At 71.7% G+C, this 56654-nt stretch carries 52 protein-coding genes, 1 pseudogene and 1 riboswitch (2 of these 54 cut by a window edge); of the genes and pseudogenes, 22 read left to right on the top strand and 31 right to left on the bottom strand.

Annotated features, from left to right (window positions below):
• The 3 genes from ACN26Z_RS04580 to ACN26Z_RS04570 form a co-directional block, all read left to right on the top strand.
• A protein-coding gene (locus ACN26Z_RS04580) for a metal-sensitive transcriptional regulator (RefSeq protein WP_093408543.1) crosses the window boundary here: on the top strand, window positions 1-221 show its 3' portion. It extends 76 nt beyond the left edge of the window; only the last 221 of its 297 coding nucleotides appear in the window; the start codon falls outside the window, past its left edge; the stop codon is at window positions 219-221.
• 275 nt (window positions 222-496) lie between these two features.
• Window positions 497-1843 carry a YibE/F family protein gene (locus ACN26Z_RS04575; RefSeq protein WP_421459979.1) on the top strand — a complete coding sequence of 449 codons (1347 nt, stop codon included), beginning with the start codon at window positions 497-499 and terminating at the stop codon, window positions 1841-1843.
• Window positions 1844-2009: 166 nt separating this feature from the next.
• Window positions 2010-2141, top strand: a riboswitch (cyclic di-AMP (ydaO/yuaA leader).
• 3 nt (window positions 2142-2144) lie between these two features.
• Entirely contained in the window at window positions 2145-3161 is a 1017-nt protein-coding gene (locus ACN26Z_RS04570) for a coiled-coil domain-containing protein (protein WP_282240192.1), read from the top strand.
• Between the two features lie 132 nt (window positions 3162-3293).
• Here the strand turns inward: ACN26Z_RS04570 and ACN26Z_RS04565 are convergent, their stop codons facing one another.
• A complete protein-coding gene (locus ACN26Z_RS04565; RefSeq protein WP_421459977.1) occupies window positions 3294-3992 on the bottom strand; it encodes a carbonic anhydrase in 699 nt (232 codons plus the stop codon).
• Between the two features lie 199 nt (window positions 3993-4191).
• On the opposite strand from ACN26Z_RS04565, the gene ACN26Z_RS04560 reads away from it, so the two are divergent.
• From ACN26Z_RS04560 to ACN26Z_RS04545, 4 genes are all read left to right on the top strand, one after another.
• Entirely contained in the window at window positions 4192-4527 is a 336-nt protein-coding gene (locus tag ACN26Z_RS04560; protein ID WP_093408553.1) for a helix-turn-helix transcriptional regulator, read from the top strand.
• A 97-nt stretch (window positions 4528-4624) separates the two neighbouring features.
• Entirely contained in the window at window positions 4625-5023 is a 399-nt protein-coding gene (locus ACN26Z_RS04555) for a hypothetical protein (RefSeq protein WP_282240195.1), read from the top strand.
• Window positions 5024-5192: 169 nt separating this feature from the next.
• Window positions 5193-5981, top strand: coding sequence for a hypothetical protein (locus ACN26Z_RS04550; protein WP_421459975.1), 789 nt, complete (start codon window positions 5193-5195; stop codon window positions 5979-5981).
• 92 nt (window positions 5982-6073) lie between these two features.
• Window positions 6074-7315 carry an AI-2E family transporter gene (locus tag ACN26Z_RS04545; protein ID WP_282240197.1) on the top strand — a complete coding sequence of 414 codons (1242 nt, stop codon included), beginning with the start codon at window positions 6074-6076 and terminating at the stop codon, window positions 7313-7315.
• A 672-nt stretch (window positions 7316-7987) separates the two neighbouring features.
• Here ACN26Z_RS04545 and ACN26Z_RS04540 read toward each other — a convergent pair.
• From ACN26Z_RS04540 to ACN26Z_RS04490, 11 genes and pseudogenes are all read right to left on the bottom strand, one after another.
• Window positions 7988-8656 carry a dienelactone hydrolase family protein gene (locus tag ACN26Z_RS04540; RefSeq protein WP_282240198.1) on the bottom strand — a complete coding sequence of 223 codons (669 nt, stop codon included), beginning with the start codon at window positions 8654-8656 and terminating at the stop codon, window positions 7988-7990.
• Window positions 8657-9018: 362 nt separating this feature from the next.
• Window positions 9019-11394 (bottom strand): glycoside hydrolase family 65 protein, encoded by a 2376-nt coding sequence (locus tag ACN26Z_RS04535; protein ID WP_421459972.1) that lies wholly within the window; start codon window positions 11392-11394, stop codon window positions 9019-9021.
• Window positions 11391-12143, bottom strand: a complete 753-nt coding sequence (locus ACN26Z_RS04530) for an HAD family hydrolase (RefSeq protein WP_093404155.1) — start codon at window positions 12141-12143, stop codon at window positions 11391-11393. The genes ACN26Z_RS04535 and ACN26Z_RS04530 overlap by 4 nt, the downstream gene beginning before the upstream one ends.
• Window positions 12144-12251: 108 nt before the next feature.
• Window positions 12252-12836: a hypothetical protein gene (locus ACN26Z_RS04525; protein ID WP_093404153.1), complete on the bottom strand. Its 585-nt coding sequence runs from the start codon at window positions 12834-12836 to the stop codon at window positions 12252-12254.
• A gap of 754 nt (window positions 12837-13590) precedes the next feature.
• Window positions 13591-14055 (bottom strand): DUF4442 domain-containing protein, encoded by a 465-nt coding sequence (locus tag ACN26Z_RS04520; RefSeq protein WP_282240200.1) that lies wholly within the window; start codon window positions 14053-14055, stop codon window positions 13591-13593.
• A gap of 48 nt (window positions 14056-14103) precedes the next feature.
• Window positions 14104-15405 (bottom strand): ABC transporter ATP-binding protein, encoded by a 1302-nt coding sequence (locus tag ACN26Z_RS04515; protein ID WP_282240201.1) that lies wholly within the window; start codon window positions 15403-15405, stop codon window positions 14104-14106.
• 145 nt (window positions 15406-15550) lie between these two features.
• On the bottom strand, window positions 15551-17740 hold the full coding sequence (locus ACN26Z_RS04510) for a bifunctional glycosyltransferase/CDP-glycerol:glycerophosphate glycerophosphotransferase (protein WP_421459970.1): 2190 nt from the start codon (window positions 17738-17740) through the stop codon (window positions 15551-15553).
• 15 nt (window positions 17741-17755) lie between these two features.
• Entirely contained in the window at window positions 17756-19834 is a 2079-nt protein-coding gene (locus tag ACN26Z_RS04505; protein WP_421459968.1) for a DUF5941 domain-containing protein, read from the bottom strand.
• A pseudogene (locus ACN26Z_RS04500) lies at window positions 19831-20436 on the bottom strand (ABC transporter ATP-binding protein); the annotation flags it as partial. The pseudogene ACN26Z_RS04500 and the gene ACN26Z_RS04505, both read right to left, overlap by 4 nt.
• A 140-nt stretch (window positions 20437-20576) precedes the next feature.
• Window positions 20577-21404, bottom strand: a complete 828-nt coding sequence (locus ACN26Z_RS04495; RefSeq protein WP_282240203.1) for an ABC transporter permease — start codon at window positions 21402-21404, stop codon at window positions 20577-20579.
• A gap of 118 nt (window positions 21405-21522) precedes the next feature.
• Window positions 21523-22932, bottom strand: coding sequence for an L-serine ammonia-lyase (locus ACN26Z_RS04490; protein ID WP_421459967.1), 1410 nt, complete (start codon window positions 22930-22932; stop codon window positions 21523-21525).
• Window positions 22933-23344: 412 nt separating this feature from the next.
• Between ACN26Z_RS04490 and ACN26Z_RS04485 the strand changes: the two genes are divergently transcribed.
• A complete protein-coding gene (locus ACN26Z_RS04485) occupies window positions 23345-23551 on the top strand; it encodes a PspC domain-containing protein (protein ID WP_421459966.1) in 207 nt (68 codons plus the stop codon).
• Window positions 23552-23811: 260 nt separating this feature from the next.
• Here ACN26Z_RS04485 and ACN26Z_RS04480 read toward each other — a convergent pair whose 3' ends face one another.
• The 7 genes from ACN26Z_RS04480 to pdxH form a co-directional block, all read right to left on the bottom strand.
• The gene (locus ACN26Z_RS04480; RefSeq protein WP_282240205.1) at window positions 23812-24564 is read right to left on the bottom strand and encodes a DUF4230 domain-containing protein; all 753 of its coding nucleotides are present in this window, start codon (window positions 24562-24564) and stop codon (window positions 23812-23814) included.
• A gap of 98 nt (window positions 24565-24662) precedes the next feature.
• Entirely contained in the window at window positions 24663-25823 is a 1161-nt protein-coding gene (locus ACN26Z_RS04475) for an acyl-CoA dehydrogenase family protein (RefSeq protein ID WP_282240206.1), read from the bottom strand.
• Window positions 25820-26125 carry a type II toxin-antitoxin system VapB family antitoxin gene (locus ACN26Z_RS04470; RefSeq protein ID WP_093404142.1) on the bottom strand — a complete coding sequence of 102 codons (306 nt, stop codon included), beginning with the start codon at window positions 26123-26125 and terminating at the stop codon, window positions 25820-25822. The genes ACN26Z_RS04475 and ACN26Z_RS04470 overlap by 4 nt, the downstream gene beginning before the upstream one ends.
• 189 nt (window positions 26126-26314) lie before the next feature.
• Window positions 26315-26917, bottom strand: coding sequence for a nitroreductase family protein (locus tag ACN26Z_RS04465; RefSeq protein WP_282240207.1), 603 nt, complete (start codon window positions 26915-26917; stop codon window positions 26315-26317).
• Window positions 26918-26958: 41 nt separating this feature from the next.
• Window positions 26959-27888, bottom strand: coding sequence for an aldose 1-epimerase family protein (locus tag ACN26Z_RS04460; RefSeq protein ID WP_093404139.1), 930 nt, complete (start codon window positions 27886-27888; stop codon window positions 26959-26961).
• Window positions 27889-27898: 10 nt separating this feature from the next.
• Window positions 27899-29239 carry an MFS transporter gene (locus tag ACN26Z_RS04455; protein WP_421459962.1) on the bottom strand — a complete coding sequence of 447 codons (1341 nt, stop codon included), beginning with the start codon at window positions 29237-29239 and terminating at the stop codon, window positions 27899-27901.
• Entirely contained in the window at window positions 29236-29889 is a 654-nt protein-coding gene (gene pdxH, locus ACN26Z_RS04450) for a pyridoxamine 5'-phosphate oxidase (RefSeq protein WP_421459961.1), read from the bottom strand. Before pdxH ends, ACN26Z_RS04455 begins: the two co-directional genes overlap by 4 nt.
• Before the next feature lie 254 nt (window positions 29890-30143).
• Between pdxH and ACN26Z_RS04445 the strand changes: the two genes are divergently transcribed.
• The 3 genes from ACN26Z_RS04445 to sepH all read left to right on the top strand — a co-directional run bounded on the left by ACN26Z_RS04445 (window position 30144) and on the right by sepH (window position 34121).
• A complete protein-coding gene (locus ACN26Z_RS04445; protein WP_093404137.1) occupies window positions 30144-31250 on the top strand; it encodes a citrate synthase 2 in 1107 nt (368 codons plus the stop codon).
• Between the two features lie 363 nt (window positions 31251-31613).
• On the top strand, window positions 31614-32741 hold the full coding sequence (serC, locus tag ACN26Z_RS04440; protein WP_421459960.1) for a phosphoserine transaminase: 1128 nt from the start codon (window positions 31614-31616) through the stop codon (window positions 32739-32741).
• A 297-nt stretch (window positions 32742-33038) separates the two neighbouring features.
• A complete protein-coding gene (gene sepH, locus ACN26Z_RS04435; protein WP_282240211.1) occupies window positions 33039-34121 on the top strand; it encodes a septation protein SepH in 1083 nt (360 codons plus the stop codon).
• Window positions 34122-34164: 43 nt separating this feature from the next.
• On the opposite strand, the gene thpR is transcribed toward sepH, so the two are convergent.
• The 5 genes from thpR to ACN26Z_RS04410 form a co-directional block, all read right to left on the bottom strand.
• Entirely contained in the window at window positions 34165-34767 is a 603-nt protein-coding gene (gene thpR, locus ACN26Z_RS04430) for an RNA 2',3'-cyclic phosphodiesterase (protein WP_421459959.1), read from the bottom strand.
• 17 nt (window positions 34768-34784) lie between these two features.
• Entirely contained in the window at window positions 34785-35291 is a 507-nt protein-coding gene (locus ACN26Z_RS04425) for a hypothetical protein (protein ID WP_421459957.1), read from the bottom strand.
• Window positions 35292-35407: 116 nt separating this feature from the next.
• Window positions 35408-36685, bottom strand: a complete 1278-nt coding sequence (locus ACN26Z_RS04420) for an MFS transporter (RefSeq protein ID WP_282240214.1) — start codon at window positions 36683-36685, stop codon at window positions 35408-35410.
• 81 nt (window positions 36686-36766) lie between these two features.
• On the bottom strand, window positions 36767-37216 hold the full coding sequence (locus tag ACN26Z_RS04415; RefSeq protein ID WP_170863417.1) for a MarR family winged helix-turn-helix transcriptional regulator: 450 nt from the start codon (window positions 37214-37216) through the stop codon (window positions 36767-36769).
• Window positions 37217-37348: 132 nt separating this feature from the next.
• Complete coding sequence (locus tag ACN26Z_RS04410) at window positions 37349-38827, bottom strand: NCS2 family permease (protein WP_093404218.1); 1479 nt, start codon at window positions 38825-38827, stop codon at window positions 37349-37351.
• Window positions 38828-38916: 89 nt separating this feature from the next.
• Between ACN26Z_RS04410 and ACN26Z_RS04405 the strand changes: the two genes are divergently transcribed.
• On the top strand, window positions 38917-39159 hold the full coding sequence (locus tag ACN26Z_RS04405; RefSeq protein WP_421459954.1) for a DUF2530 domain-containing protein: 243 nt from the start codon (window positions 38917-38919) through the stop codon (window positions 39157-39159).
• Between the two features lie 21 nt (window positions 39160-39180).
• On the opposite strand, the gene ACN26Z_RS04400 is transcribed toward ACN26Z_RS04405, so the two are convergent.
• Window positions 39181-40017 carry a DUF3027 domain-containing protein gene (locus ACN26Z_RS04400; protein WP_421459952.1) on the bottom strand — a complete coding sequence of 279 codons (837 nt, stop codon included), beginning with the start codon at window positions 40015-40017 and terminating at the stop codon, window positions 39181-39183.
• A gap of 87 nt (window positions 40018-40104) precedes the next feature.
• Here ACN26Z_RS04400 and ACN26Z_RS04395 point away from each other — a divergent pair, with 87 nt between their 5' ends.
• From ACN26Z_RS04395 to ACN26Z_RS04385, 3 genes are all read left to right on the top strand, one after another.
• Window positions 40105-41718 carry an MFS transporter gene (locus tag ACN26Z_RS04395; protein WP_421459951.1) on the top strand — a complete coding sequence of 538 codons (1614 nt, stop codon included), beginning with the start codon at window positions 40105-40107 and terminating at the stop codon, window positions 41716-41718.
• Complete coding sequence (locus ACN26Z_RS04390; protein WP_282240216.1) at window positions 41715-42365, top strand: futalosine hydrolase; 651 nt, start codon at window positions 41715-41717, stop codon at window positions 42363-42365. Before ACN26Z_RS04395 ends, ACN26Z_RS04390 begins: the two co-directional genes overlap by 4 nt.
• 152 nt (window positions 42366-42517) lie before the next feature.
• Window positions 42518-43366, top strand: a complete 849-nt coding sequence (locus ACN26Z_RS04385) for a 1,4-dihydroxy-6-naphthoate synthase (protein ID WP_421459949.1) — start codon at window positions 42518-42520, stop codon at window positions 43364-43366.
• Here the strand turns inward: ACN26Z_RS04385 and ACN26Z_RS04380 are convergent.
• Together ACN26Z_RS04380 and ACN26Z_RS04375 are read right to left on the bottom strand one after the other, a co-directional pair.
• Window positions 43327-43713: a cold-shock protein gene (locus ACN26Z_RS04380; protein ID WP_093404122.1), complete on the bottom strand. Its 387-nt coding sequence runs from the start codon at window positions 43711-43713 to the stop codon at window positions 43327-43329. The two genes, ACN26Z_RS04385 and ACN26Z_RS04380, sit on opposite strands and share 40 nt — an antisense overlap.
• A gap of 28 nt (window positions 43714-43741) precedes the next feature.
• On the bottom strand, window positions 43742-44365 hold the full coding sequence (locus tag ACN26Z_RS04375) for an HAD family hydrolase (RefSeq protein WP_093404120.1): 624 nt from the start codon (window positions 44363-44365) through the stop codon (window positions 43742-43744).
• 83 nt (window positions 44366-44448) lie between these two features.
• Here ACN26Z_RS04375 and ACN26Z_RS04370 point away from each other — a divergent pair, with 83 nt between their 5' ends.
• Window positions 44449-46917: a helicase-associated domain-containing protein gene (locus ACN26Z_RS04370; RefSeq protein ID WP_282240218.1), complete on the top strand. Its 2469-nt coding sequence runs from the start codon at window positions 44449-44451 to the stop codon at window positions 46915-46917.
• 3 nt (window positions 46918-46920) lie between these two features.
• Here the strand turns inward: ACN26Z_RS04370 and ACN26Z_RS04365 are convergent, their stop codons facing one another.
• Window positions 46921-47160, bottom strand: a complete 240-nt coding sequence (locus ACN26Z_RS04365; protein ID WP_421459946.1) for a hypothetical protein — start codon at window positions 47158-47160, stop codon at window positions 46921-46923.
• 480 nt (window positions 47161-47640) lie between these two features.
• Here ACN26Z_RS04365 and ACN26Z_RS04360 point away from each other — a divergent pair, with 480 nt between their 5' ends.
• On the top strand, window positions 47641-49320 hold the full coding sequence (locus ACN26Z_RS04360; protein ID WP_210937468.1) for a DNA repair helicase XPB: 1680 nt from the start codon (window positions 47641-47643) through the stop codon (window positions 49318-49320).
• 99 nt (window positions 49321-49419) lie between these two features.
• Here ACN26Z_RS04360 and ACN26Z_RS04355 read toward each other — a convergent pair whose 3' ends face one another.
• Window positions 49420-50172, bottom strand: a complete 753-nt coding sequence (locus ACN26Z_RS04355; RefSeq protein WP_421459943.1) for a TIGR03089 family protein — start codon at window positions 50170-50172, stop codon at window positions 49420-49422.
• A 118-nt stretch (window positions 50173-50290) separates the two neighbouring features.
• On the opposite strand from ACN26Z_RS04355, the gene ACN26Z_RS04350 reads away from it, so the two are divergent.
• Window positions 50291-51337, top strand: coding sequence for a hypothetical protein (locus ACN26Z_RS04350; RefSeq protein ID WP_421459942.1), 1047 nt, complete (start codon window positions 50291-50293; stop codon window positions 51335-51337).
• A 16-nt stretch (window positions 51338-51353) separates the two neighbouring features.
• On the opposite strand, the gene ligD (ACN26Z_RS04345) is transcribed toward ACN26Z_RS04350, so the two are convergent.
• Both ligD (ACN26Z_RS04345) and ligD (ACN26Z_RS04340) read right to left on the bottom strand, forming a co-directional pair.
• Entirely contained in the window at window positions 51354-52265 is a 912-nt protein-coding gene (gene ligD / locus ACN26Z_RS04345; RefSeq protein ID WP_421459939.1) for a non-homologous end-joining DNA ligase, read from the bottom strand.
• A complete protein-coding gene (ligD, locus tag ACN26Z_RS04340) occupies window positions 52255-53196 on the bottom strand; it encodes a non-homologous end-joining DNA ligase (protein WP_421459938.1) in 942 nt (313 codons plus the stop codon). The genes ligD (ACN26Z_RS04345) and ligD (ACN26Z_RS04340) overlap by 11 nt, the downstream gene beginning before the upstream one ends.
• An 85-nt stretch (window positions 53197-53281) precedes the next feature.
• On the opposite strand from ligD (ACN26Z_RS04340), the gene ACN26Z_RS04335 reads away from it, so the two are divergent.
• From ACN26Z_RS04335 to ACN26Z_RS04320, 4 genes are all read left to right on the top strand, one after another.
• Window positions 53282-54289: a Ku protein gene (locus ACN26Z_RS04335; RefSeq protein WP_282240223.1), complete on the top strand. Its 1008-nt coding sequence runs from the start codon at window positions 53282-53284 to the stop codon at window positions 54287-54289.
• A 190-nt stretch (window positions 54290-54479) separates the two neighbouring features.
• Complete coding sequence (locus tag ACN26Z_RS04330) at window positions 54480-55115, top strand: FKBP-type peptidyl-prolyl cis-trans isomerase (protein WP_232511223.1); 636 nt, start codon at window positions 54480-54482, stop codon at window positions 55113-55115.
• Between the two features lie 178 nt (window positions 55116-55293).
• Window positions 55294-56118: an SCO6745 family protein gene (locus tag ACN26Z_RS04325; RefSeq protein WP_421464523.1), complete on the top strand. Its 825-nt coding sequence runs from the start codon at window positions 55294-55296 to the stop codon at window positions 56116-56118.
• Window positions 56119-56242: 124 nt separating this feature from the next.
• Window positions 56243-56654, top strand: the 5' portion of a protein-coding gene (locus ACN26Z_RS04320) for an HAD family hydrolase (RefSeq protein ID WP_093404104.1). 242 nt of this gene lie beyond the right edge of the window; 412 of the gene's 654 nt are visible here — the first part of the coding sequence; its start codon is at window positions 56243-56245; its stop codon lies off the right edge, out of view.

The raw sequence follows: 56654 nt of genomic DNA, 5'->3' as shown, positions 1-56654 counted from the left end.
GTCAGGTGCGCGGCATCGAGAAGATGGTCGACGAGGACCGCTACTGCATCGACGTGCTCACCCAGATCTCCGCCATCCAGGCCGCCCTGGACAAGGTCGCCCTCGGCCTGCTCGACGGGCACGCCCGGCACTGCATGCACGAAGGCGCCGCCGAGGGGCGCGCCGACGAGATGGCGACCGAGATGATGGCCGCCGTGGGCCGGCTCATGAAGCGCGGCTGACCCGACCCGCCGACGCACCCTCGCGACAGGCGTCGACAGGTCCGGCTGGTTACCATTCGCACACGATGGCCAGCCGAAATCCGTGCCTCGCGGCCCGAGGTCGCCGTCAGGCGTACGCCCGCACGGCCGTCGCGAGCGGGTCCACAGCTCACGGTACGCAGCCACCCCGCCACGCTCAGGCCATTCGGGCTGCCCTTCCACACCGCCGTCCGGCGGCACTGAACCGTCTCGCCCATCGACACGTACTCAGCCCTGAAATCGTTGGGAGACACTGAATGGGCGCCGACCACACCCGTTCCGCTCCGCCCACCCCGCCGGGGGTGCGGCGGATCCTCGTCGTGACGGTGGTCCCCCTTTTCATCGCCACCCTGGTCGCCGCCATCGTGCTCTGGCCCCGGGACGCCCCGCGCCCCGAGGCCGCCGACGACACCCCCCGCTACCACGGCACGATCACCCGGGTGGTCAGCGAGCCATGCCCGTCCAACCCGGTGGTACCCGAGGGGACTCCGACGGCTGCGGACGGCCCCTGCGGCACGGTCACCGTCCGGGTGCAGACCGGACCGGACGCCGGGCAGGAGGTGCAGACACCCATCCCGACCGGGCCGGGCGCCCCTCGCGTCGAGGTCGACGACGACATCATCCTGGTCTCGCTGATCGACCCGGAGGATCCGACGGTCAGCACCTACAACATCGCCGAGCACCAACGCGGCAAGCCGCTGGTGTGGCTGGCCGTACTCTTCGCCGCCGCCATCGTCGCCTTCGGGCGGCTGCGCGGACTGGCCGCGCTGGGTGGCCTGGCCGCCAGCTTCGCCATCCTGCTGACCTTCGTACTGCCCGGCATCAGCGCCGGCCAGCCACCGCTCGCGGTCGCCATCGTCGGCGCCTCGCTGATCATGTTCGTGGTGCTGTACCTGACCCACGGCATATCCGCCCAGACCTCGGTGGCCGTGCTCGGCACGCTCGCCAGTCTGGTGCTCACCGGGCTGCTCGGGCTGGCCGCGACCGGGGCCACCCACCTGACCGGTTTCGGCAGCGAGGACGCCACCACCCTGTCCATGTTCCGGGCCGACGTCGACCTGCACGGTCTGCTGCTCGCCGGCATCATCATCGGCTCGTTGGGCGTACTCGACGACGTCACGGTCACCCAGGCCGCCGCGGTCAACGAGTTGCGCCACGCCAACCCGGACCTCTCCCGCCGGGAGTTGTACCGCTCGGCCACCCGGGTCGGGCGGGCACACATCGCCTCGGTGGTCAACACGATCGTGCTGGCGTACGCCGGCGCCTCGCTGCCCCTCCTGCTTCTGCTGACCGCGGATTCCCGCGCACTGGGGCAGATCCTGACCAGCGAGTTCCTCACCACGGAGATCGTTCGTAGCGTGGTCGCCACGCTCGGGCTGATCGCCGCGGTACCGCTTACCACCGCGCTGGCTGCGGTGGTCAGCACCGCCGGGCGCGGCGACGCCGACGTCCACAGCGGTGAGCCCACCCCCGTGATTCCCCGGCCGGCAACGGACCGGGCCGAGGCGCTCCACGCCCTCAGCACCCCACCCACCCGAAACACGTCCCCCGCCACCCCTCCAAGGTGGCCCGACCCGGACAGGAGCACGGACACCACATGGTGACACTCCTCAACGTGACCGCCCCTGTATACGCGGCTCGTAATCGTGTCGCTGGTCACTCAAAGCGATTACGAAATGACGCATCTAGTCGGGTTCGGGGCGTAGAAGCACAGATGGACTGTCAGGTAACCTCACTGCCGGTCACCGCCGAAGGCGCGCAGCGGCGCCTGCGGTGCCGCCGCCCAATCGCCGCCAGGCGAGCCGGGGACCCAGGTACGTGGGGTGAATCCGCGAAAGCGGTAGGGGCCACTTCCGTCCCGAACCCGTCAGCTAACCCGGTCGGCGGTCGATGGAAGGGAAAACAGTGACGGCACCCCTACGCCGCTGGTTGACGCCCGTGGTGGCCGTGTTCGCCGCGTTCGCCGTTTTCGCTGGTCCGATGCCGGCGACGGCCGCACCGAACGACCCCAAACCAGCGGAGCACGACGACGACCCGCCGATGCTCAACGACTTGATCGAGGCGACCACCCGGGACTACTCCAAGGCCAAGGCCAAGCTGGAGAAATCCAAGAAGCGGCAACTCCGACTGGCGGTTGAGGTCCGCGCCGCTCAGGCTGACCTGGACGCACTCTCGCCACAGGTCGCTCAGATCGCCACCCAGTCGTACCGCACGGGCCGGGTCGGCGCGATCGCCATGCTGTTGCAGAGCAGTGCACCGGACTCGTTCATCAACCGGGCCTCGGCGCTGGACGAGCTGAACCTGGTGAACGACAAGAAACTGGGCGAGGTCAACGCGATCAAGCTCCGCGCCGAGCAGGCCAAGCTCGCGCTCGACGCCGAGGTGCGCGAGCAGAAGAAGCTGACAAATGACATGGCGCGCAAGAAGAGCGAGGCGGAGAAGTCCCTCCGACTGGTCGGTGGTGTCGGCCTGACCGGCGGGTTGGTGGACGCCACCTCGCCGGTGGCCCGGATCGCGCCGAACCGGGCCTCGGACGGCGGCTGGAAGCCCGAGTCGTGCAGCCAGAACGACCCCACCACGTCGGGCTGCATCACGCCGCGGACGCTGCACATGTACAAGGAGGTCAAGCGAGCCGGATTCAACCGGTTCGTCGGCTGCTTCCGTCCGGGTGACAAGTTCGAGCACCCCAAGGGCCGGGCCTGTGACTGGTCATTGCAGAACAGCGGCTTCAGCCCGTGGCACAACAACGACACCCGGATCTACGGCAACAACCTGGCGGCCTTCCTGGTCCGCAACGCCGACCGACTGGGCGTCTACTACGTGATCTGGAACCGGCAGATCTGGTTCGCGGCCACCGAGCGCTGGAGTTCCTACAGCGGCCCGTCCAACCACACGGACCACGTACACGTGTCGCTGCTCTGATCGCTCACACGACGCACCGAGGGCCGTCCCGCCAACCGTGGTGGGACGGCCCTCGTCGTTCCGGAGGTCACCGTCGCGGTCGCCGACTGCCGGTACCCGGACCGGCCTCATTCCTCGCGACGGGTCGCGGGATCAGGGCGCGGTCGCCATCGCACCGCCGAGTGCGGCGGGTTCCGCGGCGACCGCCCGCACCTCACCGGCGGCCAGTCGGTACGACATGCCGACCACCGCACATCGCCCGGCCGCCACCTCCGCAGCGAGAGTCGTGGAGGAGGCCAGCATCGTCTCGACGGTCCGCGCGATGTGGATGTCCACGATGCCGTCCAGGTCGTGCACTCCGGTGTCCTGCGCCCGGCGCAGGCTCGGCACCACGGCGTCGACCACGGCGCCCAGATGCCCGGGCGGCGTGGTGGCGGTGGCCAGTGCCTCGCGGGCCGCCTGGACAGCGCCGCACGAGTCGTGGCCGAGCACCACCACCAGGGGCGTACGCAGCACGGCCACCGCGTACTCCACGCTGCCCAGCACCTCCGGCCCGACGGTGTGTCCGGCGGTACGAACCACGAAGAGGTCGCCCAACCCGCGATCGAAGATGATCTCGGCGGCGAGCCGGGAGTCGGAGCAGCCGACGATCACCGCGAAGGGATGCTGTTCGGCCGCGACGGCGGCCCGCCGCCCAGCGTTCTGGTTGGGATGCCGCAGTGCGTCGGTGACGAACCGCCGGTTCCCGGCGAGCAACTCGGCGAGGGCCCGCTGCGGGGCGCCGGGAAGATCCGCGCTGAGCAACTCGCGGTCCGGTCCGGGCTGGGGACCGAGCGTTCCGGGTCGACTCATCCGGCTGCACCTCATCTCTGGGAGGAATGCCTGGTCATCCCGGCCGGCGCTGGTCACGGGCTGCCATCACGGTCACACGCGCCATAACGCACGTCAAGCTATACGTGATATGCATTTCATACATCAGTCGACGCTTGCGCTCGGCCGAACCGAGGCCGGTAACGACGCGGGCCGGGGTACTCGAACGGCAGGTCATACGATGGCGGGCATGGCGAGCACTGACGGACGGGAAAGCGCACGGAACTGGACTTTCCTCACGAACCACGCGCACGTCCTGCTCGCCATCGCCCGTAACCCCACCGCCCGGCTACGCGACGTCGCGACGGAGGTCGGCGTCACCGAACGTGCCGCTCAGGCCATCGTCGCCGACCTGGAGGCGGGCGGCTACCTGCACCGCACCCGGGTGGGCCGGCGCAACGAGTACACCCTCAACCCGGCCGGGCGGTTCCGCCACCCGGCGGAGGCCGACCACCAGGTGGGTGACCTGCTGGCCCTCTTCACCAAGGAGCAGGTGACCGACACCGCCGACCACTGAGCCGGCAGCCGTCCTGATCAGACGACGTGGCGCGCTTCACCCACCCGGAACGATCGCCGCGCTGCGATCAGGCCGACGGCGGGATAGGTTGGATCCCGTGTCGTCTCCAGCATTCGCCCGTCCACTGTGGCCGGCAATGCTGTGCGCACTTCGTGAGCTGACCCGGTTGGCGTTGGCGACCCTGGTGCTCGCCGTAGGTGTCGGTGGGGCCGTCGCGGCCGATCCGCCGGCCCGGCCCACCGCCGTACCACCACCGAACGCCACGGTCGTCGGCGGCTCGCCATCCACCGCGATGTCGGCCGTCCAGCCCATCGTCGAGCCCGCTCAGGCGGTCGACGCCGGCCAGGTTTGGCGGGCGCCGGCCACCGGCGCACCGCTGCGGCCCGACCGTACCGACGCCGAGCCGGCCGATGCCGCCCAGGTCGATCACCGCGCCGCCCCGGTGCCCGCCGTCCGGGCGGGCGAGCCGACCCGTCGCGGCCCACCCACCGCCTGACCGACGGCGGTCCGCTCGACCGATCGAGCCAGGTGACGCCGCCGCTCCGCCGGCCAGATGCCCGGTGGGCCCAACGGCCACCGCGGCATCAGCCGTGCCCCGGCATCAGACCCGCCGTCACAACCCGCGTCCATCACAGTCGACGACTCATCCCGACCGCGAGGTGTTGATGATGCGTACCGCTCTCTCCTCCGTCCTGCTCGACGCGCCCCGCGCCGCCGCCATCTGGCTGGGCCTGCTCGGCGTGGTGACGCTCGCCGTCACCGGCCTGCTGCTACGACCTCGACTCTTCCGCTTCGACGCCGGCACCCGCATCCGCGAGGCCGCGCTGCCGAGCCGGTCCGACCACGCCGAGCAACGACGTGACCAGGAGCGCTGGGCCGAGGAGGTCACGATCGCGGCGGAGCGGGCCGACGCGACGGCCCGGCACCGCCGCGACGAATGGCTCACCGCCCAGGACGAGGCCGAGCAGGCGTGGCAGGCGTACGAGGCGGCAGAGGCGGACGTACGCCGGCTCTCCGATGCCGCCGGCATGCCGCTGCCGCAGACCGCCCGCACCCCCGCCGAGTACGCCGACCGCGAGCGCTGGCTGCACCGGGCCGCCCTGGACGCGTACTGGCGGCGAGAGTTGTCGGTGGAACAGCTCAGCGACGTCTTCGCGCACCGCGGCTGGGATCCCCGGTTGCACCCGGTGGAGCAGGAGTTGATGCTGCGTCGGGCGGTACGCGACCACCTGCTCGCCCGGCAGCGGGCGGCCCGGGAACGGGAGCAGGCGACCTGGCGGGCCGCGGAACTCGCCGCCGCCGCAGCTCGCAGCCTGCGCGAGGAAGCAGCCGCCGCGCTGTTGCCGGCGGCCACGGAACGCGAGTCGCTCCTTCCGCTGACCACACCCGCTGCCGCCGAGCAGACCCGGGAGATCCCGGCGGTCGTCGGCCGGGCGCCGGTCGCCGCGTACTGATAGCCGAACGCCCTCCCACCCGGTCTCCGGCAATTAGTGTCGGAAGGACGTCGACCGGGTACCGACCTCGCCGGACATTGAGGAGGGCCGACGTGGTCGCAAGCGATGGCGGGAACCAGCCCGACGAGACGGCGCTTAGGGGCGCCGGGCCACGCCAGACCTGGGCCGCCCTGCCCTGGCTGGTCCGCTCCGCCGTGGTGTGGAGCGCCTGCCTGGTGGTGATCGCCGCCGGGCTCTACCTGCTGGCGCGGATCACGCTGCTGGTCACCCCGCTGGCCATCGCCCTGGCCGCCACCCTGTTCCTCGCCGCGCTGCTCGATCCGGTGAACCTGGCGCTCCGCCGGCTGCGCCTGCCGGCCGCGCTCGCCGCTCTGCTCAGCGTTCTCTTCCTGCTCGGCATCCTGGGCGGTGTCGGCGCACTGGTGTGGAGCCTGACCGCCGACCAGTTCAGCGAGTTGGGCCAGGAACTGCGGCAAGGGCTGGAGCGCACCCGCGACTTCGTCACCTCCACCCTGCCGGTCAGCGACGCACAGCTCGACAGCCTGCTCAACCAGCTGCGCCAGGCGATCAGCCAGCAGCAGGTGGACCCGGTCGCCAGCGCCCGCACCGTGGCCGAGGTCGTGGGCTCCGCCCTGCTCGCCCTGGTGCTGCTGTTCTTCCTGCTCAAGGACGGCCGGGAGATGTGGCAATGGACGCTGCGCCGGGCCGCCGGGCGCAACCGGGACATCGCCGCCGAGGCGGGCCGTGTCGGCTGGCACACCCTCGGTTCGTACAGCCGGGGCACCATGTTGATCGCGGCCATCGACGCCATCGGTATCGGGTTGGCGCTGGTGCTGCTCAGGGTGCCGCTGGCGTTCCCACTAGCATTGATCACGTTCATCGGCGGGTTCGTGCCGATCGTCGGTGCCACCGTGGCCGGCGCGGTCGCGGTGCTGGTGGCCCTGGCCGCCAACGGGCCGACCACCGCCCTGCTCACCCTGGCCGCCGTGATCGCCGTTCAGCAGATCGAGGGCAACCTGCTGGAGCCGCTGGTGATGAAGCGCCAGGTACGGCTGCATCCAGTGGTGATCCTGGTCGCGGTGACCGCCGGCACCCTCATCGCCGGCATCGCGGGAGCCTTCGTGGCGGTCCCGATCACGGCCGTCGCCTGGCGGGTCATCGACAGCGTGCAACGTCAACGGCAGGCCGCCGCGAATGCCTCCGATTCGGCGTCCGGCCCGCCGGCACCCGATTCACCCCCATCGAGAACGCCTCCGTCCGGCCCATCGACCACAGCCCCCGCACCATCACCCTCCGAACCGTCGTCGTCCGGACCCGCCCCCGAGCCCACCTGACGTCCCCATCGCTCGGCGCTCGGCACTCGGCACTCGGCACTCGGCACTCGGCGCGCGGCACTCGGCGCGCGGCACTCGGCACTCGGCACTCGGCACTCGGCGCGCGGCGCTCGGCACTCGGCGCGCGGCGCTCGGCATCAGCTTGCGGCATGTCGGGCCGTCAACCCGACGGGAAAGCGCAACATGCCGCAAACCGTGTCCTTACGCCGACCGCAGCGGCCAACATGCCGCAAACCGCGACTCCACCGGCAACCGCGCAGACAGGAGATGCCCCGAGTCGCGCGCCCTCAAGCCGACCCACGGACCCGACATGCCGCATGTCGCACCCTCACGCCGACCGGATGACCCGACATGCCGCATGTCGCGACCCCCGCGAGGGCCGCACCCTCGACCGGGGCCGGGGCCGGGGGGCCGGGGGCCGGGGGCCGGGGCCGGGGGCCGGGGCCGGGGGCCGGGGCCGGGGGCCGGGGCCGGGGGCCGGGGCCGGGGGCCGGGGCCGGGGGCCGGGGCCGGGGGCCGGGGCCGGGGGCCGGGGCCGGGGCCGGGGGCCGGGGCCGGGGGCCGGGGCCGGGGGCCGGGGCCGGGGGCCGGGGGCCGGGGCCGGGGGCCGGGGCCGGGGGCCGGGGCCGGGGGCCGGGGCCGGGCTGGGGAACAGGATCACGGGTGGGGGTCTCAGGCGGAGGCGGGTTGGGGGTGCAGGTGGTCGTGGAACCAGTCAGCCGCGGCCTCGGCGACCTGGTCCAGGGTGCCCGGCTCCTCGAAGAGGTGCGTAGCGCCGGGGATCACCCGCAGTTCGGCCTGGGACGTCAGCTGATCGAGCGCCTGCTCGTTGAGGGTGATCACCTGCTCGTCGAGACCGCCGACGAGGAGCAGCGTGGCGGCGCGCACCTGGGCCAGCGCGGAACCGGCCAGGTCTGGACGACCACCGCGGGACACCACAGCTTGGACCAGGTCCGGCCGCCGCGCGGCGGCGACCAGCGCGGCGGCTGCCCCGGTGCTCGCGCCGAAGAGGCCGACCGGGGTCGTCCCGAACGGCCGCTCGGTGGCCAGCCAGTCCACGATCCCGGCGAGGCGGTCGGCCAGCAGCCCGATGTCGAAGCGCAGCTCGGCGGTGACCGCGTCCACCTCGTCCTCGGCGGGGGTGAGCAGATCCACCAGGACGGTGCCGAACCCGGCCCGGTTGAGCTGGTGAGCCACCGCCACGTTGCGTGGACTGTGCCGGGAACTGCCACTTCCGTGCGCGAACAGCACCGCGCCGACCGGCTCCGCCGGCACCAGCAGATCGGCCGGGAGCAGGACCTCACTCGCCGGGATCGTCACCGCTTCGTCGCGTACGTCCATCTCGCCCCCAGTGGCCGACTCAGCCTGCCGGATACCCGGCTCGGCCGACGACACGCCCGTCGGTCGCCCCTGGGCGCGGGTTTGCGTCGGGGGGTGCCGGGTAGCCGACGGGCGACCGCAGACGGACCGGCGTCACCGGCGCCGCCGACAGATCGCGAGGACCGTCATGCCGCATCACCAGCGTGAGCCTGTGCAGTCCGCCGCCGAACGCGAACGGCGGGAACAGGGCGACAAACGCGGACGGGACTGGGCAGACGACGCGGCCCAGGCGCGTTCGGCCGACGATCCCCGGGCGAGGACGCCCCACGACGCCACCGGCCGCCCTTCCCAGGGCGAGCCCATCTGACGGCGACGTAGCCGGGTCAGGCCGGGTTCTCCGGCAGCCGGAGCAGGGGTGCCCGACCGGGTGCCTGCTCCGGCATCGGCAGGTCCGTACGCGGCGGCGGATTCGGTACGGTCACCGGCTCGTCGCAGGTGACGCGCACCGGTTTGCCGTGGTGCCGCAGCTCGATGACGGAATCCGGGGCGGCGTGGTGCAGGGCGTACGTCGTGTCGTGGCCGCGTACGTCGACCCGCAGCCGCATCCCGCACCACTGGAGCGAGAACGACAGGCCGTTGAGCCGGCTCGACAGGCAGGGCGCGAAGGACAGCGTTCCGTCATGGTCCCGTAGGCCGCCGAACCCGGCGACCAGCGCGATCCAGGCGCCCGCGAGCGAGGCCATGTGCACCCCGTCGCGGGTGTTCTCGTTCAGGTCGTGCAGGTCCATCAGCGCGGCCTCGCGCAGGTAGCTGTGGGCCAGATCGGAGTAGCCGACCTCCGCCGCCAGCACCGCCTGGGTACAGGCCGACAGGGACGAGTCGCGGACCGTACGTCGCTCGTAGTAGAGGAAGTTGCGCAGCTTCTCCTCCGTGGTGAAGGCGTCGCCCCGCCAGTGCATGGCCAACTCCAGGTCGGCCTGCTTGATGACCTGTTTGCGGTACAGGTCGAAGTACGGATAGTGCAGTAGCAGCGGGTACTTGTCGGGCGGGGTCTGCTCGAAGTCCCACTCCTGCAACCGGGTGAAGCCCTCCACCTGCTGGTGCACCCGGAGTTCCTCGTCGTACGGGATGTGCATGGCCGCGGCGGCGTCGCGCCACGCGGCGGCCTCCTCGTCGGTGACCCGGAGGTGGAACGCCTCGTCGCGGTACCGCATCGCCACCTCGGCGGCGGTCCGCAGGTTCCGCTGGGCCATCAGGTTGGTGTAGATGTTGTCGTTCTTGACGGCGGTGTACTCGTCGGGACCGGTGACCCCGTCGACGTGAAAGTTGCCGCTACGGTCGTGGTGCCCGAGCGAGCGCCACAGCCGGGCGGTCTCCACCAGCAACTCCAGCCCGATCTCCCGCTCCACCTGCCGGTCGCCGGTCACCAGCACGTAGCGGCGCAGCGCGTCGGCGATACCGGCCGCGATGTGGAAGGCGGCGGTGCCCGCCGGCCAGTACCCCGACGACTCCGGCCCCTCAATGGTCCGCCACGGGAAGGCGGCACCGGCCAGGTTGAGCGTCCGTGCCCGCTCCCGGGCCTGCTCCAGGGTGGAGAAACGCCAGTACAGTGCGTCCCGTACGGCGGCGGGATGGGTGTAGGTCAGCACCGGCAGGACGAACATCTCGGTGTCCCAGAACGCGTGCCCGTCGTACCCGGGGCCGGTGAGCCCCTTGGCCGAGATGGGCCGCCGTTCCGCCCGCGCGCCCGCCTGGAGCACGTGGAACAGGCCGAATCGGACCGCCTGCTGCACCTCCGGATCCCCGTCGACCACGACGTCGGCGGCGTCCCAGAACTCGTCCAGGTACTCCCGCTGCTCACGGACCAGCCCGTCCCAGCCGTCCAGCTTCGCCGCTGCCAGGGCGGCACCGACCTGATCGCGCAGGGCCGGCAACGAGCGCCGGCTGGACCAACCGTAGGTGAGGTACTTGACCACCTGGAGCTTCTGCCCCGGCTCCAGCACGCACGCCACGGTGGTACGGACCCAGTCCTCGTAGCCTTCGGAGCCGACGGACGTCCGGGCCGGCGAGGCCACCTCGTGGTCCATGGCGGCGGCGACCCGCAACCCGGAGACCTTGGTCTGATGGATCAGCAGCCCACCGGCCGGGGTGGTCAGTTCCTCCTCCGCCTGCAACGGTGACTCCAGCACCGCGGCGACGCGCGGGTCGCGGCTCTGTGGCGGCAACGTCTCGTTGGCCACCAGCTCAGACTGGATGATCAACCGCAGCGGCTTGTCGTCGGCCACCTCCACCTCGTAGCGGATCGCGGCCACCGAGCGCTGCCGGAAGGAGACCAGCCGGGTGCTGTTCACCCGGACCTCGCGCCCGGCCGGCGAGCGCCAGTGCAGCGACCGGTGCAGGGTGCCGGCGCGCATGTCGAGGATCCGCTCGTGGGCGAGTACCTCGCCGTAGCGCACGTCGAGCGGCTCGTCATCGACCATCAGCCGGATGAGTTTGCCGTTTGTGACGTTCACGATGGTCTGGCCGGACTCGGGAAAACCGAAGCCGGCCTCCGCGTACGGCAGGGGCCGCAGCTCGTAGAACGAGTTGAGGTAGGTGCCGGGCAGCCCGTGCGGCTCCCCCTCGTCCAGGTTGCCGCGCAGCCCGACGTGTCCATTGGAGAGTGCGAACACCGACTCGGACTGGGCGAGCACGTCCATGTCCAGCCGGGTCTCCCGGACGTGCCACGGTTCGACCGGGTACGCCCGCTCCCGGATCACTCGGGCCGCCCGGTGTCGAGCAGGTCTCCGAGGTCGTCGACCACCACATCGGCGCCGTGTGCGCGCAGTTCGTCTGCGTGGCCGGCCCGGTCCACGCCGATCACGTACCCGAAACCGCCGGCCCGCCCGGCTTCGACGCCGGCCAACGCGTCCTCGACCACAGCCGCCTTCTCCGGTGCCACGTCGAGCAGTTTCGCCCCGGCGAGGAAGGTATCCGGGTGCGGCTTGCCGCGTAGCCCTTCGGCTCGGGCGGTGAGCCCGTCCACCCGCGCCTCCAGCAGCGGCTCCAGGCCGGCGGCGGCGACCACCTCGCGGCCGTTGGCGCTGGCCGTGACGACCGCCCGCCGCAGCCCCGCCGCAGCCACCGCCTTGAGGTACGCGACCGAGCCGGGGTAGACGTCCACTCCGATGGTGCGGATCCGCTCCAACACCATGGCGTTCTTCTGGTTGCCGAGGCCGTGCACGGTCTGGGCCCCCGGCGGATCCTCCGGTGCGCCCTCGGGCAGGGTGATGCCGCGGGAGGCGAGGAAGGTCCGCACCCCGTCCAGACGGGGGCGACCATCGACGTAGCGGTGATAGTCCGGCCCCGGATCGAACGGTCGGTACGGCTCACCTGTGGTGGCCGACCGCCGTCTCAGGTAGTCGTCGAACGTCTCGGTCCAGGCGGCGTTGTGCACCCGGGCGGTCTGCGTGAGCACCCCGTCGAGGTCGAACAGAACAGCGGTCACATGATCAGGCAGGCCGAGCATCGTATCAATCTATCCGCCGACACGTACCGGCAAACGCACTTCCACGGATACCGGCGCGGCGGCGTGCGGGGTGCAGTCAGTCGACCGCACCCGGTTCACCTCGCGTGGTCAGAGTCCGGCTGCGGAGTCGTACCGACGGCGCAGGTCGGCCATCTCGGACGCCTCCAGCGCCTCCTTCTCCGCCAGTTCCGCGTACTTGGCCGGGAACATCTGCCGCAGCCGGTCGATGAACCGGGTGTCCTCGGTCGCCTCGACCACCTCGATGCCCGCCGGCTCGGTGGACATGTCGATGATCACCGGGCCGGCCAGTTTGACCGCCCAGTCCCAGGGGCGCCCCTGCTCGGCGACCCCGCAGAGATGGAAGCCGTAGACCGTCTGCACGTCAGCGAGCACGGTGACCTCGGCCGGCTCGAAGCCGTAGACGTGCACGCCGCAGATCACCGCGGGCTTCGTCTCCTCGCCGTTCGCCACCTGCTGGATGTCGTGCCCGGCATGATTGTGCTGCTCCGGGTCCGCCTCCTCCAGCGTGGTTCGCATCCAGTTCATGATCTGCCCGTGCAGATCCGGCGGCTCCGTCTTCGAGCTGGCCGAGCTGACCAGTACGACAGCGCCCGCCGACACCACCAGCAGGATCGCCGCCGCCCACACGTAGCGGTGTCGGAGCCACCCTGCGAAACTCTCCCGGGAAATCATGATCGCTTCTCACCTCGTCGCCGGTTCTGTGCTTTGCGGACCACTGGGACGCCTCCGGCGGGTCGACGCTCGACCGCCTCGGTCGACGCGCAGACGCATGCCGGTGATACGAACGGTGGAACACCGTGCCCGGGTAGGTGTGACCGGTGAAGTTGGCCCAGGTGAGCGGCGCGCAGGCATCCGCCCGAGCGATGCGCAACCGGCACTGCGTTGACTCCCGTGCTGGCCGTGCTCAGCGCGTTTGCCCCCGCGCTGCGGCGATATGAGCCATTCCAGCACGCTTGGGCCCGCTCCGGCAACATCGACGGCCCTCAACGGTCACGACGACAGCCGCAACGGTCTCGGCAGCGGCGCTCAATCCGATCATCGCCGCACGACCCGACGACATCCCAGTCACCCGGCACCCGGCACCCGGCACCCGGCGCAGGGCAGGCGCAGGATGCCGCATGTCGGGTGATCCCCGAGTCAGGAAGCCCCAACATGCCGCATGCCGCGCGCGCAACCAGAGAGGGAGGGGGCGACGACATGCCGCGCGCAACCAGGACAGGAGGGGGCGGCGAGATGCCGCATGTCGGGCCATCACCAGGACGGGAGAGGGCGAGTTGCGGCATGTCGGGCCGCCATGAGGACCCGAAGCACCCGACTTGCGGCCATGTCGGGCGTGCGACCAGGATGCGACGGAGCGACTTGCGGCAGGTTGGGGGGACTGAGGCGGGGGTGTTGCGGGCCCGAGCGGCAGGGTGAGCTTGCGCGGTCAGTTCGGGCGAAGGGTCCAGATGACGGTCATTTCCGAGGTCGGCTTGCCTTCCTCGGTGGCGATCTCCACGCGTACCGGAAACTCGGGTCGCTCGCCCGCCTCAAGTTCCGCGACCACCTCGGCCGGCGGGCGACCGAGCCGCGCCGTCGCTCGCACCGGCCCGAGAGCGAGCTTGCGGTACGCGATCTCCGCCCGCACCGCCAGCGGCGTGGCCCGGTCGAGCAGGTGACCGAACGCGGCGAGCACCACCGCACCGGAGGCCGTCTCTCCGAGGGTGAACATGGCCCCGGCGTGCGGGCCACCGATGTGATTGTGGGTGGCCGGCGAGTCGGGCAGCCGGACCACCGCCCGGACCGAACCCTCCGCCTCCGGGGCCACCTCGACGAATTCGAAGCCGAGCGTACGGGCGAAGGGCACCGCCTCAAGCATGCCGGCCGCCACCTGCCGCGAGTCGATGGTCATACCCAGACGCTACCCGTCGGTAACTTCCCCGGCAAGGAGCCGTTCGGGTCAGCGCCAGCCGACGTCGATGCGGTCGCCGCGCTCGTCGAAGAAGTGCAGGGCGTCCATGCGTACCTGGACCGCGAGCGGGTGGCCGGCGGTGACGGCGGGGTACGGCGCGAGGCGGACCGCGAGTTCGGCCGGGCGGCGGTGGTGCCGGCCCGGGTCGTGCAGCACGCTGGTCCGGCTGCCGTTGGTCGCCTGGGTCGTCGGCTCGTTGGCCCGGCCGGTGATCCGCTGCATCACCTGGCCGAACCGGCGCAGGCCGCGCTGGCCGGGCGGAGTGTCCGCATCCACCGGGGCACCGATGTCGTCCACCATGATGGCGGTCGCACCGATGTCGAGGAAGGCGAGCGACTCGTGGCCGTGGTGTTCGAGATAGCGGATGCGGCCCTGGAGCACGTCACCGGGGGTGTCCGGGGCGACCGGGGTGAGTGCCTCGGCCCGCATCCCGACCACGATCCGCTCGCCGTGGTAGTGCGCCACGGCCCGGCTGCGGATGTCGTCCCAGGGCAGGTAGAGCGCCTGCTCCCCGAGGGTGAGCGTGACGTAGCGGTCGAGGTGGACGTAGACCGACGCCTCCAGCAGGTTCATCCGGGGGCTGCCCAGGAACGCGGCCACGTAAAGGGTCGCCGGTCGGCCGTACACCTGGGTCGGCGTACCGACGTCCTGGAGGACGCCCTTGCGCATGATGGCGACCCGGTCGGCCATGGTCAGCGCCTCGGCCTGATCGTGCGTCACGTAGATGGTGGTGACCCCCAGCTCGCGGGTCAGGCCGGAGATCTCCGCCCGCAGCTCCGCGCGCAGGCCGCTGTCCAGGTTGGACAGGGGTTCGTCCATCAGGAACAGCCCCGGCCGGCGGACGATCGCCCGGCCCATCGCGACCCGCTGCCGTTGCCCACCGGAGAGCTGGCTTGGGCGCCGCGCCAGTACGTCACCGATGCCGAGGGCGCTGGCCACGTCGGTGACCCGCTCGCCGCGCGGGGTCGGCTCGACCCCGGCCAGTTTGAGCGGGAAGGCGATGTTGTCGTTGACGCTCATGTGCGGGTAGAGCGCGAAGTCCTGGAAGACCATCGCGATCTTCCGCTCCCGGGGCGGCAGGTCGTTGGCCAGTTCCCCGTTGAGCATCACCGCACCCGAGGTCGGGTCCTCCAGGCCCGCGACCATCCGCAGCACCGTCGACTTCCCACAGCCGGACGGCCCGAGCAGCACCATGAACTCACCGTCGTTCACGTCCAGATTGATGCTGTCGACCGCGACCGTGCCGTCGCGGAAGACCTTTGTGACGTCCTTGAGCGCGACGGTGGTCACCGTCTCCTCCCCACCTCGTCCACGGAACCCCGAATGACTGTGGCCAGGATCATGCGGATGGCACATCGGGTAAACGTGCCATGTTTGAATCGTGACAGACCTATTACGTTCCATCGATTAGCGGCGATTGTGCGGAACTTTCAACTCAGACCGGGTTCTCCCCGAGGAACACCTGGCGTACCACCCGCTCTGCGGCACGCCCGTCCTCCAGAGCGCAGAACCGCTCCCGGAAGCGTGCCCGGGCCCGCTCGGCGTCGGGTGACCGCAGCGCACCCGAGCGGAACACGTCGAGCAGTTCGGTGAAGGTCCGGGCCACCGGGCCGGGCGGCTCGGCGACGATGTCCAGGTAGACGCCCCGGGTCAGCCGGTAGGCGTCCCAGTCCGGCGCGTAGATGACGATCGGCCGGTCCAGGACGGCGTAGTCGAACATCGCCGACGAGTAGTCGGTGACCAGCACGTCGGCGGCGAGGTAAAGGTCCTCGACCCGGGGGTGGGCGCTGACGTCCAGGAGCCGACCACGGGTGGTCGGAGGTGGCAGCCGCCGGTCCCGGTCGTGGAAGTAGTGGCTGCGCATCAGCAGCAGGCCGGTAGGGCCCAGCGCGTCCAGGAAACGCTCCGGTTCGAATGGCGGCCGGTACCGGGGCAGATGCTCCCGGTGGGTTGGCGCGTACAGCACGACCTGCTCACCGAGGCCGGCGTCGAGCTCCGCGCGCAGCCGCAGCATCTCCTCGGGAGTCGCGGTGGCCAACCGGTCGTTGCGCGGGTAGCCCACCTCCAAAGTGGCGTACCCGGCCGGATAGGCGCGTTCCCACATCTGGGTGGAGAAGCTGTTCGAGGTGACGCTGTAGTCCCACCGGTCCACCCGGCGCAGCAGCCCGGCGAAGTCCATCCCGCCCGCGCCCAGCGGATAGCGCTGCTGGTCCAGCCCCATCACCTTGACCGGGGTGCCGTGGTGGGTCTGCACGTGCACCGTGCCTGGCCGCTTGCGTACCGAGTCCGGGAAGTTGACGTTGTTGATCAGCCACCGGGCCCGGGCCAGCGCCCGGTGGTACGCGGGAGTGCCGGCGACCACGTACTCGACTCCCTCCGGAAGCGTGTGCACCCGGTCGCGCCGGACGATCCACACCCCCCGGACCTGCGGTGCCAGCCGGCGGGCCGCCTCGTAGACCGCGGCGGGATTGCAGGCGTAGCCGCGATACCAGTACGCGGCGTAGACGGCCAGGTTCTCTTCCACCGGCCGACGCCGCTCGGCCCGCTGGTACTGGCGCAGCACCGCGTCACGCGCACGCCGCACGCCGACCCGAGCCGGTGGCAACACCCGACGGCGGGCCCCGCCGGCAACCCGGCGAACGGTCTCCCCCGCCCGGCTCGCGGTCCGCAACGCGCTGAACGTACGCCACCTGCCGGCCGCCACCAGCCGGTGCTTGAGCCCCGCCACCCCAGCCGGCACCCGGTGCCCGTCGGGCGGCCGGAACCGGGCGTGCTCGATGGCGACCCGGGAAAAGAAGGTCGGTCGCAGCTCGGGCCCGATCCGGTCGCCGTTGCCGAGCACCACCAGGTAGTGCCACATCATCCGCTCGAAGATCGCCGGCCGCAGTTCCTCGGCCCCGAGCCGGTCCAGTTCCCGGAACACCCGGTGCCACTGCTCGAACACGTCGAAGTGGCGCTCGCCGCGGGTCCTCGTGATCGCCCCTGCCCGCCGCTGCCGGTAGTTCACGCAGACCAGGTCCAGCACGCCGATCCGGTCGGCGGCCAGCAGCGTCGGGTAGCTGAAGGAGACGTCCTCGTACCAGCCGGGCGCGAAGCGCAGCCCCGTGTCAGCCAGGAACTGCCGACGGACCAACCGGTTCCACGCGGTGTGCAGCAGCTGCACCGTCTCTGGCCGCTCGACCAGCCGGAACGTGACAGGACCGGGCGGGATGGGAAAGACCTCGGCCATGGCGCTGCGGGTCAACGTGTCGTCCCAGTGCGCGCGTACGTGGTCGACGAGCAGCACGTCCGGCCGGGTCTCGCGCAGTCGGGCGGCCACCTCGACCAGGCAGTCCGCCGTCAGCCAGTCGTCGCCGTCGACGAACCAGACGTACTCGCCGACGGCCCGGTCCAGCCCGACGTTGCGCGCCGGGCCGAGCCCGACGTTGCGGTCCAGGCGTACGGCGGTCACCCGGTCGTCGCGATCGGCGTACTCGGCGAGGATGTCGCCGCTGCCGTCCGGTGAGCAGTCGTCGACCCCGATCACCTCGATGTCGGCAACCGGTTGCGCGAGAATCGAATCCAGGCATTCCCGCAGATAGCCCTGCACCCGGAAGGCCGGGACGACGAAGCTGACAAGCGTCATCGTCCCGGCCCCTCCTCAGCGCGTCGCGCGACCTCCCGCACCCGCCGGCGCCTGCGCGGCACGTACCGGCCGGACCACCCAGGCCAGCACCACGCTCGCCACGAACAGGGCCAACAGGTAGATACCGAGTGTAGCCAGACCAATACTCACGATTCCGGCGATCGCCGCCAGTGCCAGTACCGCCGAACGCCCCTCCCAGCCGAGTGTGGCGGCGTGCAGCGGCGGTGCGGGCTGCCGTTTCTCCAGCCGGGCGACGAGATCGTAGTGATGCAGGGTGAGCACGAAGAGGTACCCGAAGATCAGCCAGAAGGGTGCTCCGCCGATCAGCCCGACCGCGATGGCGAACAGGAACTCGGCCGCCCGCAGCGCCGCCGGCACCAGCCAGTCCAGCGGCCCGTTGTGCGCCGCCCGCGCCCCGGCCGCACCGACCAGCAGCACCAGCAACGCCACCAGCACCGCGACCCAGCGAAGCCACGGCGGCGCGCCGTTCCCGCTGGCGTCCACCAGCGTCACCAGCAGCAGGATCGCCGCGCCGAGCGCCGCCACCACCGCGAGCGCCAGCGGCCCCGGCCGCCGCAGCACCGGTAGCCGAGCGGCCAGCGGGCCGTCGTCGCGGTGCAGGGTCGCGTCAAGCGTGTCCAGTACCGGCACCCACATCCAGCGGGCCCGCAGGGTACGCAGCGCGCCGGTGTACGCGAACGCCAGCACACCCCAGGTCAGCACCGCGAACAGGGCGATCCGCTGGTCGAAGAGCGCCACGGTCAGCGATATCAACGCCCACCGCTCCCCGATCGGGAAGACCACCGTGCGCTTGAGCCAGTACGACACCGAGCCGGCGTCGGCCTGCACCCGGGTCGACGCGGCGTTCAGCCGGTCACCGATGCCGCCGCCACCAGCACCGACGCTCTTCGGCCGGCGTGCCGCCTCGTCGTGCAGCACGCCGTACCACGCGTCGGTCATGTGCCGCACGGTCTGCAGCGTCATCGCGGCGATGGCGAGGGCCCAGCCGTACCGGAACCCGGCCTGGGTCGCGCCGAGGCCGAGCCCGGCGTAGACGAGGTACTCCTTCGCCCGGTCGGCCATGGTGTCCAGCCAGCCGCCCCAGGCGCTGAAGTTGCGGGTGTAGCGGGCCAACTGGCCGTCCACGCAGTCCAGCACGAACCCGAGGTAGAGCAGCACCGCCCCGACGACCAGCAGCGGCCGGCCACCGGCGGCGAACATCGCCGCCGCGGCCACCGCGAAGGCCACCGACACCATGGTCACCGCCGTCGGGCTCAACCCCAGCCGGGCGCAGAGCTTGGTGACGTACGGCGACCAGGTGCTGACGAAGTAGGTGGTGAAGAAGTCGTCCTTCTCCTTCACCGACAGCCGCAGCTCGGCCCGGTCCTCGTCGACCGCGGCCACCGCCGCCTCCGCCCGGGCCAGCTCCGCGGCCTCGTCGACCCGGTGCGCGACGAGCAGGCGTACCCGGTGCGCGAAGACCAGCGCGCCCTGCCCGGTGAGGGCGGCGAAGAGCTGGTCCACGACGGGCCCCGCCGCTGCATCCGGGCGGGCGGCCGGCCCGGCCGGTTCGACCGGTCCCGCCCGCTCGGCCGGTCCGGCCGACTCGAACAGCTCGACCGCGACGGCTCCGGCCGGTAGCCGACCGGCGGCGACCGCACGGGCGGCGGCCACCAGCGCCGGTACGTCCTCCCGGCCGACCCGGACCGCGCCGCCGAAGATGCCGGTGGCCGCACCTCCCACCAACTGGTCGGGGCGGCCCGCCTCGACCACCTGGCCGCGCTCCTCGCGCAACACTGTCCGTCCAGCGCTGGGCGGATCGGTCAGCACCAGCGCCACGGTCGGCCCGACCGGACTGGTCAGCAGGTGGCGCAGTACGGCCGTGTGGGCGACCAGGTCGGCCCCGCTGATCACCACCGGGCCGGTCGCCGAGCCGGCCAGCTCGGCCAGCTCGTCCAGGTCGGCGGCCACCCGCACCTCGGCCGCACCGGCTTGGCGCCACTGACCGGCCAGCCGTTCGCCCATGCTCCCGCCGGTACCCGTCGGCAGGCTCGCGGCCGGTGATCCGGCGGCGAGCACGATCGCGAGGGTCACCGGGGAACCGCGTCGTGGTACGCGGCCAGCGCCTCGGCGATCGTGCCGTCGACGCTCAGCCGACCCGCGTCGAGGTAGAGCCCCCGACGGCAGAACCGGGTCAGATCCTTTTCGTTGTGTGACACCAGCACCAGAGTGCGCCCCTCCCCGAGCAGCCGATCGATGGTCGTGTAGCACTTTTCCCGGAACTCGGCGTCGCCGACCGCCGTCACCTCGTCCATCAGCAGGATCGGGTGCGGCAGATGCGAGATGATCGCGAAGCCGAGTCGCACCTTCATGCCGGACGAGTAGTGGCGTACCGAGGTGTCGATCGCCCGTTCCACCTGCTCACCGGCGAACGAGACGATGTCGTCGAAGTGCCGTTTCAGATAGCCCGACGAGAGCCCGTGCAGGCCGCCCACCAGGTACAGGTTCTCCCGCCCGGTCAGGTCGTTGGAGAAGCCGGCGGAGAGTTCCAGCAGCGGCGCGACGTCACCGGAGACCCGGATCCGCCCCTCGTCGGGGATCAGCACCCCGGCGATCAGCCGTAGCAGGGTGCTCTTGCCGGTGCCGTTGCGGCCGATCACCCCGACGGTCTCCCCCGGCGCGATCGCGAAGGAGACGTCGCGCAGCGGCCAGAACCGACCGTCGTCGGCACCCCGCGTACCCCGGTGGATGAACAGCTCCCGCAGCCGCAACTGCCGGCGGCGGTTGCGGACGAACCGGATGCCGAGGCCCTCCGCCTCGATGATCGCCTCACTCATCAGAGTTCCTTGAGCACGGCGGGTTCGAGCCGGCGGAAGGCCCACCAGCCGGCCACGAGCAGCAGCACGCTGATGCCGACGGTGGTGGCGAGCATTCGGGCACCCGGGAACTCGTCCGGGTACCACACCGCGTGGTGCAGCTGGAAGATGCCGACCAGCGGGTTGAGTTCGTAGGTCACCCGGACCCAGCCCGGCAGGCCGGAGTCGTGGACCAGGCTCAACGGGTAGATGATCGGCGTGGCGTAGAAGAGCACCCGGATGACCAGGCGCATGAACCGCTCCACGTCGCGCATCAGCACGTTGAACGCCGACAGCAGCAACGCCAGCCCGATCAGCAGGATCGCCTGCACCAGCACCGCGAGCGGCAGGGCGAGCAGCGACCAACCCGGTTCGATCCGGCCCTGCGCCGCGTACCAGACCGCGATGGCGGCGAGGATCGGCAGGCCGGCGGCGTACTCGGCGAAGCGGCCGGCGACCCGGCCGATCGGGAATACCTGCCGGGGCACGTTCATCGTGGTGATCAACCGGGCCTGGCCGGTGAGCGCGTGGGTGGCCTCGCTCAGCGCCGAGCTGGTCCACATCCAGGCGAAGATCCCGGTGATCAGGAACAGCGGGTACGACCCGGCGGCCTCGCCGAGATACCGGTTGGTGTCGCGGGAGTAGAGCACACCGAAGACGAACCAGTAGATCGCACCCATGCCCAGCGGCTCGATCAACGACCAGAGGTAACCCAGCACCGACTGCTGGTACTTCACCGCCAGGTCGCGCCGGACCAGGATGCGCAGCGAGTTGCGGTGCGACCACAACGCCCCGACGCCAGAGGTCACCGCCGTCTCCCGCCTGGTAAGAGCCTCGGCCAGGACCCGCCTCGCCTCCACCGCCCTGCTGCCGGCCGCGCTGAACGGACGACAGGTTAGCAGCCGGTGAACGCCGCCCCACGAGCGCTCAGCACTCGATCACGTTGACCGCCAGGCCACCGCGCGCCGTCTCCTTGTACTTGACCTTCATGTCGGCGCCGGTCTCCCGCATGGTCTTGATGACCTTGTCGAGCGAGACGGCGTGCACCCCGTCGCCGCGCAGCGCCAGCCGGGCGGCGGTGATCGCCTTGATGCTAGCCACCGCGTTGCGCTCGATGCACGGGATCTGCACCAGGCCACCCACCGGGTCGCAGGTGAGTCCCAGGTTGTGCTCCATGCCGATCTCGGCCGCGTTCTCCACCTGGGCCGGCGTGCCGCCCAGTGCCTCGGCCAGCCCGGCTGCGGCCATCGAACAGGCCGAACCGACCTCCCCCTGGCAACCCACCTCCGCGCCGGAGATGGACGCGTTCTCCTTGAACAGCACCCCGATGGCACCGGCCGCCAGCAGGAAACGCACCACGCCCTCCGCGGAGGCGCCCGGCACGAACCGGGTGTAGTAGTGCAGTACCGCCGGGATGATCCCGGCCGCCCCGTTGGTCGGCGCGGTCACCACCCGGCCGCCGGCAGCGTTCTCCTCGTTCACGGCCAGCGCGAACAGCGTCACCCAGTCCATCACGTGCAGCGGATCCCCACCGGCACCCGCTACCGGTCCGCCGGGCGCGGTCGCGGCCGGGGCGGTGTCAGCCTCCAGACTGCGACGCAGCTCGGCGGCGCGGCGGCGCACCTTCAGGCCGCCGGGCAGGGTGCCGTCGCGGGTGCAGCCGCGCTCGACGCACTCCCGCATGACCCGCCAGATGTCGAGCAACCCGGCGCGGACGTCCGCCTCGGCCCGCCAGGACACCTCGTTGGCGAGCATGACCTCGCTGATGGACAGCCCGGTCGCGGCGGTCACGTCGAGCAGTTGCGCGCCGGTGAGGAACGGGTACCGGACCGGGGTGCTGTCCGGCTTGATCCGGTCCGCCCCGGCGGCGGCCTCGTCCACCACGAACCCGCCACCGACGGAGTAGTAGGTACGCATCCGCACCTCGGCCCCGCCCACGTCGTACGCCGAGAAAATCATCCCGTTCGGGTGGTACGGCAACGACCGGCGGCGGTGCAGCGTCAGGTCCCGATCCGGGTCAAAGTCGATCTCGTGGGTGCCGGACAGGCACAGCCGGTGCTCCGCCCGGATCCGGCTCACCAGCGCCTCGACGCCGTCCGTGTCGACCGTCTCGGGCTCCTCGCCGGCCAGACCGAGCAGCACCGCCCGGTCGCTGCCGTGCCCGTGCCCGGTGGCGCCGAGGGAGCCGAACAACTCGGCCCGCACCCGGGCGGTGCCGGTGAGCAGACCGTCGGCCTTGAGCCCGGCGACGAAGGTACGCGCCGCTCGCATCGGCCCCACCGTGTGCGAACTGGATGGCCCGATACCCACACTGAACAGGTCGAACACGCTGATCATGACTGTGCCTTCTCGCCGTCGCCGGGGTCACCGGTCAGCGGCCGGTCATGGTCGGCTCCGTGCTGCGGACCCGACCCGGTCGTGGCCGGTCCTCGCTGCGGTCCGGCCCTGGTGACGCCCGGGTGCGGGCGTCCGACCGGCGAGCCTACTACCCAGGACGCGACCGTGACTGACGTGCGAGCGCTGTCGAGCTGACGGCGCAGACGAATCACGCCCGCGACGGCACAGACGGCTCAACTCGACGTCGCAGTTGCCCCTGATCCCGACGGCAGGCGTCGTCCGGAAGCCACGCGGGTAAGCACCTACGGGCGAGCAGGGTGGCCTTCCTCCTCCCGACCGAGGTCAGGACGGCCATCCGTGCCTAGCGTTGATTCCAGCAGCGGCGGAAAGCCGCAGAGGGGAAGTGACACGAATGAGTCGCAAACTCGTCCGGCCCCGCCAGGGGCGCATGCTCGCTGGCGTCTGCGCCGGCCTGGCCCGCCGGTTCGGCACCTCGGCCGGGTTGATCAGGCTGCTGTTCCTGCTGTCGCTACTGCTCCCGGGCACCCAGGTGATCGTCTACCTGGCGCTCTGGATCATCATGCCCAACGAGGACCGCCACCTGGCCACCAACCACTGACCACCCCCACCCCACCCCACCCCACCCCGCCCCACCCCCACGCCGCGCACCCCGCACCCCACGCCGCGCCCGCAAGCCGGTGCAACTTCAGGGCTGTTGCTGTATCCGGCGCGCGGCAGGCGACAACAACCCTGAAGTTGCACGCCCCGCCCTGCTACGTGGCGTGGTCGGCGGTCCCCGCAGGGGGTGGGGGTCGGAGGTGGGGTGGGGGCGGGCGCGTGGGGCGAGCGCGGGCGTGTGCGTGGCGTGGGCGTGGGTGGTCAGGGGGCGATGTAGGTGACGCTGACGTGTTCGAAGCCGAGTGAGCGGAGCAGCCCTTCCAGCATCTTGCGGGTGTTCTCCTCGGCGCGGGCATTCAGGCCGCTGTCCCTGGCCGCCGCGGTGATCCGGTCCTCGGCCAGCCGGTAGACCTCCTGCTGCCGGTTCGGGTCACCGCCGATCAGGTCACCGACGCGGTTGAGCAGGCCGCGCTCCTCCGCGAAGACGTAGCTCTTCTCCAGGTCGAGGTTGGTCTCGGCCAGCTGCGGTGCCGGCAGCTTGATCTCGACCGACTTCCCGTCGGCCGACTGCACGATCGCCCCCTCGGTGAGCGTGCCGAAGTCGACGTACGCCTCGACGCTGCCCGACCCGACGAACAAGGTCCGCTGGTTGAGCAGCCAGTCCGGCACGTTGCGCCGGTCGTTCTGCAGGTCGACCACGACTTGGAAGTTGCCCTCGGCGGCCACGTAGCGGCTGAGATCCTGCATCGACTCGAGCAGTGCCGGCTGCGTGCGATCGGTCTGTTCCTTGGTGAACGGGTTGCGGAACTCGGGCAGGATCCCGGTGGTCTGCACGCCGAGCAGCACCACCACCGCGAGCGCCGCGGCACCGAGCACCCAGAGCAGGGCACGGACCGCCCCGCCACCTGACTGCGGGGCCGGGGGTGGTGTGTCCGGGGCGTCCGTGAGCACATCGCCCGACCGGTGGTCGGCAAACTCGCTGGTGGGCTCGTTGATGTCGCCGTCGCGTGCCATCGCCCTCACCGTCCTCGTCAGACGCGGTCTCTGTTGATGACGGTAAGCCCAACGTACGACAGCCGCTCGTCGAGCCCGTCGGATGGACCCGGTCAGGGTCAGGTGAACGCGGAGACCCCGGTGAGCCGCTGCCCGACGACCAACTGGTGGATCTCCGAGGTGCCCTCGTAGGTCAGCACGCTCTCCAGGTTGTTGGCGTGCCGCATAACCGGGTAGTCCCCGGAAACCCCGTTGGCACCGAGGATCGTCCGGCACTGCCGGGCGATGGCCAACGCCTCCCGTACGTTGTTCAGTTTGCCGACGCTTACCTGCTCCGGGCGCAGCTTTCCGGCGTCGGCCAGCCGGCCCAGCTGGAGGGCCAGCAGATAGCCCTTGTTCCACTCGACCGCCATGTCGGCGAGCTTGGCCTGGGTGAGCTGAAAGCCGGCCAGCGGTCGCCCGAACTGGGTGCGGGTGGTCGCGTACGTGAGCGCGGTCTCCAGGCAGTCGCGGGCCGCGCCGAGGGCGCCCCAGACGATGCCGTGCCGGGCCTCGGTCAGGCAGCTCAACGGTGCCTTCAACCCGGTGGCGTCGGGCAGTTGCGCGTCCGCCGGCAGCCGGACGTCGTCGAGGGAGATCTCGCCGGTCAGCGACGCGCGCAGCGACATCTTCCGGGTGATCTCCCGCGCCGTCACCCCCGGCGTGTCCATCGGTACGACGAAGCCCCGCACACCGGATTCGGTACGCGCCCAGATCACCCCCACGTCGGCGATCGGCGCATTGGTGATCCACATCTTGCTGCCGTCGAGCACCCAGTCGTCGCCCTCGCGGCGTGCCCGGGTGGCCATCGACGCCGGGTCGGAGCCGTGGTCCGGCTCGGTCAGTCCGAACGAGCCGATCGCCTCGCCGGCCGCCATCGCCGGCAGCCAGCGCTGCTTCTGCTCCTCGCTGCCGTAGCGCCAGATCGCGTACATGGCCAGTGAGCCCTGCACCGAGACCAGCGACCGGACCCCGGAGTCACCGGCCTCCAGTTCCAGGCAGGCCAGCCCGTACGCGACGGCCGTCGAGCCGGCGCAGCCGTACCCGGTCAGGTGCATGCCGAGCAGGCCGAGCTTGCCGAACTCGCGGGCCAGTTCGCGGGCTGGCGCGTGACCTGCCTCGTACCAGCCGGCGACGTGCGGTCGGACCAGGTCGTCGACCACCTGGCGTACGACGGCGCGGATCGCTCGCTCGTCCTCGGTCAGGGACGCATCAAGGTCGAGCAGGTCCACCTGGGTCACTCGACCGCCTCGGCGAGCACGAACACCCGGGCGTGGATCTGGTTGCGCTGTTGCAGCGCGGCACGCAGCGCCCGGTGCAGGCCGTCTTCCAGGTAGAGACCACCGTTCCACTGCACGACGTGCGGAAACAGGTCACCGTAGAAGGTGGAGTCCTCGGCGAGGAGCTTGTCCAGCGCCAGCTCGCGCTTGGTGGTGATGAGCTGATCCAGGCGCAGCGGGCGGGGCGGAATCTCCGCCCACTGCTTCAGGGTCAGGTTGTGTTCCGGATAGGGACGCCCGTCCCGGACCGCTCTGAAGATCACGACGGCACGCTCCCCTCCCCCTGGCCGGCCGATACCACGACGCCGGGCCGGGTCGCGGCACGGCGCCGCGACCTGCGGCGCCGATGACCGTGCCAGCGTAGCCGGACCCCGCACCCCACGTTCTGCTCCCTGATGCCAGTTTCGCCACGGGTCGTCCGGTTCTCAACCGGACGAAACCACCGGTTCGGGTCAGCTCCACCGCCCCCGCCGGACGACCTCGTCCACCGGACGGCGCCCGCGACGCAGCGATGGTGACCGGTGGTCGGCGGCTCGATAACCGACAGTGAGGGCACCGATGGGGTGATACGCCTCCGGCACACCGAACGCCTCCCGATAGGACACCAACCGCTGCGGCGGGATGCCGAAGAAACAGCAACCCAGCCCCTCGTCCACGGCGGTGAGCATCATCAGCAGCGCGGCGAATCCGGTGTCGACGTACCAGTAGGGCACCGGCCAACGATCCGTCGACCGGTCCGCCCAGCCCTTGTCCGGCTCCGCGTACCGCTCCAGGTAGACCGAGCGGTTGGCGTGCGGCACCACGATCAACGGTGCCCGGCGCATCCCGGCCAGCCACCGCTGCATCCCGCCGCCCTCCGGGGTGCTGGCCGCCCAGAAACGCTCCCGGTCCTCCGGCGACTCCAGCACCAGGAAGCCCCACCCCTGCGAGAACCCGGCCGACGGGGCCCGCACCGCGTGCTCCAGCAGCCGTTCCACCACCTCCGGCGGGACCGGCCGGTCCGGGTCGTAGTTGCGCACCATCCGGCGCCGCCGGACGACCTCCGCGAACTCCACGCCGTACTCCTCACGTGCCCGCCCGGTCCGCGACCGGACGCTCAGCCACCGGGCCGAATGCCCCAACTCCCGCGCCAGGTGTCGCCCGGCGCCAGAGTGATGAGATCCCGGCCGGAGCGGAACGCGTCCGGCGGGCAGGTCATCGGCTCCACCGCCACCGACCGGCGGAACCGCTCGCCGGTCAGCGTGTCACCGGTGTAGACCTGCCACCAGCCGAACTGGTCGTCGGCCCAGATCCGTAGCCCGGTCGAGGCGTCCGGCCCGGTCAGCGTCACCGAGGAGCCGCCGTCGGCGTCCCGGTTCACCTGCCCGAAGGCGAGATCCAGGACGGCCTCACCGATGCGACGCGGCTCGGTGTAGTCGTACTCGGTACCGGCCACCGCGGCCGCGCCGACCGGCAGCAGCCGACCGTCCAGCAGCAGCCGGGACCGGCCGGGTACGCGCAGTGCGATGTCCTCCACCGACACCCCCGGCAGTTGCAGGTACGGGTGCACGGAGAAGCCGAAGGGCACCGCCTCGGTGCCGACGTTCGTGACGTCGTGCTCGGCGCGCAGCCCGTCGGCGCCCACGACCCACCTGGTACGCAGCCGCAGCGGCCACGGGTAACCGGGCTGCGGCAGCAGGTCGTAGCCGACCGTGACCTCGTCCGGCCGCTGCTCGATCAGGTGCCACGATGCCCAGTTCACCAGGCCATGGATGGCGTTGTGCCGCTCCGGCTCGGTCAGATTCAGCTGTCTCGACTGCCCGCCGAAGGTGTAGACGCCGTCGCGGATCCGGTTCGGCCAGGGTGCCAGCACCTGCCCCGCCGAGCCCGGGCACATCTCGTCGGTGGCGTACCCGTCGAGATGCTCGACCCCGTCCTGGCGGTAGGCGCGGAGTCCGCCGCCTAGCTCGACGATGACCGCCTCGTGACCGGCGGCTGAGATGCTCCACTGCGCTCCCGACAGGGGAAGCGGATCGCGGCTGTCCATTCGCCAGACCCTAGCCGCCGACGCCATCGTCCGCTCGCCGCGGTCGACGGCCCTCGTCGTGCTCGCGTCCATCCGCTCCGGTCGGCGGCCGGTAGCGGGTCAGCGCCGGGAAGGCCACAGCGAGCAGCACCGCGAGCACCGCCGCCGCGACACCGCCACCGATCCAGGCCACCCCGCTGCCGAACCCGGCCGCCATGGCACCGGCCCGCAGGTCGCCCAGGCGCGGACCGCCGGCCACCACGACGGTGTTGACGCCCTGGAGCCGGCCGCGCATCCGATCCGGCGCGTAGATCAACAACATCGACTGCCGTACCACCGAGCTGACCAGGTCGGCGGCGCCGGCCAGCACCAGCAGTACAACCACCAGCCAGAGCTGCCCGGCCAGTCCGGCCAACGCCACCGCGACGCCCCAGCCCACCACGGCGAGCACCAGCACCAGACCCTGCCGGCGAACCTGGCCGATCCAACCCGAGACCAGGCCGGCTAGCAGTGAGCCGATCGCGATGGAGCTGTAGAGCCAGCCCACCGCCGCGCCGCCACCGAACCGTTCGGTCGCCACCTCGGGAAAGAGTGCTCGCGGGAAGGCGAACACCATCGCGATGAGGTCGATGGCGAAGGAGAGCAGCAGCACCGGGCTGCCGGCCAGGTACCGCACCCCGTCGACGATGCTGCGCAGCCCCGCCTGCCGGGGCCCGCCGTCCGGATCGGGTTCCGGCGGCATGGCTGGCAGCCGCAGCGCCGCCCAGACCAGGGCGGCGAGCAGCGTCGCGTCCACGGCGTACGCGACCGGCAGTGCCACCCCGAGGTCCCAGATCGCCAGGATCAGGCCGGCGGCCAGCGGCCCGAGGACCGCGGTGGCCATGGCGGTGGTGAAGTTCAAGGTGGTGGCCGCCGGCACCAGCTCGGTCGGGACCAGCCGGGCCACGAGCGCCCCACGGGCCGGCCCGGAGATCGCGAACGCCACCGAACTCAATGCGACAAGGGCCAGCAGGAGAACCGGGCTGCCGACCCCCAGCAGCGCCTGGATCAGCAGTCCCAGCACGGCGACCCAGAGCAGGACCGAGCCGCCCAGCAGCACCCGCCGCCGGTCGATGGCGTCGGCGACCGCCCCGCCCCAGAGCCCGAAGACCAGCAGCGGTACGAAGGCGGCGACGCCGAGCAGACCGACCCAGAGGGAGTCCTCGGTCAGCGCGTACATCTCCACCGGCACCGCGACGGCGGTGAACTGGAAACCGAACATCGCGATGGCGTTGCCGACCCAGAGCCGCCGGTACGCCGGCACCCGCAGCGGGCGCAGATCGATCGCCCAGCGGCGCTGCTCGCGCGGCCGGTCGGTGCTGCCGACGGTCACGGTGCCAGCCGCTCCACGACCCAGCCCGCGCCGGTACGCCGGAACCGCAGCCGGTCGTGCAGCCGGCTGGCCCGGCCCTGCCAGAACTCCACCGAGTCGGGACGTACCCGCAACCCGCCCCAGTGCGGCGGAGCGGGGATCGGGTCCACGTCGGCGAAGCGCTCGGCCGCGGCCCGGTAGGCGTCGTCGAGGGCGGCCCGTTCCGGCAGCACCGACGACTGGGCGCTGGCCCAGGCACCGAGTTGCGAGCCACGCGGCCGGCTGGCGAAGTACGTCTCCGTCTCCGCCCGGTCGACCCGTTCCACCGGTCCGGTGACGATCACCTGCCGCTGCATCGGAAACCAGGGAAAGAGCAGGCTGGCGTACGGGTTGGCGGCCACCTCGGCACCCTTGCGGGAGCCGTAGTTGGTGAACAGCACGAAACCCTCCGGGTCGTACCCCTTGAGCAGCACCGTCCGCGCGCTCGGCCGCCCGGCGGCGTCGGCGGTGCCGAGCACCATGGCGTTCGGCTCGGGCAGTTCAGCGGCGACCGCGTCGGCGAACCACCTGTCGAACTGGGTGTGCCAGTCGGCGGCCAGTTCGCTCTCCGTCAGGCCGGAATCGGCGGCGTACTCGTGCCGCATCCCGGCTGGCACCGGTGTGTCCCCCATCACGTTCCCGCTCCTCCCCCGTCGGGCCGGTACGCGCCCGCCGACCAGCCCGTCCGGCCCAGTCTTATCCGTGCCGGAAGGGGCCCGGCAAGCGGGATGTCGCCAGCAGCACATCGACAGCGTCTCGCGCACCCGGCCACCAGCAGGCAAGATGTCACGAACACATCCCTGAGGGTCGCCTAAGGCGCTCACCCGGCCGGGGCCGGGACACCGAGCCCGGGCGGGCGCACCGACCACACACCAGGAGCAGTGAGATGGCCGATTTCAAACCCGGACTTGAGGGCGTCGTAGCCTTCGAAACCGAGATCGCCGAGCCCGACCGCGAGGGCGGTGCGCTGCGCTATCGCGGGGTCGACATCGAGGACCTGATCGGCCAGGTTTCCTTCGGCAACGTCTGGGCGCTGCTGGTCGACGGCCGCTTCGGCCCGGGCCTGCCGCCGGCCGAGCCATTCCCGGTGCCGGTGCACTCCGGCGACATCCGGGTCGACGTGCAGTCCGCCGTCGCCATGCTCGCTCCGTACTGGGGCTTGCAGCAGCTGCTGGACATCTCCGACGAGCAGGCCCGCGAGGACCTGGCTCGGGTGTCGGTCACCGCCCTCTCCTTCGTCGCCCAGTCCGCTCGCGGCCTCGGCCTGCCGGCGGTTCCGCAGAAGGAGATCGACAAGGCGGAGACGGTCGTCGAGCGCTTCATGAAGCGGTGGCGCGGCGAGCCCGACCCGAGGCACGTCAAGGCCGTCGACGCGTACTTCATCTCGGCTGCCGAGCACGGCCTGAACGCCTCCACCTTCACCGCCCGGATCGTCGCCTCCACCGGCGCGGACGCCGCCGCCTGCATCTCCTCGGGCATCGGGGCGCTCTCCGGCCCGCTGCACGGCGGCGCGCCGTCGCGGGTGCTGACCATGCTGGAGGCGGTCGAGCGCAGCGGTGACGCGGAGGGCTACGTCAAGGGCGTGCTCGACCGGGGTGAGCGGCTGATGGGCTTCGGTCACCGGGTCTACCGGGCCGAGGATCCGCGCGCCCGAGTGCTCCGCCGCACCGCCAGGGAACTGGGCGCCCCGCGCTTCGAGGTCGCCGAGGCCCTGGAGAAGGCCGCCCTCGCCGAGTTGCAGGCCCGCCGACCGGATCGGGTGCTCGCCACCAACGTCGAGTTCTGGTCCGCCGTGGTGCTCGACTTCGCCGAGGTGCCGGCACACATGTTCACCTCGATGTTCACCTGTGCCCGGATGGGCGGTTGGAGCGCCCACATCCTGGAGCAGAAGAAGCTCCAGCGACTGGTCCGTCCCTCGGCCCGCTACGTGGGCCCGGGCACCCGCAAGCCGCACGAGGTCGACGGCTGGGACGCCGTACCCCACGACGTCTGAGTCGTACCGCCTGAGGCAGCGGAAGGGCCCACACTGTCGGAGCGCGGAGACCCCGGCCGACCAGCCGGGGGTCTCCGCGCCGCCGTATCCGGCCCAGCATCAGCACGGACAGTGGGGCGCCGGCGTGTCCTCGCGGTTCGTTCGGTGCTGGCGGCGGGAGCGGGCGATGTGGTGCAGGACTCACGCCCGGTCGTGGGACCAGCGGCCGGTCGGGGTGGCTCTGGTGCGAGGATAAGGATCGGCAGTGTCGCCGGACCGGGGCCCGGATCCTCCGACCGAGCCGTGCGGGGTACGCATGGCGTCCTCGATCCGCATCGGCGTGGACCAGGCCCGACCCGCCCATTCGGAAGGATCTTCAAGACCGTGGCTGACGCACCGACCATCCGGATACCCGACGAGATCAAGCCCGCCGACGGCCGATTCGGCTGCGGGCCGTCCAAGGTCCGTCCGGCCGCGGTCTCCGCGCTCGCCGAGGTGGCCACGAGCTACCTGGGCACCTCGCACCGGCAGAAGACCGTCCGCGACCAGGTGGCCCGGTTGCGCTCCGGCATCGCCCAGTTCTTCTCCCTCCCCGAGGGCTACGAGGTGATCATCGGCAACGGTGGCACCACCGCCTTCTGGGAGGTCGCCACGTTCGGCCTGATCCGGGACCGGGCCCAGTTCGCCAGCTTCGGCGAGTTCGGCGCCAAGTTCGCCAAGGCCGTCAAGGACGCGCCCTTCCTCGGTGAGCCGACGGTCCGCAAGTCCGACGCGGGCAGCGCCCCGGCCCTGGCCGCCGAGGCGGGCGTGGACGTGTACGCCACCCCGCACAACGAGACCTCGACCGGCGTCGCGGTGCCGATCGGCCGGGTGGCCGGTGCGGACCCGGGCTCGCTGCTGCTGGTCGACGCCACCTCCGGCGCCGGCGGGCTCGAGGTCAACGTGGGCGAGACCGACGTGTACTACTTCGCCCCCCAGAAGTGCTTCGGCTCGGACGGTGGGCTCTGGCTGGCCCTGATGTCGCCGGCCGCGCTGGAGCGGGCCGCCGAGATCAAGGCCTCGGGGCGGTACATTCCGGCGTTCCTCGACCTGGTCACCGCGATCGACAACTCGCGGCTGGAGCAGACGTACAACACCCCGGCGCTGGCGACCATCTTCCTCGCCGCCGAGCAAACCGACTGGATGAACTCCCAGGGCGGTCTGGCCTGGGCGGCCAAGCGCACCGCCGAGAGCGCCTCGGTCGTCTACGGCTGGGCCGAGCGCTCCTCCGTCGCCACGCCGTTCGTCACCGACCCGGCGCTGCGCTCCAACGTGGTCGCCACCATCGACTTCGCGGACGGGGTGGATGCCGGGGCGATCGCCAAGGTGCTGCGCGCCAACGGCATCGTCGACACCGAGCCGTACCGGAAGCTGGGTCGCAACCAACTGCGGGTCGCGCTCTTCCCGGCGGTCGAGCCGACCGATGTCGAGGCGCTGACCGCGTCGATCGACTACGTCGTCGAGCGGCTGTAACCGCCCGACCGGCCATACCACGGGCCCGGCACCCCCGTTCGGGGCGCCGGGCCCGCACCGTACGACGCCACGGTCGACGTCCGGCAGTCAGCCGATCTCGCACCACTTCGGACCGTCTACCACGCCACTGTCGGCCACCGACAGCTGACCCGCCACACAGTGGCGGAGCAGGCGGATCCGCCGCTAACCCGGGCGTGGCGTCTCCCGCCGAGGGACGGATGGGCGTACCGTGGAGCGCAACGCCCCGGGTGGCCGGCTCGTGGCGTACGGCCAGCGAAGCGGGACGGAGGCAACGCGATGCGCCCAGTACGCTTCGTCGCCCTCTCCGAGGACGGCCAGGCCCTGGTGCTCGCCGACGAGGTCGGGCGACTGCTCGCCCTGCCGTTGGACGAGCGTATCGCCGGAGCGCTGCACGCCGAGCCGGGTACGCCCACGCTCGCGGTGGCACCGGCCGCCGCCGACCCGGTGCCCTCGCTGTCTCCTCGAGACATCCAGGCCCGGATCCGCTCCGGTGAGTCCGCTGAGGACGTCGCCCGGATCGCCGGTGTCCCGGTCGACCGGGTGCTCCGCTACGCCGGGCCGGTGCTTCAGGAGCGCGCGATGCTCGCCCAGCACGCCCGGCGTACCCGGCTCAAGGGTGCCGAAAAGCCGACGCCGCTGGCTGAGGTGGTCAACGGCCGGCTCGCGCAGCACGGGATCGACACCGAGAAGATCTCCTGGGACGCGTGGCGGCGCGACGACGGCACCTGGCGGATCGTCGCGACCTGGCCGTCCGGCAAGGCCACCGCCCAGGCGGTCTGGGATCTGGACAAGACCCGGCAGTCGGTCGCCCCGCACGACGACATGGCGCAATATCTCTGCGCCGAGCGTCCGACGCCGATCCTCGGCCAGGAACCCGCACCGGAGCGGGGCGGCCACGCCCTGCCCGGCCCCTCGCGCGGCGAGCCGAGCCGCGGGGGGCACGGGCTGCCGTCGCCTGCCGAGCCGGGGCGCTCGGGGCGTGACCCGATCCGAGCCGGCCGCGACGCCCTGCTCGCCTCCCTCGACCGGCCCCTCGGCGCGACTTCGGGCCGTGGTCTCGAACCGCGCTCACCGGCCGCTCTTGCCGGCGGCCCGGACGCCCAGCGCCAGCGGGCGGTCGCGGGGGGCGCTGCGGCGCTGCTCGGCGGCGGTCAGGGCTCGGCCTTCGACGACGACGCGGACGCACCAAAGGAGGTCCCGGCGGTGCCCTCGTTGGCGGTGCTGCGGCCCCGCCGGACGAACGCGCCGGCCGCTGGTGGCACCGAGTCCGGCGAGGCCGGCGGCAAGCCGCGCAAGCGTCTCCCCAGCTGGGACGACGTTCTCTTCGGCAGCGGCCCGGCGGCCCGCGAGTCATCCTGACCCGCGGGCCCCGCGCCCGCCCACGCCGCCGCCCCTTGTGGATTCAGAGGGGCCAGGCGGCGAGCCGGTGGTAGCTCGCCGGGGGTCCGGGCCGGCTGTGCACCAGCACCAGCACCAGCTCGTCGGCGGCCCAGGGCGGCCCGAGGTAGGCGTCGAGCGTGGCCAGGTCCGCCTCAATGTCGGCGTGCGGCAGCCGGTCTCCCGGGCGCGCAATGGTCAGGTGTGGTCGGAAAGGTCTCTCGTCGCCGGGTAACCCCGCCGTGGCCAAGGCGACGCGCACGGCACCGGCGAGGGCCCCCAGGCGGGTGACCTCGCCGCGTACGTCGACCCAGAGCACGGTGCCGCGGCCCCAGCCGAACCGGCCACCGCCGCCCAGCCGCAGTACGGGCGGACCGCCCCGCCCTTCGCCCACCGCGGCACCGCCGCGCGCATCGCCGACGGCGTCACCGAGAACCTGCCGCACATCGTCCAACCGGGCCGGGTCGACCTCGCCGAGGAAGGCGAGGGTGAGATGAGCCTTGGTCGGGTCGACCAGCCGGACGTTCGTGCCGGCAGCCGAGGCCGCCGCCAGCCGCAGCCCGGTCACCTGCGCGGTCAGGTGCGCAACGGCATCGGCCGGCGGGTAGATCGCAGTGAAGAGTCGCACCTGTCACAGGGTGGCAGTCAGAGCCACCGCTCAGGTTGCTCGGGGCGGGCGGCCGGCAGCCGTAGGCCGGCGGCGTCCAACTCGGCCTCGACGCGTACCCGTTCGAGCTGCCGGTCCAGACCGGACAACTCGGCGAGATGCTCGGTGATGCCCAGCGCCTGGCAGGCCAACCGAAGCCGATCGTCGTACGCGTGGAGCACGTCGCGGTGCCACACGACCGGTCTGCTGCCGCCGGCCCGATCCCGACGCAGACACCGCAGGTCGGCGGCGATCTGCTCCAGCGGCCGCCGCTCCGCCCGGTCGAGCGCGTCGAGGTCGACCCGGTCGGCGACCGCGACCGCGTCGGCGGCCTCGTTCAGCCGGGCTACCAGGCACCGGTCGCGGCGCCGCTGCCGCCACCCGCCGTACCGACAGGTCAGCCGGTCGACGATCTCGTCGGTGCAGACGGCCAGCGCGATCAGCACCGGCACGAAGACCACGGCGGCCAGCGCCACGGCCAGGAGCACTATGCGTAGGACCTCCACCCATCGAAGCTATGCCGCTGCATAGCGTCACGTAAGCGATTTTCCGCATTCCGGGGCCAGGTGGGTGGTGCGGCAGGCTGGCGCGACGGTGAGCCGACCCGCCGACCGGTCTGTGCTCACATTTCGGTGACGTAGAAGCGGGGCAGCGGCAGGATGCGGAACCGCAGTCGAGCACCCGCCCGGCGCAGCTGCCAGGCCAGCGCCAGCAGCGCGGTGGTCAGCGAGAGCAGGCCACCGGCCCAGATGCTGGCACCGGCGCCGAAGGTCTCCGCGACCCAGCCGATGATCGGCGCGCCGACCGGGTTGGTGCCGAGGAACACAAGCACCCACAGCGCCATCACCCGTCCACGGAAGGCGGCGTCGGTGCCGAGTTGCACCCGCTGGTTCGCCGCCTGGGCGAAATAGACCATGAAGAAGCCGGTCGGTGGCAGCAACGCGACCACCATCCAGTACGCCGGGGCCAGCCCGACGAGCGTGCCGAAGGTGGCGCAGCCGATCGCGGCACCCAGGACCAGCCACACCGAGGGGCGGCTCCGCCGCCCGGTCCCGGCCAGCGCGCCGATCAGCGCGCCGACCGCAAGCGTGGTGCTGAACAGGCCGAACGAGGCCGCCCCGGTGTTGAAGACGGTTTTGGCCAGGGCCGCCAGCGTCAGCTGGAAGTTGAACAGCGACATCCCGATCACCGACATCACCACCATCGGTAGCAGTAGATCGGGACGGCGGGCGACGTAGCGCAGCCCGTCGAGCACGGTCGCGGCGGCCCGCTCGTCGCGCGGTGGCAGCGGGTCGCGGTGCAGCTCGGTCGGGCGCATCCGGATCACCGTGACCAGCGGCGCGATCGAGCTGAGCGCGGTGACGAGGAAAACCGGCCCGACGTCGAAGAGGGCGATGGCCAGGCCGGCCACGGCCGGGCCGACGATCCGGGCCGAGTTGAACACGGCCGCGTTGAGCGAGAGCGCGTTGGGCAGCAGCGCCGTGCCGACCAGTTCGGAGACGAACGCCTGTCGTACCGGGGTCTCCATCGCGTTGGCCACACCGAGCAGGGCGGCGAAGACGAAGACGTGCCAGAGCTGAACCAGATCGGTGAGCACCAGCACGCTCATGGCCAGCGACAGCACGGTCCAGAACGCGTTGGCGATGAAGAGGAGCATCCGCTTGTCGTACCGGTCGGCGAGCCGGCCGGAGAGCAGCGTGAGCAGCAGCACCGGGGTGAACTGGAGGGCGACGACCACGCCGAGCGCGGTGGCAGAGTCGCCGGAAAGCTCGAGGACCAGCCAGTCCTGGGCGATGAACATCATCCAGACACCGATCAGCTTGACCAGTTGCCCGAATGCGAAGAGCCGGTAGTTGCGGACCTGTAGGGACTGGAACATCGTGCTCAGCCGTGCCTGCACTCTTGGTGCGCCTCCTCGCGGTCGTACGCGTCGTCAACGACGGACGGCACGGCGCGGGGCGCACACCCGGTGTGCGCGGCGTCAGGCGCGGGAGATTCGCTGAAGGATCTCCGCAGCCCGGTGCAGGGTCTCCCGGTCGGGGTCACTCAGCTCGGCCAGCCGGCGGGCCAGCCACTCGTCCCGGACCCGCTCGAACTGGTCGAGCACGGCCCGGCCCCCCTCGGTCGTCGCGAGGATGACCTGCCGGCCATCGGTCGGGTGCGGGGTCCGCTGCACGAGGCCACGCTCCTCCAGCTTCGCGACGATCTTGGTCATCGTCGGTGGCTGCACCCGTTCGACGTCGGCGAGTTCCCGCGGCGTGAGCGCGCCCGCCAGCCGAAGACTGGTGAGCGCGGACAGTTGGGTGACCGTGAGGTCACCAACCGGCCGGGCCTGGCGGACCCGCCGGTTCAACCGGGTGATCGCATCACGCAGCTGAAGGGCCAGCTGCGCCGGTGGCATGCTCTGAGCCGTCACCGTCCGCTCCGTCACGATAGTTAGCCTAACTAATTAGCCGACCGGGCCGCAGCGGATATGACCATGCTCACCCCGACGTACCTCCTGCTCCGGGCCGGGGGTGCGGATCACGTCAGACGGATCACACACCCCCGGCCCGGGCGGCTGTCAGAAGAGCAGCGCCTCGATCGGGCCGCGCAGGAAGTACACCACGAACAGCGCTGCCACCGCGTACAGCAGCGGGTGGATTTCCCGGGACTTGCCCTTGGCCAGCTTGATCACCACGTACACGATCAGGCCGGCCCCGATCCCGTTCGAGATCGAGTAGGTGAACGGCATCAACACGATGGTGAGGAAGGCCGGGATGGCGATCTCGTAGTCGGACCAGTCGATCGTGCGTACCGCCGTCATCATCAGGAAACCGACCACCACCAGCGCGACGGACGCCGCCTCGAACGGGACGACCACCACCAGCGGCGCCAGGAACATGGCCAGCAGAAAGAGCACGCCGGTGACCAGGTTGGCCACTCCGGTCCGGGCACCCTCCGCGACACCGGCGGCACTCTCGATGTACGACGTGTTGCTGGAGACGCTTGCCGCACCACCGCTGGCCGCCGCGATCGAGTCGACTAGCAGGATCTCCCTGGTGCGCGGCGGGGTGCCCTGCTCGTCGAGCATGCCGCCCTCCTGACCGACGGCCACCATGGTGCCCATCGTGTCGAAGAAGTCGGTGATGAGCAGGGTGAAGATGAACATCAGCACGACCAGCCAACCGGCCCGCCCCCACGAGTCCAGCACGTTGAACTGACCGAGCAGGGAGAGATCCGGAACGTCGAACGGGTTGCTCGGCAGCGTCGGAACGTTGAGCGACCAGCCCTTCGGGTTCGGCACACCGTCAACGAAGGAGGGGCCGATGTTGCCCACCGCCTCCACCACCATGGCCAGCGCCGTGGAGGCGAGGATGCCGACCAGGATGGCGCCCTTGACCCGGCGTACCACCAGCACCAGGGTCACCAGCAGGCCGACCACGAAGACCAGCATCGGCCAGCTGACGAGCTTGCCGCCGATGCCGAGACCGACCGGGACGGTGGTGTTGGCATCGTCCGGAATCCGCCGGACGAAGCCGGCGTCCACCAGGCCGATGATGGTGAGGAACAGACCGATGCCGACACCGATCGCCGTCTTCATCTGGGTCGGCACCGAGCGGAACACCGCCGTCCGCAGCCCGGTCAGCACCAACACCGCGATGATCAGACCCTCGATCACCACCAGGCCCATCGCGTCGGCCCAGGTCATCTCGGGCGCGATCTCGTACGCCACCAGGGCGTTGACGCCGAGCCCGGCAGCCACCGCCAGCGGGAAGCGGCCGACCACGCCCATCAGGATGGTCATCAGACCAGCGACCAGGGCGGTGGCCGCCGCGATCGCTGGGATCGGCAGGGTCTGGTTGTCACCATCGACGGCGCTGCCGAGGATGAGCGGGTTGAGCACCACTATGTACGCCATGGTGAAGAAGGTGGCCAGGCCGCCGCGTACCTCGCGGGTGAGCGTCGAGCCGCGGGCCGAAATCTCGAAGTACCGGTCGAAGCCGTTGCGCGGCTGGCTCGAACCGGGTGGGGTGCCGTTGTCGGGCGGCGCTACTGCCATCAGGAACCTCACAGCGGATCATCGGGTTGTCGCGCGCATCGTCGCAGATGGCCGGCCTGTCGGAAAGCGGCGTCACGTACGCTGGCCGGGTGCCCACCCCGCCACCCCGTCCCGAGCCGCTCGACCCGCCGATGGTGCCGTTCGCCCTCGCCGGAATGGCGGCCTGGGCCGTCGCCGGGCTGGTGCTGCTGCTCTTCCGCGACCGGCTGGTCGCCAGTGGCCACGAGAACTGGCTCTGGATCTGCCTCGCCGGATTCCTGTGGGGCTTCCCCGGTCTGGCGGTGATGATGCGGCACGACGCCAACCGCCGTCGCCGTCGCGCCGCAGGTTGATCCGACGGGCGCCGGCCACGGTCAGGAGTGCCCGTACGGCTCCGCCGGCTCGCCGCTCTCCACGGACCCGGCGGCACGGCTGACCGCCATCGGCTCCACCGCGCTGTCGTCGTAGACGGTGGGCATCTCGTCGACCGTCGTGTCGGCCTCGACAAGTGTCTCCGAGTGGGCACCGCAGCCGTGGTCGGCGCTTACCACCCGGCCGTCGTCCGGCGCGTAGAAGTTGCCGCAGACACCGAAGCACTGCCGCAGCCTGCCCGCGAGTGGCAGGTAGAAGCCGCAGGTGCCGCAGCGGGCGGCGGCGGGTGCGGAGGCGGAGATCGGCGCCGAGGGGCCGTGATCGCCGTCATACCAGCGTTGGGCCGTCTCGATCCGCCCCTCCCGTGACATCACCCGGGGCCGGCCCAGCCCCAGCTCCCAGACGGTCTCCTCGACCGCCGGGTCGTCGGAGAGGAGATAGCCGGGCTGGAGCCGCTCGTCGTCCGACGGGGTCGGCAGCAGGTCGCCGGGGCCGAGGTCGCCGGGCTTCAGTCGCTCCTGCCACGGCAACCAGCCGGGGGCGAGCAGCGCGTCCGGCCCGGGCAGCAGGACCGTCTCACAGATCGTCACCGTACGGCTGCGCGGCACCCGGGTCACGGTTACCGCCCACCGCCAGCCGCGATAGCCGGCCAGCCGGCACTCGAAGTAGTGCGTGACGAGCCGATCTCCCTCGGCGACGACCTGGAGGTGGTCGCCGACGTCGTCGGGGCCCACCTCGGTGATGCCGGCGCGCGCCACCTCGACGGCAGCGGCGCAGACCTGGTCAAGGCGGGCGGCACGGGCGGAAGCGGGCCTGGTCACCCGACCATTGTTCCCCATCGGGTGGGTGAGCCGTGAGGCACTCCCCAGAGGTGTTCTCCGGCGGTGGCGCAGCATTGCCCGGGCCGATGGGTCAGGATGGGTGCCATGCCGCTGTTCTCCCGCTCTGAGCGGTCCCTCCTGGGGCGGACCGTCGGCACCGGCATCCGCGCCACCCGGCTGATGCTGCGCGGCTCCCTGTCCAGCGGCCGCTGGGTGACCCGCAGCGCCGCCCGGGCTCGGGCCCGGGGTGCCGGCGGGGAGACCGGCATGGTCCGTCTGTTCGACCTGCACGCGATCTCCTGTGCCGGTGACACGCTGATCGCCATCGGGCTGGCCGGGACGATCTTCTTCAACGTGCCGCTCGGCGAGGCACGGAGCAAGGTCGCGCTCTACCTGCTGGTGACCATGGTGCCCTTCGCGATGCTCGCACCCGTGGTCGGGCCACTGCTCGACCACTTCCGGCACGGCCGTCGCTACGCCCTGGCCACGACCATGTTGGGCCGGGCGTTCCTGGCCTGGTTGATCTCCGACTACATCCACGGCTTCGGGCTCTATCCGGCGGCCTTCGGCGTGCTGGCGCTCTCCCGGGCGTACGGGGTGGCGCGTTCGGCGGCCGTACCCCGGCTGCTGCCGGAAGGGCTCGGACTGTCCCAGGTCGGTGCCCGGGCCAGCGTCTACGGCACGGTCGCGGGTGCGCTTGTCGCCCCGATCGGCCTGGCCGCGTTCTGGTTCGGACCGCAGTGGCCGTTACGGGTCGCATCAGTGATCTTCCTGGTCGGCATGGTGATCGCCCTCCGGCTGCCGCCGAAGGCGGACTCCGAACCGCCGGAACGGGTACCGCGACCACTGCGGGCGCTGCGTCGAGGCACGGACGAACGACCACTGGGCCGGGGCAGACCCGCCGGACGACTGGTGATCTCGACCCTGATCGGCGCGGCCACGCTGCGCGCGGTCTACGGTTTCCTGCTGCTCTTCCTGGCCTTCACCATCAAGGCGGGCGACCTGACCACCGTGGTGTTCGGGCGTGATCTGGGGGACGAGGGATCACTCGGCCTGGTCGGCGGCGCACTGGCCGTCGGCACCTTCCTGGCCACCGCGATCGGTACCCGGTTGCGCATCCACCGCCCGGCCGCCCTCCAGTCCAGCGGCATGGTGATCGTCGCCGGGGTCGGCGTGCTCACCGTGCTCAGCTTCTCGCTGCCGATGGTCGCCCTGCTCTGCGTGGTCACGGCGATGATGAGCGGCATCGCCAAGCTGGCCGTGGACGCCTCGATCCAGGAACGCATCCCGGAACGGCTGCGGGCCAGTTCCTTCGCCCATTCCGAGACGGTGCTGATGCTCGCCTTCGTCGCCGGTGGCGGGCTGGGGCTCGTACCCTTCGACGGCCGGATCGGCATCGCCGTCGCCGGCGGTGTCGGTGCCCTCGCCGCCGCCCGGGGCCTGGTGATGGCCCGGCGGCTCCGGGCCGAGAAGCTGCACGGACGGCCGCTGACCGACGACGAGTTGGCCGCTGAAAAGCAGGCCGAGTCGGAGCGCACCACCGAGGCGGAGCGTGAGTCCACCCCCACGTCCCCCGCCCCGTTCCAGGGTGGACGTGGTCCCGAGGAGCCGGGGATGGCACCGCCGGGCTTCCACATCTATCGCCCGTCCTCGACGATCACCGGTTCCGGTGGTGGCGACGACGAGACGCGGCGCAGCTCACCGGGGTCGCTCACGTGAGCGGTCTGCTCGTGGTGACCGCGGTTCCCGCCGAGGCGGAAGCGATCCAGTCCGGCCTCGCCGACCCGACCGTGGCGGTGCTGCCGGTCGGGGTGGGCCCGGCGGTCGCCGGTGCGGCGACGGCCCGGTTGCTGGCGCTCGCCGAGATGGCCGGCCGCCCGTACCGGGCAGTGGTCAGCGCGGGGGTTGCTGGCGGCTTCGCCGACCGGGTCGCGGTCGGCGACACCGTGCTCGGCACCCGGGCCGTCGCCGCCGACCTGGGCGCGGAGTCACCCGACGGCTTCATTCCGATCGACGAACTCGGCATGCCGGCCGAACTGCTCGGCGGCGGCACGGCCCTCGACGCCGACCCGGCACTGCTCGCCGGCCTGCGGGCCGCGCTGCCGGCCGCGACCGTGGGGCCGGTGCTGACCGTCAGCACCGTTACCGGCACCACCGCCAGCACCGAGGAACTGGTCCGGCGTCACCCGGAGGCGGTGGCCGAGGCCATGGAGGGGTACGGCGTGGCGGTCGCCGCCAGCCAGGCCGGCGTGCCCTTCGTCGAGCTGCGTGCCATCTCGAACCCGATCGGCCCCCGCGACCGCGACGCGTGGCGCATGCGCGACGCCCTCACCGCCCTCACCGCCGCCGCCTCCGCCCTACGCTGACGCGTCAACCCCATCCCAAGATCCGCGCAACTTCGGCGATGTTGCTGATTCTGGCCGAGTTCAGGCAGCAAGATCCGGGATGTTGCCCGGATCTTGGGTGGGGGCGCTGCCGCGCTGGCAGCGGGCCGGGTCGACGGGGTTACGGTGGGGGTGTGGCGCTCTCGCTGGCGATCTCGCCCTGTCCCAACGACACGTTCGTCTTCCACGCGCTGGTACACGGGCAGGTGCCCGGCGCGCCGCCGGTCGAGGTGACGTACGCCGACGTGGACGTCACCAACACGGCCGCCGAGCGGGGCGCGTTCGACCTGGTGAAGGTGAGTTACGCGGCGCTGCCGTGGCTGCTGGAGGACTACCACCTGCTGCCCTGTGGGGGTGCGTTGGGCCGGGGATGTGGCCCGCTGGTGCTCACCCGCACCGACCACGGCGGCGGACCGGAGCGCGACGATCTCACCGATGCCACCGTGGCGGTGCCGGGTGACCGGACCACGGCGTACCTGCTGTTCCGGCTCTGGGCGGCCGGACGGACGCCGCGACGCATCGAGGTGGTGCCGTTCCACGAGATCATGCCGGGCGTGGCCGCCGGCCGGTACGACGCCGGCCTGGTGATCCACGAGGCCCGGTTCACCTATCCCCGACACGGCCTCACCGCCCTGGTCGACCTGGGCGAGTGGTGGGAGTCGGACACCGGGCTGCCGATCCCGCTCGGCGCCATCCTGGCCCGGCGGGGCGTGGTCGACCCGCAGCAGGCCGCCGGCTGGATCCGGGACTCCGTCCAGCGAGCCTGGGCCGATCCGGCGGCCAGCCGGGGGTACGTGCTGGCGCACGCCCAGGAGATGGAGCCCGACGTGGTGGACCGGCACATCGGCCTCTACGTCAACGAGTTCACCGCAGACCTCGGTGAGGCGGGGTTCGCTGCCGTCGAGGCGCTGCTCGGCCGGGCCGCCGACGCCGGGCTCGTGCCTCAGACCTCCAGCTCGCGGGCGACCGCGTGGACCAGCTGAGCGATCTTCTGCGCGGTCCTGCGATCCGGGAAGCGGCCCCGGCGCAGGTCAGGTTGAACCTTCGCCTCCAGCACCTTGATCATGTCTTCGACCAGGCCGTGCAGTTCCTCGGCGGGGCGTCGGCGCAGTTCCGCCACGGACGGCGGCGCGTCCAGCAGCTTCACCCCCATCGCCTGCGCACCCCGCCGGCTGTCCACCACGCTGAAGTCGACCCGCTGGCCGCCCTTGAGATCGGTGACCCCCGCCGGTAGCGCGCCCTTCGGCAGGAACACGTCGCCACCCTCGTCACTGGTGACGAACCCGTATCCCTTGGCCGCGTCGTACCACTTCACTCGACCCGTAGGCACCTGAGAACCTCTGCTTCGCTTGAACCGTCTACTGCCTCAAGGCTAGCCGGATCATCCCGTCGAGCGCCGCTGGGAATCCGGTGAGATCCGCAAGCACCGCCGCCGCCCCGGCGGCACGCAGCTCGTCGGGGGTACACGGGCCGGTGGCCACCGCGATCCCGGGCACCCCGGCCGCAGCGGCGGCCACCATGTCCGCCACGTGGTCGCCGACGTAGTGGGTCGCCCCGTGCGCCCGCAACGCGGTCGCCTTCTCCTCGGCGAACAGGTCACCGGCCAGCTCGTCCACGACCAGCCCAAGATGGTCCAGGTGCAGCCGGGCCAGCCGGCCGATCTTGGAAGTGACCACCAGCACCCGGCCGCCCCGGTCGCGGACCGCGGCGAGGGCCGCCACCGCGCCGGGCAGCGGCACGGTCGGCGTGATCGCGTACGCCGGGTACAGCTCGCGGTAGACGGTCACCGCCTCCTCGACCTGCTCCGGCGGGAACCAGTGGGCGATCTCGGTACGCAGCGGCGGACCGAGCCGGGACACGGCGACGTCGGCGTCGACGGGTACGCCGGTCCGCTCGGTGAGTGCGCGATAGGTCGCGGCGATACCGGGACGCGAGTCGACGAGGGTCATGTCGAGGTCGAAGCCAACGGTCAACGGGGGCATCCTGGAAAGCTACCCGGCCAGCCGGACCGGCCGGGTCGTCCGATGGGCGGGAGTGGCCCCGACCGGGCTAGCGTGGAACGACGATGAGCACCTCACTCGCCGACCACCTGCGGTCGCTGCCCGACGAGTCCCTCGCCGCGCTTCTCCAGCTCCGGCCCGACCTCGTCGTGCCGGTCCCCGCCGACGTGGCCGCCCTCGCCATCCGGGCACAGTCCCGCGTCTCGGTGTCGCGCGCGCTCGACGGGCTGGACCAGTTCACGCTTCAGATCATGGACGCCGCCCGGTTGACCCGTGACCCGGCCGACGGCACCACCTCGGTCGACGGGGTTCTGGCCCTGGCCACCACCGGCCCCAACCCGCCCGCCCCGACCGCCGTCCGGGCCGCCGTCGACCGGCTGCGAGCCCGGTTCCTGCTGTACGGCCCCGACAACGCCCTGCACCTCGTCGGAGGCATCGACGAGATCTCTCCGTACCCTGCGGGGCTCGGCCGGCCGGCGACGGAGCTGGACCCGCGCACGGCCGCGCTCTGCGCGGACCCGGCGAAGCTGCGGCGGACGCTGCTGTCCGCGCCGCCGTCGGCCCGGGCGATCCTGGACCGGCTGGCCGCCGGCCCACCGGTCGGCAGCGTGCCGCCCGGGGCGTTGCAGGCACCAGCGGTCGGCGCGGACGACGACCTGCCGCCGGACGACACGAACGGCGGGGCGCCGACCGGGTCACCGGTGCGTTGGCTGGTCGACCACCGGCTGCTGGTGCGGGTCTCCGGCGGCAAGGGTGGCACCACCGGCATGGTCGAGCTGCCCCGGGAGATCGGGCTGCTGCTGCGCCGCGAGACCGGTCCGCTGGGCCCGTTGAGCAGCAGTCCACCCCGGGTGGCCGCGACGCCGCGCGAGCCGAAGGCTGCCGACTCCGCCGGGGCCGGGCAGACCATGGAGGTGGTACGCCACACCGAGGCGCTGCTGGAGCAGTTGGCCGCCGAACCGGCGCCGGTGCTGCGGTCCGGCGGCATCGGGGTACGTGACCTACGCCGGCTGGCGCGGGCCACTGGGTCGGACGAGTCCACGGCCGCACTGCTGCTGGAGGTGGCGTACGCGGCCGGCCTGACCGGTGAGATGGAGCTGCCCGGTGCCGCCGGTCGGTACGGCGCCGACCAGCAGGTGCTACCCACCGCCGGGTACGAGATGTGGCGTGCCGGTTCGCTGGCTCAGCGCTGGGAGCAACTGGCCCGGGCCTGGCTGACCATGACCCGACAGGTCGGGCTGGTCGGGCAGCGCGACGACCGGGACCGGCCGATCACGGTGCTGTCGGCGGAGGCGGAACGAGCCGGCGCCCCGGCCGCCCGGCGGGCGGTACTCGGCGTACTCGCGGACCTGGAACCGGCGGCCGCGCCCAGTGCCGAGGAGGTGTTGGCGCTGTTGGACTGGCGGGCGCCCCGACGCAGCCGTGGCCGGGAAAACGCGCATCGGGAGGTCCTGGCCGAGGCGGCCACGCTGGGCGTGACCGGGCTGGGGGCGCTCACCTCGTACGGGCGGCTGCTGCTGGCCGAGGCGACGGCGAGCGAGGACGACGCCACGGACGACCCGCTGGGGCTGCGGGCCGACGCCGAGGACGGTGGCAGCGCGATCCGGGTCCTGGACACGCTGCTGCCCGCTCCGGTGGACCACTTCCTCGTCCAGGCCGACCTGAGCGTGGTGGTGCCCGGGCCGCCGGAGCCGGCGCTCGCCGCCGAGCTTGAGGTGGTCGCCGAGCCGGAGTCGGCAGGTGGGGCGAGCGTGCACCGGATCACCACCGGCAGTGTGCGGCGGGCGTTGGATGCCGGCTACTCCGCGGACGACCTGCACGACCTGTTTCGTCGCCGGTCCCGCACGCCGGTGCCGCAGGGGTTGACGTACCTGGTCGACGATGTGGCCCGCAAGCACGGCGGGCTGCGCATCGGCTCCGCCGGGGCGTACCTGCGCAGCGACGACGAGGCGCTGCTGGCCGAGGTGCTTGCCGACCGGCGGGTGGAGGCGCTGGCGCTACGCCGCCTCGCGCCGACCGTGCTGGTGACGCCGTACCAGGGCGGCCGGCTGCTCAGCGTGCTCCGGGAGGCCGGCTACGCCCCGGTGGCCGAGGATGCCACCGGGTCGACGGTGCTGACCCGACCGAAGACCCGACGGGCACCGGCCAGGGTGTCGGTGGCTACCCGGGCGCTCGACCCGCTCGCCACCCCACGCCTGCCACTGCCGCGCCTGCTCGGCGTGGTGGAGCAGATCCGGCGGGGTGACGCGGTGGCGCGGGCGGCCCGCCGGGCTCCGGCGGTGGTGCGCGGCGCGACGTCGGACGGGCCGGTTCCCGCGCACAGTCACCACGACGCCCTGGCCGTGCTCCAACAGGCGGTACGCGACAAGGCGCTGGTCTGGGTCGGCTACGTCGACGCGCACGGGGCAACCGCGTCCCGGCTGGTGCGGCCCGTCTCACTCGGCGCGGGCTACCTGCGTGCCGAGGACGAGCGCACCGAGATGCTGCACACCTTCGCCCTGCACCGGATCACCGCGGCGGTGCTGGAGAAGTGAGGTTCAGCGGCGACTGCGCCGCACCGACCCGACGATCGCCACGATCAGGAGCAGGGTGAACCCGGTGCCGGCCGCCTCGCCGACCGAGTCGACGAAGCCCTGCTGGAGCACCAGCCAGCCGAACAGGAACCAGCCGAACAGGACGACACCGACGATCGCGTACGCGACCACGGTGGCGGTGGAGACGGGTTCGGACGACTCTGCCTGCTCGCGCTCGGGGACAACTTCCTGGTCAACGGTCATGTGCCCTCCCCCGTACGGTCCGGCCCTGGAACGTCAAGGGTGTCACCCTTGACGGCTGTCGGCCAGCACCATCGGGTACCGATCCGACTCTGTCCGTATCCGGGCGGTACCGGCGGCGAAACGGTGGGGTGGGGCGCCGGTACGGCCCCGGGCGCGCCGCTCGCCCCCGTTGGCTTCCACTGCGACGGGAACGGCCCCCGCTTTCCTGGCCCGTCCGGCCGTGGATCGAACGCGCTGCGCACCGGCACCGACCGGCATGACGACCGCGAGGGCGTACGGTGGCCCGTTTCGCGACCCATCGGGCCGCCGACCTCGACAACTCGTCCCCTACTGCTAGACGCACCGAAGTACCGGCAGGGTTGCGCAGGATGAGCACTTTCTCGCCGCCCGCCTGCGCGTGCAACACTGGATGGTCGCCCGGTGGCAGGTCAGCCACCTGCTCCGGCGGCCGGATCAGCCGTACGGACGAGAGGATTCGGCGTGAGTGGTGGACCACTTATCGTGCAGTCGGACAAGACCCTCCTGTTGGAGATCGACCATCCCGACGCACAGTCCTGCCGGATGGCCATCGCGCCTTTCGCCGAGTTGGAACGCTCGCCCGAGCACGTGCACACGTACCGGTTGACGCCGCTCGGGTTGTGGAACGCCCGCGCCGCCGGCCACGACGCCGAGGGCGTGGTGGACGCGTTGATCAAGTATTCGCGGTACCCGGTGCCGCACGCGCTGCTGGTGGACGTCGCCGAGACGATGGACCGGTACGGGCGACTCCAGCTCGCCAACGATCCGGCGCACGGCCTTGTCCTGCGCGCCCTGGACCGGGTGGTCCTGGTCGAGGTGGCCAAGAGCAAGAAGCTCGCCGGGATGCTCGGCAACCGCATCGACGACGACACCATCGCGGTGCACCCCTCCGAGCGGGGGCGGCTCAAGCAGGCCCTGCTCAAGCTCGGCTGGCCGGCGGAGGACCTCGCCGGGTACGTCGACGGCGAGGCGCACCCGATCGAGCTGGCCGAGGCCGGCAAGGACGGTGGTAAGGCGTGGACGCTGCGGTCGTACCAGCGGGAGGCGGTCGAGGCGTTCTGGGCCGGCGGGTCGGGTGTGGTGGTGCTGCCCTGCGGCGCCGGTAAGACGCTTGTGGGTGCGGCGGCGATGGCGGAGGCGAAGGCCACCACGCTGATCCTGGTCACCAACACGGTGGCCGGCCGGCAGTGGAAGCGGGAGCTGATCGCCCGCACCTCGCTGACCGAGGAGGAGATCGGCGAGTACTCGGGCGAGCGCAAGGAGATCCGCCCGGTCACCATCGCCACGTACCAGGTGCTCACCTCGCGGCGCGGCGGCGCCTTCACCCACCTGGACCTGTTCGGTGCCCGGGACTGGGGCCTGGTCGTCTACGACGAGGTGCACCTGCTGCCCGCGCCGATCTTCCGCTTCACCGCGGACCTCCAGGCCCGCCGCCGGCTGGGCCTGACCGCCACCCTGGTACGCGAGGACGGCCGTGAGGGCGACGTGTTCAGCCTGATCGGCCCGAAGCGGTACGACGCGCCCTGGAAGGACATCGAGTCGCAGGGCTGGATCGCCCCCGCCGAGTGTGTCGAGGTCCGGGTCACCCTGACCGACGCCGAGCGGATGGCGTACGCGACGGCGGAGGCGGAGGAGCGCTACCGGATGGCGGCCACCGCCCGCACCAAGCTGCCGGTGGTACGCGCCCTGCTCGACCGGCATCCGGGCGAGCAGACGCTTGTCATCGGCGCGTACATCGACCAGTTGCACCAGCTGGGCGAATATCTCGACGCCCCGATCGTGCAGGGCTCCACCACGAACAAGGAGCGCGAGCGCCTCTTCGACGCGTTCCGCACCGGGGAGATCCGCACGCTGGTCATCTCCAAGGTGGGGAACTTCTCCATCGACCTGCCCGAGGCGGCGGTGGCGATCCAGGTGTCCGGCACGTTCGGCTCGCGGCAGGAGGAGGCGCAACGGTTGGGGCGGGTGCTGCGCCCGAAGGCCGACGGCCGGCAGGCGCACTTCTACTCGGTGGTCTCCCGGGACACCATCGACACCGAGTACGCCGCCCACCGGCAGCGCTTCCTCGCCGAGCAGGGGTACGCGTACACCATCGTCGACGCCGACGACGTCCTCGGCCCGCCCCTCCCCACCGTCGACTGACCGGATCGCCGGCAAGATCCGTGCAACATCCCTGTTGTTGCTGCCTCACCTCGGGGCAGACAAGCAACAACAGGGATGTTGCCGCATCGGAGTCGTCCCTCAGAGCACGCGGGTGACCTGCTCGGCGGCGATGAGCGTGTCCCGGCGGGACGGGTCGAGGTTGGCGCAGAGCACCACCGAGGCACCGGCCGCCAGCGGGGCGAGCAGCCACTTCAGCGGCTGGTCGTGCTCGGCGACGTCGACCAGCAGCCGGTCACCGGCCCGCAGGTCGAGTTGCTCGGCCACCGCCCTGGCGATCGAACCCCACTCGGCGTAGCTGGTGCCGTCCGGGCTGGCCGCGTCGTTCGCGTGCAGCACGGGCCGGTCGGTCGGGGCGACGCCGTGCCGCAGCACCTCCACGGACCAGTCGAGCCAGCCGACCGGCACGTCGACCAAGGGCTGCGGTCCGGTGCCGACGAGGTAGCGGTGCAGCCCGTCCGGTACGTCCTCCAGCCAGTCGTCCAGACGCTCCGGGGTGACCAGGACCGCGTCGTACGGCCGGTCGCCGCCGGGCTCCAGCACCGGCAGCCCGGCGGTGGCGCGTGGCCGGAACGACACCTCAAGCCCCACCGCCCAGGCCCCCAACAGCACCGCGGCGGTACGCCAATGCGGCGGCAGCAGTACCGCCACCCGGCTGCCGGGGATCAGGCCGCAGCCGTCCCGCAGCAGGCCGGCGGCCCGCGCCGACCATTCGCCCAGCTCAGCGGCGGTCATGTCGTGACGCGCACCGGTCCGGTGATCGAGGTGGCTGAGCAGTGGCCCGTCCCGGTCGGCGAGACCGGCGGCGGACGGTACGGGAAGGGCAGCGCGCATACGTACGTCCTACTCCTGCCGCTCGGGCCTGTCGAGGCCGACCCTCCGCCCCGGGCCGGCCGAAGACATGACTGATGGCATTGGTGCGGGGTACCACGGCACCGGGAGAGTCAGAGTCATGACTACTCACGGCGAAGATCGGGCAGCCCTCGACGGCGTCCGGCAGTCGATGCTGCGGCGGCTCGTACCGGTCGTGGCGCTGCTGTTCCTCGCCCCCTGGGCCGCCGAATGCTCGTGGGGTGGTTTCGCCGGCACCGACATGCTGGGCGTGGTGGTCGTCCTGGCACCGATGTACGGGGGCGCGGCGGTGCTCATCCGGGAGGCGGCCCGACGCACGGGCGGCGGCTGGCCGATGATCGTGCTGCTGGCGGCGGGGTTCGGGGTGGTTCAGGCGGGCCTGGTGGACCAGTCGCTGTTCAACCCCGACTACCTGGCCGACACCGAGTTCGCCGAGCTGAGCGCGGCCGACCGCACCCGCGTTCCGGTGCTGGGCATCAGCGCGCAGGAGGCGATCAGCTTCCTCGGTAACCACGTGGCGTTGACCATCTGCGCGCCGATCGCCATCGTCGAGTCGTACCTCTCCCCGGCCCGCCGGCTGCGGCCGTGGCTGGGCGCGCCCGGCCTGGTCGCCGTGACCGTCCTCTACCTGCTGGGCAGCCTGCTCGTCTTCGCCGACGACAGTGGACGCAAGGGGTTCCTGGCCAGCCCCGGTCAGCTCATCGGGGCGACGTCTGTGGTCCTCGCCCTGGTCGCGGTGGCGGCCCTGCCCCGCTGGCGGCGGCGACCACCTCCGGCTCCGGCCGACGCGCCCCGGCCGACCCGTCCGGGCCTGCTGGTGCTGCTCGTCTACCTGGGGGTCAGCATGCTCTCCGGCTGGGTCGGCGTCGCCGTGTCGGTGGTTGTCGTCGCCGCGCTTGTGGTGATGTTGGTCCGGTGGTCGGGACGCACCGGGTGGGGTCAGCGGCACGTGTTGGCAGGTGCCGCCGGGGCGCTGGTCGGGGCGGCCGTGCTGGCCTACCTCGTGCCTCCGTACTCACCGGCGTCACCCACCCAGGCGTTGGTCAGCGACGTGATCGTCAGCCTGCTCGCGATCGCCATGCTCGCCGGGGCGTACGCGCGACTGCGGCGGCACGGCGAGTCGTCACCCGTGGCACCCGCCAGCTGAGCGGATCGCGGCTGTCCTACTCCGGAAGCTCGGGGCCGCCGTCGAGCAGTGGGGCGAGCAGGTCGCCGTGCTTCTCGATCCGGTCCAGCACCTCGCCAGCGGTGTAGGGCTTGGTGGCCGGACGTCGGCCCGCCGCACCGGCGGATACCTCGTCCCAGGTCAGCGGCGTCGACACCGACGGGACGGGCTGGGCGCGCAGCGAGTACGGGGCCACCGTGGTCTTCGCCGCGTTGTTCTGGCTCCAATCGATGAAGACCTTGCCCGGTCGCAGGTTCTTCGCCATCTTCGAGACCACCAGTTTCGGCTGGTCGCGTTCGAGTTCCTGGGCGATGCGCCGCGCGTAGGCCGACACGTCGTCGGCGGGCTGGGTGCCGGAGATCGGGCAGCAGAGCTGCATGCCCTTCTTGCCGGAGGTCTTCGGGTAGGCGGTCAGGCCGTCGGCGGCCAACCGGTCGCGCAGGGACAGAGCGACCTGGCAGCACTGCTTCAGCGCCGCCGGGGTGCCCGGGTCCAGGTCGACCACCATCAGGTCCGGGTGCGCGCCGACCTTCCACTGCGGGGTGTGCAGTTCCAGGGCGGCGAGGTTGGCCAGCCAGACCAGGGTGGGCAGGTCGTCGGCGACGACGTAGTCGATGGTCTCCCGACCCTTGGTGGAGCCCGGCGCCGGCAGCGTCTCGACGCGTACCCAGGACGGGGTGGCGGCCGGGGCGTTCTTCTCGAAGAACGAGCCGCCGGTCACCCCGTTCGGGTAGCGGATGCGGGTCAGCGCCCGGTCCGCCAGGTGCGGCAGCAGCACCGGGGCGATCCGGGTGTAGTAGTCGATCACCTCGCCCTTGGTGAAGCCGGCCGTCGGGTAGAGAACCTTGTCCAGGTTGGACAGCTCCAACGTGCGGCCCTGCACGTCTACCGGGAACCGCTCAGCTGGCATCGTCGACCTCCTCGGCCGGTTTGTCCGGTCGGATCCGCAGGACTCGGGGGAACCGCAGCCGCCCGTCCGGGGTGCGCTGGCCGTACTTCACCTCCACCACGACCCGGGGAGTTACCCAGATCGCGCCCCGGGCATCCTCGCGGGGGACGTCGCCGCTGAACGGCGAGCCGGTGGTGCGCAACGGCTCCAACTCGCGCAGCAGTTCCCGTTCGAGGGCGGCACCGATCCCCCCACCGACCCGGCCCCGGTAGACGAGTCGGCCGTCCGCGCCGGGGACCCCGACCAGCAGGCCACCGATCCGCCGCGCGCCGGGTCGCCAGCCGCCGACCACGAAGTCGCCGGTCACCTCCAGCTTGACCTTCACCCAGTCCGGCGAACGCACCCCGGGCCGGTAGGCCGACTCGACCCGCTTGGCCATCACCCCTTCGAGGCCGTGCTCGCCGGCCGCCTCGTAGGTGGCCGGGCCGTCGGAGAAGACCGGGGGCACCGCCCACCGCGCCGCGCCCAGCGCCAGGCCGTCGAGGGCTTCCCGCCGCCGTGCGTACGGCCAGCCGGTGAGGTCCTGACCGTCCAGCCGCAACACGTCGAAGATCATGTACGTGACCGGTACGGTTGCCGCCAGCCGGGCCGCCTTGGCGGCGTTACGCACGTGCATCCGCTCGGCCAGGGCGGTGAACGAAGGCCGCCCGGCCTGGTCGAAGAGGACCACCTCGCCGTCGAGCAGGACGTCGTCGGCCTGCTCGCTCAGCGGAATCAACTCGGGGTAGGCGGTGGTGATCTCCACACCGGAACGCGCGTACAGGCGTTGCCGTCCGGCGACGATGTCGGCCAGCGCGCGTACCCCGTCCCACTTGAACTCGTACACCCAGTCGGGACCGGTCGGAAGCTGCCCGGTCATCGCGAGCATCGGCTTGAGCGGCGCGCCGGACACAGGACGACTGTAGTAGCCGGCCGAACACCTCGCGTCCGGTTCCCTGTGATGCGAGCATGGTCGATACCGGGGAAGGGAGCGCAGCATGCGAGCCATCTGGAAGGGAGCCGTGTCGTTCGGCCTGGTCTCGATCGCGGTCAAGCTGTATTCCGCGACGGAGGAGAAGGACATTCGGTTCCACCAGGTGCACCGGGCCGACGGCGGACGGATTCGGTACAAGCGGACCTGCCAGGTCTGTGGCGAAGAGGTCAGCTACGACGACATCGCCAAGGGCTACGACATCGGCGGCGGGGAGATGGTCATCCTCACCGACGAGGACTTCGCCGACCTGCCGCTGAGCACCTCCCACGCGATCGACGTGCTGGAGTTCGTGCCGGCCGAGCAGGTCGATCCGATCCTCTACAACAAGGCGTACTTCCTGGAGCCGGAGGGCACCGCGACCAAGCCGTACCTGCTGCTGCGGGACGCGTTGACCGACTCGGAGCGGGTGGCGATCGTCAAGGTGGCGCTGCGTCAGCGGGAGCAGTTGGCCACCCTGCGGGTCCGTGAGGGTGTGCTGCTGCTGAACACGATGCTCTGGCCCGACGAGATCCGTAAGCCGGACTTCGGTTTCCTCGACGAGGACCTCAAGATCCGGCCACCGGAGTTGGCGATGGCCACGTCGCTTATCGACTCGATGGCCGGTGACTTTCAACCGGACGAGTTCAACGACGACTACCGGGCGGCGTTGCAGGAGGTCATCGACGCGAAGGTGGAGGGCCGCGAGGTGGTCCAGCCGGAGGAGGTGGAGGAGGCTCCCGCCGCCGCGGTCGACCTGATGGCCGCGTTGAAGGCGTCCGTGGAGCGGGCCAAGGCGGCTCGTGGCGAGGCGCCGGCCGGCGCGGGCGCCGAACCGACACCGATCTCGTCGGCCCGCTCGGCGCAGAAGAAGGCGGCGGAGAAGAAGGCCACCAAGGCGCCGGCCAAGAAGGCGCCCGCGAAGAAGACCGCCGAGAAGAAGACCACCGCCAAGAAGGCCCAGCCCGCTAAGAAGACCGCGGAGAAGAAGGCTACCAAAACCGCCAAGAAGACCACTCCGCGTAAATCCGCCTGACTGCGCTCCTGGTCGCCCGAATGCCCCTTTGGGCGGTTGCTGGACCACCCGGACTTCATGATCGGCACAGCCGTGCCTGCGGACGTGGGCCATCGATGGTCGGAAGTGCGTCGGACACCAGGTACCGTGTGTCGGCGACGGCTGCCCGTGGCCGGACCCACCCCACACCTCTCAGCAGGGAGTCGAGGACGTGAGCGAGCAGGAGACCAAGGCGCGGCGGCGGCTGGCCGAGCAGTTGGCGGCTCAGAAGGCAGCCGAGGCGAAGCGCCGCCGACAGGCCTGGGCCGGTGCGTTCGCCGGGATCGCCGTCGTGGCAGTGCTGATCACCGTGTTCGTGATCGTCGGCCAGCGCGGTGGTGACGACGCGCCCGAGCAGGCCGCTGGCACTCCCTCCGCCGGTGCGGAGGCGACGAACGAGCCGGGGGCGCCGCCCGCGCCGCAGCTGCCGGAAGGCGCGGACCCGGCCCTGGGCAGCAAGCCGACCGTCACCGCCGGGGAGGGTGAGCTGACCAAGCTGACCGTCACCCCGCTGATCGAGGGCACCGGGCCGAAGGTGCAGGCCGGCCAGTCGATCACCACCAACTACGTCGGCGTCTTCTACGAGAGCGGCGAGGAGTTCGACTCCTCCTGGGAGCGGGGCGAGCCCGCCACCTTCCCGATCGGCGTCGGGCAGGTCATCCCGGGCTGGGACAAGGGCCTGGTGGGCGTGACCGTGGGCAGCCGGGTGCAGCTCGACATCCCGGCCGAGGACGCGTACGGCGACGGCGGCGGCGGTCGCCCGGCGGGCCCGCTGCGCTTCGTGGTGGACGTGCTCGCCGCCGAGTGAGCCCCGAGTCGGGTCGTCCGACAGAACATCGATGCCGTTGACCACAGATGGCTTCCGAACGGTCACCGACCGGCAGTAGGTTCGGCAGCGTCCCGGGCAGTTCGCCCGGGACGCTTGTCGAAGCGACACGGAGGTGCACGTGACGGCAGTGGACGCCGACGGGCGGACCGCCCGGTTGATGTGGACGTATTACGAGCCGGTACACGCCGTCACCTATTTCCACCCACGCGCCCGCGCCGCCTACGGCGCGGCCGGGCTCCGCGGCTACTGGCGGGGTTACTTCGCCGGTCGGGCCGCCCCGCTCGGGCCGACCGGTCCCGCGCCGGTGATCGCCGCTTTCTACAACTTCGCGCCGCACATGGTGAGCCGGGCGCTGCCGGCGGTGTGGCAGCTGGCCTCGCCGGACCAGGCGCTGCGTGCCCGGCTGACCGGGGCGGTGCAGGCGCTCGCCGAGTTGACCTACGAGTTGCCCGAGCGGCACCTGGTGGAGGCCGCCGACCTGCTTGAGGCCGCCACCGACGGGCTCGGGACGGCCGGCCGGGTGCTCGGCGCGGCGAATGCCGCCCTGCCCCGTGGCGAGTACCCGCTGGCTCGGCTCTGGCAGGCCGCCACCACACTGCGCGAGCATCGCGGCGACGGGCACGTGGCGGCGCTGGTCGCCGCCGATCTCGACCCGGTGGAGACGCTGGCCTGGCGGGTCGCGGTCGACATGCCGCCGGCCAATCTGCTCGGCCGGGGCTGGTCGGAGCAGGACTGGTCGCAGGCGCGCGAGCGGCTCACCGGCCGTGGCTGGCTGGACTCCGACGGCAAGCCGACCGAGCGCGGGCGGGCGGCCTTCCAGGCGATCGAGGACGCCACCGATCTCGCCGCCGCCCGCCCCTGGCTCACCCTCGACCCCGACCGCGCGCACCGCCTACGCGAACTGCTAGACCCCATCGCCCGCGCCGCCCACACGGTCATCCCGCCGGACAGCCCCATCGGCCTCCCACCCCTGTCGAGTTGACCAAGAGGTTTGCGTCTGGCTGCTGCGGAATCCCCGACGCAAACTTCTTGATCGACGCGGTGCTGGGTGGGGGTGGGGTGGGGTGGGGTGGTGGGGGTAGTGGGTGGGGGAGGATGGGGGTGTGATGGTGGATGGGGTGGTTTTCGACCTGGACGGCGTGATCGTCGATTCCGAGCCGGTGTGGGAGGAGGTTCGGCGGGCGTACGTCGCCGAGCACGGCGGCAGCTGGCAGGACGACACCCAGCGCCGGCTGATGGGGATGAGCACCGGTGAGTGGGCCCGGTACCTCAGCGACGAGTTGGGGGTGCGACGCAGCGCCGACCAGGTCGCCGCCGAGGTGGTCGAGGAGATGGCCCGCCGGTACGCGGCCCGGGTGCCGGTGATCGACGGCGCGGTCGACGTGGTCCGCCGGATGGCCGCACGGTGGCCCCTGGGGCTGGCCAGTTCCTCGCCGACCCGGCTGATCGCCGCGGCGCTGGCCGCCACCGACCTGACCGACGCGTTCCGCAGCACCCTGTCCACCGAGGAGACCGAGC

The organism is Verrucosispora sp. WMMD703 (assembly GCF_049178935.1).
GTDB classification, from domain to species: Bacteria; Actinomycetota; Actinomycetes; order Mycobacteriales; family Micromonosporaceae; genus Micromonospora; species Micromonospora sediminimaris.
Note: the sequence above shows the minus strand (reverse complement) of the source record. Positions and strands in the feature narration are given on the sequence as shown.

Bases quoted from the DNA above. Each gene is read 5' to 3' on its own strand.
- ACN26Z_RS04485 (WP_421459966.1), top strand. From the start codon at position 23,345: ATGAGTCGCAAACTCGTCCGGCCCCGCCAGGGGCGCATGCTCGCTGGC.
- ACN26Z_RS04395 (WP_421459951.1), top strand. From the start codon at position 40,105: ATGCCGCTGTTCTCCCGCTCTGAGCGGTCCCTCCTGGGGCGGACCGTC.
- ACN26Z_RS04530 (WP_093404155.1), bottom strand. From the start codon at position 12,143: ATGCTCGGCCTGCCTGATCATGTGACCGCTGTTCTGTTCGACCTCGAC.
- ACN26Z_RS04540 (WP_282240198.1), bottom strand. From the start codon at position 8,656: ATGGACGTACGCGACGAAGCGGTGACGATCCCGGCGAGTGAGGTCCTG.
- sepH (WP_282240211.1), top strand. From the start codon at position 33,039: ATGCGCCCAGTACGCTTCGTCGCCCTCTCCGAGGACGGCCAGGCCCTG.
- ACN26Z_RS04325 (WP_421464523.1), top strand. From the start codon at position 55,294: ATGTGGACGTATTACGAGCCGGTACACGCCGTCACCTATTTCCACCCA.
- ACN26Z_RS04400 (WP_421459952.1), bottom strand. From the start codon at position 40,017: ATGGGGAACAATGGTCGGGTGACCAGGCCCGCTTCCGCCCGTGCCGCC.
- ACN26Z_RS04520 (WP_282240200.1), bottom strand. From the start codon at position 14,055: ATGACCATCGACTCGCGGCAGGTGGCGGCCGGCATGCTTGAGGCGGTG.
- ACN26Z_RS04445 (WP_093404137.1), top strand. From the start codon at position 30,144: ATGGCCGATTTCAAACCCGGACTTGAGGGCGTCGTAGCCTTCGAAACC.
- ACN26Z_RS04350 (WP_421459942.1), top strand. From the start codon at position 50,291: ATGACTACTCACGGCGAAGATCGGGCAGCCCTCGACGGCGTCCGGCAG.
- ACN26Z_RS04365 (WP_421459946.1), bottom strand. From the start codon at position 47,160: ATGACCGTTGACCAGGAAGTTGTCCCCGAGCGCGAGCAGGCAGAGTCG.
- ACN26Z_RS04510 (WP_421459970.1), bottom strand. From the start codon at position 17,740: ATGACGCTTGTCAGCTTCGTCGTCCCGGCCTTCCGGGTGCAGGGCTAT.
- ACN26Z_RS04565 (WP_421459977.1), bottom strand. From the start codon at position 3,992: ATGAGTCGACCCGGAACGCTCGGTCCCCAGCCCGGACCGGACCGCGAG.
- ACN26Z_RS04460 (WP_093404139.1), bottom strand. From the start codon at position 27,888: ATGGACAGCCGCGATCCGCTTCCCCTGTCGGGAGCGCAGTGGAGCATC.
- pdxH (WP_421459961.1), bottom strand. From the start codon at position 29,889: ATGGGGGACACACCGGTGCCAGCCGGGATGCGGCACGAGTACGCCGCC.
- ACN26Z_RS04370 (WP_282240218.1), top strand. From the start codon at position 44,449: ATGAGCACCTCACTCGCCGACCACCTGCGGTCGCTGCCCGACGAGTCC.
- ACN26Z_RS04410 (WP_093404218.1), bottom strand. From the start codon at position 38,827: ATGGCAGTAGCGCCGCCCGACAACGGCACCCCACCCGGTTCGAGCCAG.
- ACN26Z_RS04480 (WP_282240205.1), bottom strand. From the start codon at position 24,564: ATGGCACGCGACGGCGACATCAACGAGCCCACCAGCGAGTTTGCCGAC.
- ligD (WP_421459939.1), bottom strand. From the start codon at position 52,265: ATGCCAGCTGAGCGGTTCCCGGTAGACGTGCAGGGCCGCACGTTGGAG.
- ACN26Z_RS04335 (WP_282240223.1), top strand. From the start codon at position 53,282: ATGCGAGCCATCTGGAAGGGAGCCGTGTCGTTCGGCCTGGTCTCGATC.
- ACN26Z_RS04490 (WP_421459967.1), bottom strand. From the start codon at position 22,932: ATGATCAGCGTGTTCGACCTGTTCAGTGTGGGTATCGGGCCATCCAGT.
- ACN26Z_RS04560 (WP_093408553.1), top strand. From the start codon at position 4,192: ATGGCGGGCATGGCGAGCACTGACGGACGGGAAAGCGCACGGAACTGG.
- ACN26Z_RS04575 (WP_421459979.1), top strand. From the start codon at position 497: ATGGGCGCCGACCACACCCGTTCCGCTCCGCCCACCCCGCCGGGGGTG.
- ACN26Z_RS04375 (WP_093404120.1), bottom strand. From the start codon at position 44,365: ATGCCCCCGTTGACCGTTGGCTTCGACCTCGACATGACCCTCGTCGAC.
- ACN26Z_RS04355 (WP_421459943.1), bottom strand. From the start codon at position 50,172: ATGCGCGCTGCCCTTCCCGTACCGTCCGCCGCCGGTCTCGCCGACCGG.
- ACN26Z_RS04525 (WP_093404153.1), bottom strand. From the start codon at position 12,836: ATGATTTCCCGGGAGAGTTTCGCAGGGTGGCTCCGACACCGCTACGTG.
- ACN26Z_RS04550 (WP_421459975.1), top strand. From the start codon at position 5,193: ATGATGCGTACCGCTCTCTCCTCCGTCCTGCTCGACGCGCCCCGCGCC.